At 70.0% G+C, this 54,430-nt stretch carries 59 protein-coding genes, 1 tRNA gene, 1 pseudogene and 1 riboswitch (1 of these 62 cut by a window edge); of the genes and pseudogenes, 38 read left to right on the plus strand and 23 right to left on the minus strand.

Annotation, left to right across the window (positions count from 1 at the left end; translation table 11 throughout):
• Window positions 1-494: 494 nt before the first annotated feature.
• Window positions 495-1,286: a S16 family serine protease gene (locus ACFV5H_RS18055; RefSeq protein ID WP_385195740.1), complete on the plus strand. Its 792-nt coding sequence runs from the start codon at window positions 495-497 to the stop codon at window positions 1,284-1,286.
• Here the strand turns inward: ACFV5H_RS18055 and ACFV5H_RS18060 are convergent.
• Genes ACFV5H_RS18060 through ACFV5H_RS18080 form a run of 5 tightly spaced genes read right to left on the minus strand, consistent with a single transcriptional unit; the run spans window position 1,283 to window position 5,529 of the window.
• Window positions 1,283-2,251 (minus strand): glycine betaine ABC transporter substrate-binding protein, encoded by a 969-nt coding sequence (locus ACFV5H_RS18060; RefSeq protein WP_385053027.1) that lies wholly within the window; start codon window positions 2,249-2,251, stop codon window positions 1,283-1,285. The genes ACFV5H_RS18055 and ACFV5H_RS18060 overlap by 4 nt on opposite strands.
• Window positions 2,248-3,132, minus strand: a complete 885-nt coding sequence (locus tag ACFV5H_RS18065) for an ABC transporter permease (protein WP_385053029.1) — start codon at window positions 3,130-3,132, stop codon at window positions 2,248-2,250. The genes ACFV5H_RS18060 and ACFV5H_RS18065 overlap by 4 nt, the downstream gene beginning before the upstream one ends.
• Window positions 3,129-4,388: an ABC transporter ATP-binding protein gene (locus ACFV5H_RS18070; RefSeq protein ID WP_385053032.1), complete on the minus strand. Its 1,260-nt coding sequence runs from the start codon at window positions 4,386-4,388 to the stop codon at window positions 3,129-3,131. The genes ACFV5H_RS18065 and ACFV5H_RS18070 overlap by 4 nt, the downstream gene beginning before the upstream one ends.
• A complete protein-coding gene (locus ACFV5H_RS18075; RefSeq protein ID WP_385053035.1) occupies window positions 4,381-5,028 on the minus strand; it encodes an ABC transporter permease in 648 nt (215 codons plus the stop codon). Before ACFV5H_RS18075 ends, ACFV5H_RS18070 begins: the two co-directional genes overlap by 8 nt.
• Before the next feature lie 30 nt (window positions 5,029-5,058).
• Window positions 5,059-5,529 carry an Lrp/AsnC family transcriptional regulator gene (locus ACFV5H_RS18080; RefSeq protein ID WP_085571795.1) on the minus strand — a complete coding sequence of 157 codons (471 nt, stop codon included), beginning with the start codon at window positions 5,527-5,529 and terminating at the stop codon, window positions 5,059-5,061.
• A gap of 122 nt (window positions 5,530-5,651) precedes the next feature.
• On the opposite strand from ACFV5H_RS18080, the gene hppD reads away from it, so the two are divergent.
• Entirely contained in the window at window positions 5,652-6,800 is a 1,149-nt protein-coding gene (gene hppD, locus ACFV5H_RS18085) for a 4-hydroxyphenylpyruvate dioxygenase (RefSeq protein ID WP_385053037.1), read from the plus strand.
• A 426-nt stretch (window positions 6,801-7,226) separates the two neighbouring features.
• On the opposite strand, the gene ACFV5H_RS18090 is transcribed toward hppD, so the two are convergent.
• Window positions 7,227-8,639, minus strand: a complete 1,413-nt coding sequence (locus ACFV5H_RS18090) for a tetratricopeptide repeat protein (RefSeq protein WP_385195743.1) — start codon at window positions 8,637-8,639, stop codon at window positions 7,227-7,229.
• 103 nt (window positions 8,640-8,742) lie between these two features.
• On the opposite strand from ACFV5H_RS18090, the gene ACFV5H_RS18095 reads away from it, so the two are divergent.
• The 3 genes from ACFV5H_RS18095 (at window position 8,743) to ACFV5H_RS18105 (ending at window position 12,455) form a co-directional block, all read left to right on the plus strand.
• Window positions 8,743-10,158, plus strand: coding sequence for an FAD-binding oxidoreductase (locus ACFV5H_RS18095; RefSeq protein WP_385053041.1), 1,416 nt, complete (start codon window positions 8,743-8,745; stop codon window positions 10,156-10,158).
• Window positions 10,159-10,273: 115 nt separating this feature from the next.
• The gene (locus ACFV5H_RS18100) at window positions 10,274-11,674 is read left to right on the plus strand and encodes an RDD family protein (RefSeq protein ID WP_385195745.1); all 1,401 of its coding nucleotides are present in this window, start codon (window positions 10,274-10,276) and stop codon (window positions 11,672-11,674) included.
• Window positions 11,675-11,768: 94 nt separating this feature from the next.
• Complete coding sequence (locus tag ACFV5H_RS18105) at window positions 11,769-12,455, plus strand: RDD family protein (RefSeq protein WP_385053046.1); 687 nt, start codon at window positions 11,769-11,771, stop codon at window positions 12,453-12,455.
• Window positions 12,456-12,458: 3 nt separating this feature from the next.
• Here the strand turns inward: ACFV5H_RS18105 and ACFV5H_RS18110 are convergent, their stop codons facing one another.
• A complete protein-coding gene (locus ACFV5H_RS18110; protein WP_385053048.1) occupies window positions 12,459-12,776 on the minus strand; it encodes a hypothetical protein in 318 nt (105 codons plus the stop codon).
• A gap of 389 nt (window positions 12,777-13,165) precedes the next feature.
• Here ACFV5H_RS18110 and ACFV5H_RS18115 point away from each other — a divergent pair, with 389 nt between their 5' ends.
• Complete coding sequence (locus ACFV5H_RS18115; protein ID WP_385053051.1) at window positions 13,166-15,523, plus strand: immune inhibitor A domain-containing protein; 2,358 nt, start codon at window positions 13,166-13,168, stop codon at window positions 15,521-15,523.
• Between the two features lie 122 nt (window positions 15,524-15,645).
• Complete coding sequence (locus ACFV5H_RS18120; protein WP_385195748.1) at window positions 15,646-15,975, plus strand: hypothetical protein; 330 nt, start codon at window positions 15,646-15,648, stop codon at window positions 15,973-15,975.
• A 196-nt stretch (window positions 15,976-16,171) separates the two neighbouring features.
• Here ACFV5H_RS18120 and ACFV5H_RS18125 read toward each other — a convergent pair whose 3' ends face one another.
• Both ACFV5H_RS18125 and ACFV5H_RS18130 read right to left on the minus strand, forming a co-directional pair.
• Entirely contained in the window at window positions 16,172-16,765 is a 594-nt protein-coding gene (locus ACFV5H_RS18125; protein ID WP_385053058.1) for a nicotinamidase, read from the minus strand.
• A 172-nt stretch (window positions 16,766-16,937) separates the two neighbouring features.
• Entirely contained in the window at window positions 16,938-18,284 is a 1,347-nt protein-coding gene (locus ACFV5H_RS18130; protein ID WP_385053061.1) for a nicotinate phosphoribosyltransferase, read from the minus strand.
• 106 nt (window positions 18,285-18,390) lie between these two features.
• Here ACFV5H_RS18130 and clpS point away from each other — a divergent pair, with 106 nt between their 5' ends.
• The 7 genes from clpS (at window position 18,391) to ACFV5H_RS18165 (ending at window position 23,296) form a co-directional block, all read left to right on the plus strand.
• A complete protein-coding gene (clpS, locus tag ACFV5H_RS18135) occupies window positions 18,391-18,699 on the plus strand; it encodes an ATP-dependent Clp protease adapter ClpS (RefSeq protein ID WP_163090021.1) in 309 nt (102 codons plus the stop codon).
• A gap of 56 nt (window positions 18,700-18,755) precedes the next feature.
• On the plus strand, window positions 18,756-19,358 hold the full coding sequence (locus ACFV5H_RS18140; protein WP_385053065.1) for a DUF2017 domain-containing protein: 603 nt from the start codon (window positions 18,756-18,758) through the stop codon (window positions 19,356-19,358).
• 388 nt (window positions 19,359-19,746) lie between these two features.
• Window positions 19,747-21,171 (plus strand): amino acid permease, encoded by a 1,425-nt coding sequence (locus ACFV5H_RS18145; protein WP_385195750.1) that lies wholly within the window; start codon window positions 19,747-19,749, stop codon window positions 21,169-21,171.
• Between the two features lie 134 nt (window positions 21,172-21,305).
• Window positions 21,306-21,728, plus strand: a complete 423-nt coding sequence (locus tag ACFV5H_RS18150; protein WP_385195752.1) for a Mov34/MPN/PAD-1 family protein — start codon at window positions 21,306-21,308, stop codon at window positions 21,726-21,728.
• Window positions 21,729-21,862: 134 nt separating this feature from the next.
• Window positions 21,863-21,958, plus strand: coding sequence for a putative leader peptide (locus ACFV5H_RS18155; RefSeq protein ID WP_324617155.1), 96 nt, complete (start codon window positions 21,863-21,865; stop codon window positions 21,956-21,958).
• A 102-nt stretch (window positions 21,959-22,060) separates the two neighbouring features.
• Window positions 22,061-22,339, plus strand: coding sequence for a MoaD/ThiS family protein (locus ACFV5H_RS18160; RefSeq protein ID WP_073931626.1), 279 nt, complete (start codon window positions 22,061-22,063; stop codon window positions 22,337-22,339).
• A gap of 6 nt (window positions 22,340-22,345) precedes the next feature.
• A complete protein-coding gene (locus tag ACFV5H_RS18165) occupies window positions 22,346-23,296 on the plus strand; it encodes a PLP-dependent cysteine synthase family protein (protein ID WP_385053073.1) in 951 nt (316 codons plus the stop codon).
• Between the two features lie 63 nt (window positions 23,297-23,359).
• On the opposite strand, the gene ACFV5H_RS18170 is transcribed toward ACFV5H_RS18165, so the two are convergent.
• Complete coding sequence (locus ACFV5H_RS18170; RefSeq protein WP_344559347.1) at window positions 23,360-23,497, minus strand: hypothetical protein; 138 nt, start codon at window positions 23,495-23,497, stop codon at window positions 23,360-23,362.
• A gap of 201 nt (window positions 23,498-23,698) precedes the next feature.
• On the opposite strand from ACFV5H_RS18170, the gene ACFV5H_RS18175 reads away from it, so the two are divergent.
• On the plus strand, window positions 23,699-24,451 hold the full coding sequence (locus ACFV5H_RS18175) for an MBL fold metallo-hydrolase (RefSeq protein ID WP_385053076.1): 753 nt from the start codon (window positions 23,699-23,701) through the stop codon (window positions 24,449-24,451).
• A 117-nt stretch (window positions 24,452-24,568) separates the two neighbouring features.
• Here the strand turns inward: ACFV5H_RS18175 and ACFV5H_RS18180 are convergent, their stop codons facing one another.
• Entirely contained in the window at window positions 24,569-25,831 is a 1,263-nt protein-coding gene (locus ACFV5H_RS18180) for a PTS transporter subunit EIIC (RefSeq protein WP_385053079.1), read from the minus strand.
• Window positions 25,832-26,109: 278 nt separating this feature from the next.
• On the minus strand, window positions 26,110-27,417 hold the full coding sequence (locus ACFV5H_RS18185) for a PTS transporter subunit EIIC (protein ID WP_385195754.1): 1,308 nt from the start codon (window positions 27,415-27,417) through the stop codon (window positions 26,110-26,112).
• Window positions 27,418-27,602: 185 nt separating this feature from the next.
• On the opposite strand from ACFV5H_RS18185, the gene ACFV5H_RS18190 reads away from it, so the two are divergent.
• The 4 genes from ACFV5H_RS18190 to rdgB all read left to right on the plus strand — a co-directional run bounded on the left by ACFV5H_RS18190 (window position 27,603) and on the right by rdgB (window position 29,851).
• The gene (locus ACFV5H_RS18190) at window positions 27,603-27,836 is read left to right on the plus strand and encodes a glucose PTS transporter subunit EIIB (protein WP_030868674.1); all 234 of its coding nucleotides are present in this window, start codon (window positions 27,603-27,605) and stop codon (window positions 27,834-27,836) included.
• A 96-nt stretch (window positions 27,837-27,932) separates the two neighbouring features.
• Window positions 27,933-28,670: a ribonuclease PH gene (rph, locus tag ACFV5H_RS18195; RefSeq protein WP_385053084.1), complete on the plus strand. Its 738-nt coding sequence runs from the start codon at window positions 27,933-27,935 to the stop codon at window positions 28,668-28,670.
• A 145-nt stretch (window positions 28,671-28,815) separates the two neighbouring features.
• On the plus strand, window positions 28,816-29,214 hold the full coding sequence (locus tag ACFV5H_RS18200; protein ID WP_385053087.1) for a hypothetical protein: 399 nt from the start codon (window positions 28,816-28,818) through the stop codon (window positions 29,212-29,214).
• 34 nt (window positions 29,215-29,248) lie between these two features.
• On the plus strand, window positions 29,249-29,851 hold the full coding sequence (gene rdgB, locus ACFV5H_RS18205; RefSeq protein ID WP_385053089.1) for an RdgB/HAM1 family non-canonical purine NTP pyrophosphatase: 603 nt from the start codon (window positions 29,249-29,251) through the stop codon (window positions 29,849-29,851).
• A gap of 4 nt (window positions 29,852-29,855) precedes the next feature.
• Here rdgB and ACFV5H_RS18210 read toward each other — a convergent pair.
• A tRNA-Leu gene (locus ACFV5H_RS18210) sits at window positions 29,856-29,942 on the minus strand.
• A 39-nt stretch (window positions 29,943-29,981) separates the two neighbouring features.
• Window positions 29,982-30,449 (minus strand): thioredoxin-dependent thiol peroxidase, encoded by a 468-nt coding sequence (gene bcp, locus ACFV5H_RS18215; RefSeq protein ID WP_385053091.1) that lies wholly within the window; start codon window positions 30,447-30,449, stop codon window positions 29,982-29,984.
• Between the two features lie 148 nt (window positions 30,450-30,597).
• Here bcp and ACFV5H_RS18220 point away from each other — a divergent pair, with 148 nt between their 5' ends.
• From ACFV5H_RS18220 to ACFV5H_RS18230, 3 genes are all read left to right on the plus strand, one after another.
• Window positions 30,598-30,927 (plus strand): DUF3618 domain-containing protein, encoded by a 330-nt coding sequence (locus tag ACFV5H_RS18220; RefSeq protein WP_385053128.1) that lies wholly within the window; start codon window positions 30,598-30,600, stop codon window positions 30,925-30,927.
• 45 nt (window positions 30,928-30,972) lie between these two features.
• A complete protein-coding gene (locus ACFV5H_RS18225; RefSeq protein ID WP_004930971.1) occupies window positions 30,973-31,329 on the plus strand; it encodes a co-chaperone GroES in 357 nt (118 codons plus the stop codon).
• A 66-nt stretch (window positions 31,330-31,395) separates the two neighbouring features.
• A riboswitch (guanidine-III (ykkC-III) riboswitch) is annotated at window positions 31,396-31,457 on the plus strand.
• A 33-nt stretch (window positions 31,458-31,490) separates the two neighbouring features.
• Complete coding sequence (locus ACFV5H_RS18230; RefSeq protein ID WP_085574012.1) at window positions 31,491-31,811, plus strand: multidrug efflux SMR transporter; 321 nt, start codon at window positions 31,491-31,493, stop codon at window positions 31,809-31,811.
• A 175-nt stretch (window positions 31,812-31,986) separates the two neighbouring features.
• On the opposite strand, the gene ACFV5H_RS18235 is transcribed toward ACFV5H_RS18230, so the two are convergent.
• Window positions 31,987-32,241 (minus strand): hypothetical protein, encoded by a 255-nt coding sequence (locus ACFV5H_RS18235; protein ID WP_385053094.1) that lies wholly within the window; start codon window positions 32,239-32,241, stop codon window positions 31,987-31,989.
• 267 nt (window positions 32,242-32,508) lie between these two features.
• Window positions 32,509-34,854, minus strand: a complete 2,346-nt coding sequence (locus tag ACFV5H_RS18240; RefSeq protein WP_385195757.1) for a transglycosylase domain-containing protein — start codon at window positions 34,852-34,854, stop codon at window positions 32,509-32,511.
• 223 nt (window positions 34,855-35,077) lie between these two features.
• On the opposite strand from ACFV5H_RS18240, the gene ACFV5H_RS18245 reads away from it, so the two are divergent.
• Genes ACFV5H_RS18245 through ACFV5H_RS18260 form a run of 4 tightly spaced genes read left to right on the plus strand, consistent with a single transcriptional unit; the run spans window position 35,078 to window position 38,492 of the window.
• Window positions 35,078-35,878 (plus strand): ABC transporter permease, encoded by an 801-nt coding sequence (locus ACFV5H_RS18245; RefSeq protein ID WP_385195760.1) that lies wholly within the window; start codon window positions 35,078-35,080, stop codon window positions 35,876-35,878.
• 49 nt (window positions 35,879-35,927) lie between these two features.
• A complete protein-coding gene (locus tag ACFV5H_RS18250) occupies window positions 35,928-36,692 on the plus strand; it encodes an ABC transporter permease (RefSeq protein WP_385195900.1) in 765 nt (254 codons plus the stop codon).
• 6 nt (window positions 36,693-36,698) lie between these two features.
• The gene (locus tag ACFV5H_RS18255) at window positions 36,699-37,676 is read left to right on the plus strand and encodes an ATP-binding cassette domain-containing protein (RefSeq protein WP_385053106.1); all 978 of its coding nucleotides are present in this window, start codon (window positions 36,699-36,701) and stop codon (window positions 37,674-37,676) included.
• Window positions 37,677-37,709: 33 nt separating this feature from the next.
• A complete protein-coding gene (locus ACFV5H_RS18260) occupies window positions 37,710-38,492 on the plus strand; it encodes a DUF1707 domain-containing protein (protein ID WP_385053109.1) in 783 nt (260 codons plus the stop codon).
• Between the two features lie 338 nt (window positions 38,493-38,830).
• Here ACFV5H_RS18260 and ACFV5H_RS18265 read toward each other — a convergent pair whose 3' ends face one another.
• On the minus strand, window positions 38,831-40,204 hold the full coding sequence (locus ACFV5H_RS18265; RefSeq protein ID WP_385195762.1) for an SGNH/GDSL hydrolase family protein: 1,374 nt from the start codon (window positions 40,202-40,204) through the stop codon (window positions 38,831-38,833).
• 220 nt (window positions 40,205-40,424) lie between these two features.
• Here ACFV5H_RS18265 and ACFV5H_RS18270 point away from each other — a divergent pair, with 220 nt between their 5' ends.
• The 3 genes from ACFV5H_RS18270 (at window position 40,425) to ACFV5H_RS18280 (ending at window position 44,159) form a co-directional block, all read left to right on the plus strand.
• Complete coding sequence (locus ACFV5H_RS18270) at window positions 40,425-41,789, plus strand: DUF445 domain-containing protein (protein WP_385195764.1); 1,365 nt, start codon at window positions 40,425-40,427, stop codon at window positions 41,787-41,789.
• Window positions 41,790-42,221: 432 nt separating this feature from the next.
• A complete protein-coding gene (locus ACFV5H_RS18275) occupies window positions 42,222-43,742 on the plus strand; it encodes an MFS transporter (protein ID WP_385195766.1) in 1,521 nt (506 codons plus the stop codon).
• A 57-nt stretch (window positions 43,743-43,799) separates the two neighbouring features.
• The gene (locus ACFV5H_RS18280; protein ID WP_385195769.1) at window positions 43,800-44,159 is read left to right on the plus strand and encodes a VOC family protein; all 360 of its coding nucleotides are present in this window, start codon (window positions 43,800-43,802) and stop codon (window positions 44,157-44,159) included.
• Between the two features lie 34 nt (window positions 44,160-44,193).
• Here the strand turns inward: ACFV5H_RS18280 and ACFV5H_RS18285 are convergent, their stop codons facing one another.
• On the minus strand, window positions 44,194-44,496 hold the full coding sequence (locus tag ACFV5H_RS18285; protein WP_149548306.1) for a hypothetical protein: 303 nt from the start codon (window positions 44,494-44,496) through the stop codon (window positions 44,194-44,196).
• Between the two features lie 217 nt (window positions 44,497-44,713).
• Here ACFV5H_RS18285 and ACFV5H_RS18290 point away from each other — a divergent pair, with 217 nt between their 5' ends.
• From ACFV5H_RS18290 to ACFV5H_RS18315, 6 genes are all read left to right on the plus strand, one after another.
• Window positions 44,714-45,142, plus strand: a complete 429-nt coding sequence (locus ACFV5H_RS18290) for an Hsp20/alpha crystallin family protein (RefSeq protein WP_385195771.1) — start codon at window positions 44,714-44,716, stop codon at window positions 45,140-45,142.
• A gap of 137 nt (window positions 45,143-45,279) precedes the next feature.
• Window positions 45,280-45,756, plus strand: a complete 477-nt coding sequence (locus ACFV5H_RS18295) for a DUF2267 domain-containing protein (protein ID WP_385195773.1) — start codon at window positions 45,280-45,282, stop codon at window positions 45,754-45,756.
• Between the two features lie 243 nt (window positions 45,757-45,999).
• Complete coding sequence (locus tag ACFV5H_RS18300; RefSeq protein ID WP_385052710.1) at window positions 46,000-46,584, plus strand: sugar O-acetyltransferase; 585 nt, start codon at window positions 46,000-46,002, stop codon at window positions 46,582-46,584.
• Window positions 46,585-46,600: 16 nt separating this feature from the next.
• Complete coding sequence (locus ACFV5H_RS18305; protein WP_385052707.1) at window positions 46,601-47,146, plus strand: TetR/AcrR family transcriptional regulator; 546 nt, start codon at window positions 46,601-46,603, stop codon at window positions 47,144-47,146.
• A 40-nt stretch (window positions 47,147-47,186) separates the two neighbouring features.
• Window positions 47,187-47,645: a TIGR03618 family F420-dependent PPOX class oxidoreductase gene (locus tag ACFV5H_RS18310; protein WP_385195776.1), complete on the plus strand. Its 459-nt coding sequence runs from the start codon at window positions 47,187-47,189 to the stop codon at window positions 47,643-47,645.
• Window positions 47,646-47,923: 278 nt separating this feature from the next.
• Window positions 47,924-48,247, plus strand: a complete 324-nt coding sequence (locus ACFV5H_RS18315) for a hypothetical protein (RefSeq protein WP_385052700.1) — start codon at window positions 47,924-47,926, stop codon at window positions 48,245-48,247.
• 85 nt (window positions 48,248-48,332) lie between these two features.
• Here ACFV5H_RS18315 and ACFV5H_RS18320 read toward each other — a convergent pair.
• A pseudogene (locus ACFV5H_RS18320) lies at window positions 48,333-48,419 on the minus strand (nuclear transport factor 2 family protein); the annotation flags it as partial.
• A gap of 269 nt (window positions 48,420-48,688) precedes the next feature.
• On the opposite strand from ACFV5H_RS18320, the gene ACFV5H_RS18325 reads away from it, so the two are divergent.
• Both ACFV5H_RS18325 and ACFV5H_RS18330 read left to right on the plus strand, forming a co-directional pair.
• A complete protein-coding gene (locus tag ACFV5H_RS18325; protein WP_385195778.1) occupies window positions 48,689-50,221 on the plus strand; it encodes a peptidoglycan-binding protein in 1,533 nt (510 codons plus the stop codon).
• A gap of 395 nt (window positions 50,222-50,616) precedes the next feature.
• Window positions 50,617-51,225 carry a hypothetical protein gene (locus ACFV5H_RS18330; RefSeq protein WP_385052690.1) on the plus strand — a complete coding sequence of 203 codons (609 nt, stop codon included), beginning with the start codon at window positions 50,617-50,619 and terminating at the stop codon, window positions 51,223-51,225.
• 497 nt (window positions 51,226-51,722) lie between these two features.
• Here the strand turns inward: ACFV5H_RS18330 and ACFV5H_RS18335 are convergent, their stop codons facing one another.
• Both ACFV5H_RS18335 and ACFV5H_RS18340 read right to left on the minus strand, forming a co-directional pair.
• Window positions 51,723-52,586: a carbon-nitrogen hydrolase family protein gene (locus ACFV5H_RS18335; RefSeq protein WP_385195780.1), complete on the minus strand. Its 864-nt coding sequence runs from the start codon at window positions 52,584-52,586 to the stop codon at window positions 51,723-51,725.
• 135 nt (window positions 52,587-52,721) lie between these two features.
• Window positions 52,722-53,075, minus strand: coding sequence for a hypothetical protein (locus tag ACFV5H_RS18340; protein ID WP_385195782.1), 354 nt, complete (start codon window positions 53,073-53,075; stop codon window positions 52,722-52,724).
• 203 nt (window positions 53,076-53,278) lie between these two features.
• Here ACFV5H_RS18340 and ACFV5H_RS18345 point away from each other — a divergent pair, with 203 nt between their 5' ends.
• Window positions 53,279-53,761, plus strand: a complete 483-nt coding sequence (locus tag ACFV5H_RS18345) for a hypothetical protein (protein ID WP_385195784.1) — start codon at window positions 53,279-53,281, stop codon at window positions 53,759-53,761.
• A gap of 14 nt (window positions 53,762-53,775) precedes the next feature.
• Here ACFV5H_RS18345 and ACFV5H_RS18350 read toward each other — a convergent pair whose 3' ends face one another.
• Together ACFV5H_RS18350 and ACFV5H_RS18355 are read right to left on the minus strand one after the other, a co-directional pair.
• On the minus strand, window positions 53,776-53,994 hold the full coding sequence (locus tag ACFV5H_RS18350; protein WP_385195787.1) for a DUF397 domain-containing protein: 219 nt from the start codon (window positions 53,992-53,994) through the stop codon (window positions 53,776-53,778).
• Window positions 53,995-54,430 carry the 3' portion of a helix-turn-helix transcriptional regulator gene (locus ACFV5H_RS18355; RefSeq protein ID WP_361740563.1) on the minus strand. The gene runs 410 nt beyond the window's last position, so the window shows 436 of its 846 coding nt (coding positions 411-846); its start codon lies beyond the right edge, outside the window; it ends in the stop codon at window positions 53,995-53,997.

Below are 54,430 nucleotides of genomic sequence, written 5' to 3' on the forward strand. Positions count from 1 at the left end.
GCTCTCCGCGCCGCGCGCCGCGTGCCCGCGCCTTCGCCCTTCGCGCCGCGCGCCGCGTGCCCGTGCCTCCGCCCTTCGCGCCGCGCGCCGCGCGCCCGTGCCTCCGCCCTCCGCGCCGCGCGCCGCGTGCCCGCGTCTTCGCCCTCCGCGCCGCGCGCCGCGTGCCCGCGTCTTCGCCCACCGCGGGCAGGCGTGCCGCAGGGCGGCACGGGTGGGCGCGACGGCACCCCGTCAGCGCCGGGCTGCGCGACTCCCCCGTCCCGCGCCGACACCGCTGACCGGTGCAGGCCGGGGGCGATCCACTCACCGGCGCTTGCCAGGTGCCGCTGCGCCCACCCTCCCCCACTCTCGGCTTCGCTCGAGCGGGGGGACCCCCATCGCCCCAGCGGCACGACTGCCCGCAGCGGCGGCATGTGGGGCGGGGCGGCTGCCCGCAGCTGTGCCGGTCCCGGGCGGCACGATTGCCCGCAGCCGCGGCACGTTAGATTGACTTCGTGCTCTCCCGCCTCACGCGTCCCCAAGCCCTCGCCGCCCTGGCCGCCCCCGTCGTCGCGCTGCTGGCCACAGCCGCGTTCGCCCCGCTCCCCTTCTCCGTCGCGCAGCCCGGCATGACCGCGAACGTGCTCGGCGAGAACAAGGGCACCCAGGTCATCACGATCACCGGCGCCCCCGTACGGGAGACCAGCGGGCAGCTGCGGATGACCACCATCGAGGCGACCTCCCCGGACACCCGCGTCGACCTCCCGGACGTCATCGACAGCTGGTTCAGCACCGACCGGGCGGTCATGCCCCGCGACTCCGTCTACCCCAGCGGCGACAGCGTCAAGGAGATCGAGCAGTACAACCGCGAGCAGATGAAGGAGTCCCAGGACGAGGCCACCCGCGCCGCCCTGGGATACCTGAACCGTGAGGACGAGGACATCGAGGTCTCCCTGGAGCTCGCCGACGTCGGCGGCCCCAGCGCAGGACTGCTCTTCTCCCTCGGCATCGTCGACAAGCTGAACGGTGACGGCAGCGGCGGCGACCTCACCGGCGGCCGGGTCATCGCCGGTACGGGCACGATCGACGCGGACGGCACCGTCGGCGCGGTCGGCGGCGTACCCCTGAAGACGCAGGCGGCCGAGCGGGACGGCGCCACCGTCTTCCTGGTCCCGAAGGACGAGTGTTCCGACGCGCAGGCGGAACTCCCCGAGGGCCTGCGCCTGATCCCGGTCACCACCCTCAAGAGCGCCGTCGACGCCCTGACCGCCCTGGAGAAGGGCACCGGCAAGGTCCCCGCCTGCTAGCCCTCCTTGACGAACCCCTCCTCCACCATCCAGTCCAGCGCCACCTGGTGCGGGTCCTCCCCGTCGACGTCCACCTTCGCGTTGAGGTCCTGCGCCACGGTGTTGTCCAGCTTCGCCGTCACCGGGGCGAGGACGTCGGCGATGGCCGGCCACTTCTCGAACGTGTCGGAGTTGACCGTCGGCGCCGCGTTGTAGTTGGGGAAGAACTTCTTGTCGTCCTCCATCACCACCAGGTTCATGGACTTGATCCGCCCGTCGGTGGTGAAGACCTCGCCGTACGTGCAGGCTCCCTTGGCCGTCTGGGTGTAGATGATCCCGGTGTCCATCTGCGTGACGTTGCGCGCCGGGATGTCCATGCCGTACGTCTTCTCCATGCCCGGCAGCCCGTCCGCGCGGTTGGCGAACTCGCCCTCCACGCACAGCGTCACCGCACCCGGATCGGACTTCGCCAGCTCCGCCACCTCGGACAGGGTCCGCGTACGGTACTTCTCGTAGTTGGCCTGGTTCATGGCGAGGGCGTAGGTGTTGTTCAGCTCCGACGGCGCCAGCCAGGTCACCCCGTTCCTCACGTCCGCGTCCCGCACCGCCTCCCACTGCTCGCGCGGATCGGGGATCGGCCTGCTGTTGCCCTGGTACGTGATCCACGCCGTGCCCGTGTACTCGAACCCGGCGTCCGCCTCGCCGTTGACGACCGCCTCCCGCGAGCCGACCGAGCCCTGGATGCCGGTCCGGTCGACGACCTCCGCGCCGGCCGCCTGGAAGGCGATGCCCATGATCGCGCCGAGGATGAGCTGCTCGGTGAACTCCTTCGACGTGACGGTGAGTTTCGCGCCCTCCAGCGGCTCGCCCTTGCCGATCGAGCCCGGTTCCACGTCGTCGACCATGGGGGAGCCGCTGGTCAGCCCGCAGCCCGAGGCCGCCGCCAGCAGCGCCCCGGCCAGGAACAGACGGAGACGTCGGCTCATGGGCCCGCCTCCAGACCCCGCGGCCGCAGCAGCAGCTCCGCCAGGGAGGCCAGCCAGTCCACCAGCAGCGCGAGGACGACGGTGAGGACCGAGCCCACCACCAGCACCGGCATCCGCTGGCTGGTGATCCCGGTGGTGATCAGTACGCCGAGTCCTCCTCCGCCGCCGAAGGTGGCCAGCGTCGCCGTGCCGACGTTCAGCACGAGCGCCGTCCGCACACCCGCCAGGATGAGCGGGACGGCCAGCGGCAGCTCCACCCGGGTGAGCACGCCCAGCGGGGACATGCCGATGCCGCGCGCCGCCTCCAGCAGCGTCGGGTCGTTGGCCTTCAGCCCGGCGATGGTGTTGGACAGCACCGGCAGCACGGCGTAGGCGATGATGCCGATCAGGGCCGCCCTGCGGCCGATGCCCAGCCAGATCACCAGCAGCGCCAGCAGACCGATCGCCGGGGTCGCCTGGCCCATGTTGGCCAGCGCCATCGCCACCGGGGTGGCTCTGCGGAACATGCGGCGGGTCAGCAGGATGCCCAGCGGGATCGCGATGATCAGCACGAAGAACGTCGAGATCACGGTGAGCTGGATGTGCTGCCACAGCGCCTTGGTCACCTGCCCGTTCGACAGGGCGTTCCGGGTGAGCGCGTCGAGGTCGGCCTGCTCGAACCACAGCCAGGTCGCGAGCAGCACGGCGATCAGCACCACCGGCAGGAACGTCAGCTTCCGCCAGGTCACCCGGGGCGGCTTCACGGCCGGGGGCGGGGGAGGGGACTCCGCCTCGTCGGACGGCCCGCCGTCCTCGTCCCGGAACGCGTGCCCCCGTACGTCGTGCTCGCCCTCGGGCCGCCACCCGGAAGAGCCGGAAGAGCCGGAAGCGGGGGCTCTCACGCCTTCGCCTCCCCGCCGAAGCCCTCCTGGTCGGCGTGCGTCCGCGCGGACCGCTGCTCCTCGAGCTCGTGCTGGGCGTCCATCGCCTCGAGGCGGTCCGCCTCCAGCAGTTCGTGCACGGAGTTCATCAGCGTCTCCACATCCACGACACCCTCGTACGCCCCACGCCGCCCGGTGACCGCGACCCGCCCCGTGTTGTCGGTGAGCACCGCCTCCAGCGCGTCCCGCAGCGTCGCGTCCCGGGTCACCGTGTCGTGCACCAGCGTGCCCGCGCGGGCCAGCGACCCCTTGGCGAGCGTCATGTCGCCGCGCCGGAGCCACTTGTAGGGGCGGCCCCGCTTGTCGAGCAGCAGGATCTCGTTGAAGCCGCTGGAGCGGAGCCGGTCGAAGACGTGCTGGAGCGGGTCGTCGACGGTCACCGTCGGATAGTCGGTGATCTCCACGTCCCGCACCCGGGTGAGGTTGAGCCGCTTCAGCGCGGCCCCGGCGCCGACGAACCCCGACACGAAGTCGTCGGCGGGGTTGGTGAGGATCGCCTCCGGGGTGTCGAACTGGGCGATGTGGGAGCGTTCGCGCAGCACCGCGATCCGGTCGCCGATCTTGATCGCCTCGTCGAAGTCGTGGGTGACGAAGACGATCGTCTTGTGCAGCTCCCGCTGGAGCCGGATCAGCTCGTCCTGGAGGTGGTCCCGGGTGATCGGGTCGACCGCGCCGAACGGCTCGTCCATCAGCAGCACCGGCGGGTCCGCCGCCAGCGCCCGCGCCACGCCCACCCGCTGCTGCTGACCGCCGGACAGCTGGCGCGGATAACGGCCGTGGAACTCGCCGGGGTCCAGACCGACCAGGTCCAGCATCTCCTCCACCCGCGCCCGCACCCGGGGCGTGGGCCAGCGCAGCATCCTCGGCACCAGCGCGATGTTCTGCGCCACCGTCATGTGCGGGAACAGCCCGCTCGCCTGGATCGCGTACCCGATCTTGCGGCGCAGCCGCACCGGGTCCATGTCGGTGACGTCCTCGCCGCCGATGCGGATCCGGCCGCCCGTCGGCTCGATCAGCCGGTTGATCATCTTCAGGAGGGTGGACTTCCCGCAGCCGGACGGGCCGACGAGGATCACGGTCTCGCCCTCCCTGATGTCCATGCTGACGTTGTCGACGGCCGGCAGCGCACCGCCCGGGTAGCGCTTGGTCAGACTCTCCAGCTCGATGGTCGCCCCGACCGACCCGGACTCCGTCTCGGACGTCTCAGCGTCAGGCACGGATCCCCCTGGAGATGGTCAGCCGTCCGATCAGCACGTACGCGGCGTCGAACAGCAGGGCGAGGACGATGATCCCCAGGGTGCCCGCGAGCACCTGGTTCAGCGCGTTCTTGCTGCCCAGCGAGGCGATCCCGCGGAAGATCAGGTTGCCGAGGCCGGGCCCGGAGGCGTACGCGGCGATGGCGGCGATGCCCATCAGCATCTGCGTGGAGACCCGGATCCCGGTCAGGATCGGCGGCCAGGCCAGCGGCAGCTCCACCCGGGCCAGCCGCGCCGCGCGCGACATGCCGATGCCCTTGGCCGCGTCCACCAGCGACGGGTCGACCCCGCGCAGCCCCACGATCGCGTTCCGCACGATCGGCAGCAGCCCGTACAGCGTCAGCGCGATCACCGTCGGCGGCACCCCGAGCCCCACCAGCGGGATCAGCAGACCGATCATGGCCAGCGCCGGGACGGTCAGCAGGGTGGCGGTGGTGGTCGTGGCCAGGTTGCCCGCCCACTCGCTGCGGTAGGTGGTCACCCCGATCAGCACACCGAGCAGGGTCGCCACCACCATGCACTGGAAGACGACACTGGCGTGCTGGTAGGTGTCGATGAGCAGCTGCTGATGCCGGCTCCCCACGTACTCCCAGAAGTTCACCTCTGCTCACCCCAGCTCGGCCAGGTCGGTTCACTCGCCGAGCGCGGCCTGCTCCACCAGCGGGATGATCCGCAGCGGAACGGGGTTCTCCATGACGATCGCCGTGGAGGCCCGGACGATGCCATCAAAACCGACGACGCGGTCGATCACCCGCTGGAGATCGGCGTTGGAGCGCGCCACGAGGCGGCACATCATGTCCCCGGTGCCGGTCGTGGTGTGCAGCTCCAGCACCTCCGGGACGGTCGTCAAGTGGGCCCGTACGTCGGCTCCTTGGCCCTGCCGGATCTGCAGCGTGGCGAACGCCGTGACCGGGTAGCCCAGGGCCGCCGGATCCACCTCGGGGCCGAATCCGCGGATGACTCCGTTCGACTGAAGCCGGTCCAGGCGGGCCTGCACGGTCCCGCGCGCCACCCCCAGCCGCCGGGACATCTCCAGCACCCCGATGCGCGGCTCCCGCGCCAGCAGCAGGATGATCCGCCCGTCCAGATGATCGATCGCCATACGGTCCTCCCCGGTGGTCATCCTGTACAGAAAGCCCTTGGGTGGGCGCGTACGGCTGAACACATTGCCCAGTGAAAAGGCAAACTATTGCGCACCTTGCGGAGCTGGCCCACGCTGCCCCTATGACGCAGACCACACACCACACTCCCGACGTGACCGCCCGGCAGGCCGATCCCTTCCCGGTCAAGGGAATGGACGCGGTCGTCTTCGCCGTGGGCAACGCCAAGCAGGCGGCGCACTACTACTCCACCGCCTTCGGCATGAAGCTGGTCGCCTACTCCGGACCGGAGAACGGCAGCCGCGAGACCGCCGCCTACGTCCTGGAGAGCGGCTCGGCCCGCTTCGTGTTCACCTCGGTGATCAAGCAGTCCACCGAGTGGGGCGCCTTCCTCGCCGACCACGTGGCCGCGCACGGCGACGGTGTCGTCGACCTCGCCATCGAGGTCCCGGACGCCCGCGCCGCGTACGCGTACGCCGTCGAGCACGGCGCCCGCTCGGTCGCCGAGCCGTACGAGCTGAAGGACGAGCACGGCACCGTCGTCCTCGCCGCGATCGCCACGTACGGCAGGACCCGCCACACGCTGGTCGAGCGGAGCGGCTACGACGGCCCCTACCTGCCCGGGTACGTCGCCGCCGACCCGATCGTCGAGCCGCCGGCCCGGCGCTCCTTCCAGGCCGTCGACCACTGCGTCGGCAACGTCGAGCTCGGCCGGATGAACGAGTGGGTGGAGTTCTACAACAAGGTCATGGGCTTCACGAACATGAAGGAGTTCGTGGGCGACGACATCGCCACCGAGTACAGCGCGCTGATGTCGAAGGTGGTCGCCGACGGCACGCTCAAGGTCAAGTTCCCGATCAACGAGCCCGCCATCGCCAAGAAGAAGTCCCAGATCGACGAGTACCTGGAGTTCTACGGCGGTGCCGGCGTCCAGCACATCGCGCTGAACACCAACGACATCGTGCAGACGGTGCGCCAGATGCGCGCGTCCGGCGTCCGGTTCCTGGACACTCCCGACTCGTACTACGACACCCTCGGCGAGTGGGCGGGCGAGACGCGGGTGCCGGTGGAGACGCTGCGCGAGCTGAAGATCCTCGTCGACCGGGACGAGGACGGCTACCTGCTCCAGATCTTCACCAAGCCGGTCCAGGACCGTCCGACGGTCTTCTTCGAACTCATCGAACGCCACGGCTCCATGGGCTTCGGCAAGGGCAACTTCAAGGCCCTCTTCGAGGCCATCGAACGAGAGCAGGAGAAGCGCGGCAACCTGTGACGCAACGCGGTCGCCAGTGCCGCGTAGCTCCGGGCACCCGTGCCGCCTGACGTGCCGCCGCTGCGGGCACCCGTGCCGCCTGACGTGCCGCCGCTGCGGGCAGTCGTGCCGCTGGGGCGATGGGGGTCCCCCCGCTCGAGCGAAGCCGAGAGTGGGGGAGGGTGGGCGCAGCGGCACCCGGCAAGCGCCGGTGAGTGAATCGCCCCCGGCCTGCACCGGTCAGCGGTGTCGGCGCGGGACGGGGGCGTCGCGCAGCCCGGCGCTGACGGGGTGCCGTCGCGCCCACCCGTGCCGCCCTGCGGCACGACTGCCCGCGGGAGGGGCGGGGTGTTGCAGCCCGCACGACTGCCCGCGGGAGGGGCGGCACCTCAGCCGCACGGCTGCCCGTGAGAGGGCGGGGCAGCCGCACGGCTGACCGCGGAACGCTCAGTCGGATTCAGGACCCGCCTGGACGGAAGGTTCGCCCAGGCGGGCCAGGGCACCCCTGGCCTGACGCACCCGCAGCGGTGAGAACCACGGGTTGATCTGAAGCGCTTCCTTCAAGTGCCGCCGAGCGGACCCGTACCGCTCCAGCGACCGCTCGATCATCCCCCGGTGGAACACGTACAACGCACTCCGCACACCCCCACCCTCCGTCCCCTCGGTCGCCCGTACGGCGAAGGGCAACGCCTCCTCGTGCTCCCCCGCCCGGTGCAGCGCCCACCCCAACGCGTCCGCCACCTCCGTCGACGGCCGCCGCTCCCACACCTCCCGAAGCCGCCGCACGGCACCGGCCGCATCCCCGTGATCCGCCTCGAACCGCCCCAGCACCAACGACTCGTCACCCCCGTGCGCCGCGGCCACCCGGGCCCGCTCCCGCACCACCCCGTACTGCACCCCCGCCGCCTGTTTCAGCCCCAGCGACTCGTACAGCTCACCCAGCTCCAGCGCGTACTCCGGCCGGGGCTGCTTCGCCAGCGCCACCCGGTACGCGCTCAGCGCCTCCGTCGTCCGTCCCAGTGCCGCCAGCGTCCTGCCCTGCCCCGCCCGTGCCGCCCACTGGTCGGGGTCGGTCCGTACCGCCTCCTGGAAGTGCCGCAGCGCGTCCTGACGGTCGCCGCGCTCCCAGGCGAGCTGCCCGGCCCGCTCCAGGTACGCCGCCCGCTCGGCCGGCTCCCCGGCGGCCGACGCCGCGTCCGCCAGCTTGGCCGCCGCGTCCTCCCGCCAGCCCCGGTCCCGGTACACGGCCGCCGCCCGCGCCATCACGGCAGGGCCGGAGCGCAGCTCCTTCAGCCTCTCCAGCAGCTTCCCCGTCTCCTCGTCGTCACCGAGCCCGGCGGACGCCTCGATCAGCAGCGGGTACGTCGTCCACCGCTTCGGCTCCAGCTTCCGCGCCGCCTCGCCCCACTTCCGCGCCCCCGCGAAGTCCCGCCGCGCGTTCGCCAGCGCGGCCAGCCCCCGCAGCGCCGGGGCGTTCCCCTCCGCCCGCACCTTCAGCGAGGTGCGCAGCGCCTTCTCGGCCCGCGGCCAGTACGCCGGGTCCGCCAGCCGCAGCCCCTGCTCCACCCGGGCCGCCCCGAGCACCGCCCAGGCCTCCGCGTCCCCGGGACGCTTCCGCACCCGCCGCTCGCGCTCCCCGACCAGCGCCTCCAGGTCGGGCAGCGCGGCCGGCACCCCGCTGGTGACCGCCGCCAGCGCCCGTGCCCCCGGATCCGGCGCGGGCGGCGCCTGCTGCTTCCGGGGCAGCAGCACCAGCACCCCGCCGAGCACCGCGCACCCGGCGACCGAGGCGATCAGCGCCCGTCGGCGCACCCGCCGGCGGGGGGCACGTGGCTTGTCGTCCGTGGCGCACACAGTCATGGCGCACACTGTGCGTCACACCCCGCGTACGTACGATGATCACACCCCGATGTGACGCACGTGCCTCCGCGGGGTTCACACCGATGGCCCCCGGTGCGACGCTGTGATCATGAGCCGTATCGAAGCGCGACGCGATGAAGACACGGTGGCGGCCGGCCCCCTCGTCGACCGGCTGCTCGGCGGCCTGCCCCCCGAGGCCGTCCTCACCGACCCCGACGTCACGGCCTCCTACGCCAACGACATGGCGAGCTTCTGCCCGGCCGGCAGCCCCGCGGTGGTGGTCCTGCCGCGCACGGTCGAGCAGGTCCAGCACGTCATGCGCACCGCCACCGAGCTGCGCGTCCCCGTCGTCCCGCAAGGCGCCCGCACCGGCCTGTCCGGCGCCGCCAACGCCACCGACGGCTGCGTCGTGCTCTCCCTGACGAAGATGGACCGCATCCTGGAGATCAGCCCGGTCGACCGGATCGCCGTCGTCGAACCCGGTGTCGTCAACGCCGCGCTCTCCCGCGCGGTCGGCGAACACGGCCTCTCCTACCCGCCGGACCCCTCCAGCTGGGAGACGTGCACCATCGGCGGCAACATCGGCACCGCGTCGGGCGGACTGTGCTGCGTGAAGTACGGGGTGACGGCCGAGTACGTCCTCGGTCTCGACGTCGTCCTCGCCGACGGCCGCCTGATGTCCACCGGCCGCCGCACCGCCAAGGGCGTCGCCGGGTACGACCTGACCCGCCTGTTCGTCGGCTCCGAGGGCTCCCTCGGCATCGTCGTCCGCGCGGTCCTCGCCCTGCGGCCCAAGCCGCCCGAGCAGCTCGTGCTGGCCGCCGAGTTCTCCTCCGGCGCCGCCGCCTGCGACGCCGTGTGCCGCATCATGGCCGGCGGCCACGTCCCCTCCCTCCTCGAACTCATGGACCGTACGACCGTCAAGGCCGTCAACGACACGGCCCGCATGGGCCTCCCGGAGTCCACCGAGGCCCTGCTGCTCGCCGCCTTCGACACCACCGACCCGGCGGCCGACCTCGCCGCCGTCGGCGCGCTGTGCGAGGCCGCGGGCGCCACCCAGGTCGTGCCGGCCGAGGACGCCGCCGAGTCCGAACTGCTGCTCCAGGCGCGGCGGATGTCCCTGGTCGCCCTCGAAGCGGTCAAGGGCACGACGATGATCGACGACGTGTGCGTGCCCCGTTCGAAGCTCGGCGAGCTCATCGACGGCGTCGAGCGGATCGCCGGGAAGCACCGGCTCACCATCGGCGTCGTCGCCCACGCCGGCGACGGCAACACCCACCCGACGGTCTGCTTCGACGCGACGGACCCGGAGGAGTCGCGGCGGGCCCGCGAGTCCTTCGACGAGATCATGGCGCTCGGCCTGGAACTCGGCGGCACCATCACCGGCGAACACGGGGTCGGCGTGCTGAAGAAGGAGTGGCTGGCACGCGAGATCGGCCCCGTGGGACTGGAGATGCAACGGGCCGTCAAGCAGGCCTTCGACCCGCTGGGCATTCTCAACCCGGGCAAGCTCCTCTGAACGGGAAGATGCCCGAAAGGGGTGGGGTCCGGCCGGACGGGCGGTCAGGTCCCCGCTCGTCTGATAGATGTGGTTCCCCCCGACCCACCCATCGAGCAGATACGGGACGACGGACATGAGCGCCCCAACCCCGGCCCCCGGCGACGACAGGCCCCGCGAAGGGTATTACCCGGACCCGTCCATTCCTGGATACGTCCGGTACTGGAACGGTGCCTCCTGGGTACCGGGCACGAGCCGTCCGGCGCCCAAGGACGGCGAGTTGCCGGCACCGCCGCCCGGCGCGGGCCCTGCGCGGCCCTCCGTCGAGGAGACCGGACCGCACTTCTTCGACGAGGACCCCGTCGGGGAGCCGTCCCCGGCCGGGTCCCAGCACGGCAGCCGGCCCGAGCCCGCCTCGGCGTGGGGCGCCGACCGCTCCCACCAGACCGGCTTCGGCGGCGACCAGGACCGCAAGGTGTCCTGGGGCGCCGACCCGAGGGTGCCGCACGCGGCCCCGCCTTCCGCTCCGTCCGCGCCGGAGACCGGGCCCGCGGGCGCGGACACCCCGGGCGAGCAGGCCGCGGCCGATGCGGGCAACACCTTCGTGTTCCGCAGACCGGCGTCGGCGCCGAAGCCGCGGCAGGAGGCCGGGGCCTCCGACGGAGAACGCGAGGACGAGGGCACGATGACCTTCCGTGCCGTCACCCCGCGCACGGGACAAGACCCCACGGGGCCGCAGACGGGCTCCGCCGCCTCCGGGCGGCCCGGGTTCGGGGCCGGGAAGGCGGCAGCCGCACGGGCCGCCGCCGCTGCCGGAACGGCGCCGTCCGGACCCCGGCAGACCACCGCCCCGGCCGTACCTCCGCAGACCGCGCCTCCACGGACAGCACCCCCGCAGGCCGTGGGCGCGCCCCTGACGAGCGGTGCCGGCGGGGGACAGTCCTCCTGGGCGCAGCAGGTGCACCGGCTGGCCGGTGGCGAGGAGCCGCCCGTCGCACCCTGGAAGCCGCCCGTCGAGGACGTGTTCCAGGCCGCCGCCCGGCGCCAGGCCGCGGCCCGCCCCGCCGCGCTCGGCAGGCGGCTGGCCGCCCGGCTGCTGGACACCGTCGTCCTCGGCGCCGTCACCGCCGTGGCCGCCGTGCCGCTCGGCATCCGGGCCATGGACCACATCGACGCGAAGATCGAGGCGGCCAAGCTGTCCGGCGAGACCGTCACCGTCTGGCTGCTCGACGGCACCACCTCCGTCCACCTCGGCATCGTCCTCGCCGTCCTCCTCCTCGCCGGTGTCCTCCTGGAGGTGCTGCCGACCGTCAAGTGGGGCCGCACGCCGGGCAAGAGGCTGCTGGGCATCGAGGTGCGGGACATCGAGGGGCACGAGGCGCCGTCCTTCGGCGCGGCCCTGCGCCGCTGGCTCGTCTACAGCGTGCCCGGACTGCTCGTCGTCGGGGTCGTCGGCGTCCTGTGGTGCCTGTTCGACAAGCCCTGGCGCCAGTGCTGGCACGACAAGGCCGCGCACACGTTCGTCGCCGCCGACTGAGCCCTCGTCACCCGTACCGCCGCCGCTGAAGCCGCTACTCCGGACGGCCGCTCGCCGGATGCGGGGCCGGAGGGTTCACGGTCGACTCGGGGGCATGACCACCGAACCGCCCCCCGGCTCAGGCCGGCAGCCGCCGGACGACGACCCGTTCAAGAAGCACCCCCCGCCGGGCGGCCCCGACACCCCGGGACCCGGCTCCCCGTACGACACCCCCGGCGGCCCGCCCCCGCCGACCGGGGGCGGCGGGGGTGACCCCTACGGCGGTGGCGGTGGCCCCTACGGCGGTGGCGGGCCCTACGGGGGAACCCCCGGCCCCACCGACCCCCTCGCCGGCATGCCCCCGCTCGCCGACAGCGGCAGGCGCACGCTCGCCCGCATCATCGACATGATCCTCGTCGGCATCGTCGTCTGGCTGCTCACCTGGCCGTTCGGGGTCAGTGAGTACGACGTCGACGGCAACGACATCAACGTCGGCAACTCCTTCGCGCAGTCCCTCATCGCCGCGGCCCTCTACGTCGCCTACGACACCTTCATGACCGCCCGCAACGGCCAGACCCTGGGCAAGAAATGGCTGCGCATGCGGGTGGCCGACCTCGCCGACGGCTCGAACCCCTCCGTGCAGACCGCGCTGATCCGTGCCCTCGTGCTGTGGCTGCCGTTCGCGTTCTGCTGCGCCTGCCTGTGGACCGCGATCGCGGGCGGCTGGAGCTTCTTCGACCGGCCCTACAAGCAGGGCCTGCACGACAAGGCGGCCAAGACCGTGGTGGTCAGCACCGGATGAGGGTCAGGACGCCGCGCGCTCCCGCACCGGTTCGCGGGCCGGAGGGGCGACGGTGGCCCGTACCGGCTGCACCGGCCGGCCCGGCTCCGGGGCCGCGGGCCGGTCCACCACGGCGGGCCGTACCACCGCGACGGGCCGCCGGGGCCCGGGGAGCGGGACCGTCATGGCCACCAGCAGTCCGAGGGCGAGCGCCGAGACGGCGACGATCGCGACGCCCACGACCGAACTCGCCCCGGACAACAGCAGCATGGCGAACGTCGAGAAGATCACGGTGCACGAACCGTAAGCGAGCTGAGCGACAGTCGGACGGGGCATGGCCATCGTGTCCTCGGGAGTCGGGGGCTGTCCGCCTGGCTTTCCACCGGTTCAGGGCGGTTTTGCCAAACGACTCTAACCGCGAGCGTGCCCGAGGGGAACGGACAGTAAGCGTGACCTGACCGACAGGGCCGGTGCACAGGGGGCGCACGGATTCATGGTGTCCATCACGTGGACGGTTGTACGCGCCCGCTCCGGTTCGCGCCGGTGTGTCCGGTAAGCGGACCACGACTCCGCATAGTGCAGTTGAACTGTTCAAGTCAAGGTCTGTTTTTTCTGGCTAACCTCTAGTCAAATGTCGTCACTTGACTACACGCGTTGATCACGTGCGTGCGGGACCTTCCACAGACGGAACCTCCTTCGGCCGCGCGTACGTACGCGGGAGGGGATCTCAAGTGATCAGTAGACCCTGGACGTTCAGAGCGGCCGCGACGGGCGTGGCCCTCGCGGCGGTTACCGCCACCTGCTCTGCGTTCACCGTGGCCCAGGCCGACTCGGCTGACAAGGCCGATCGTCCCGGCGCCGTGGACCGGCACGACCCGGCGGAGCACAACCACGTCGAGCACGACCTCGAGGGGCCGCTCTCCAAGACGCAGGAGGCCCAGCGGGAAGAGGCACTCAACCAGGTCATATCCGGTAAGACCTCGGTCAAGAACCGCGACGGTTCGAAGGTCGTCCAGCTCAAGAGCAAGAAGGGCGACAGCAAGTACGTAGAGCTCGGCCGCGAGAAGACCGACAAGATCTTCACGATCCTGGTCGAGTTCGGCGACAAGGTCGACAGCCGCTACGGCGGCGACGCCGGCCCGCTGCACAACCAGATAGCCAAGCCGGACCGCAAGGTGGACAACTCCACGGCCTGGCAGGAGGACTACGACCAGCAGCACTTCGACGACCTGTACTTCGGGTCCGGCAAGGGCGTCGACTCGGTCAAGACCTACTACGAGAAGCAGTCCTCCGGCCGTTACTCGGTCGAGGGCGAGGTCTCCGACTGGGTCAAGGTCCCGTACAACGAGGCGCGTTACGGCAACAACGCCTGCGGCGACACCAACTGCCCGAGCGTGTGGAACGTCGTCAGCGACGGTCTGAACGCCTGGGTCGCCCAGCAGAAGGCGGCCGGCCGCACCGACGCCCAGATCAAGGCGGACGTCGCCCGCTTCGACGAGTGGGACCGCTACGACTTCGACGGCGACGGCGACTTCAACGAGCCCGACGGCTACATCGACCACTTCCAGATCGTGCACGCCGGTGAGGACGAGTCCGCGGGCGGCGGCGCCCAGGGCACCGACGCGATCTGGGCCCACCGCTGGTACGCCTTCGGCACCGACGCCGGCGCCACCGGCCCCGAGCAGAACCGGCTCGGCGGCGCGCAGATCGGCTCCACCGGCGTCTGGGTCGGCGACTACACCGTCCAGCCGGAGAACGGCGGACTCGGCGTCTTCGCCCACGAGTACGGCCACGACCTCGGTCTGCCGGACCTCTACGACACCGCGGGCGGCGAGAACTCCACCGGCTTCTGGACGCTGATGTCCTCCGGTTCCTGGCTCGGCACCGGGAAGAAGGAGATCGGCAACCTGCCCGGCGACATGACCGCCTGGGACAAGCTGCAGCTCGGCTGGCTGAACTACGACAAGGCCAAGGCCGGCGTCGACTCCTGGCACAAGCTGGGTGTCGCCGAGTACAACACCAAGCACAAGCAGGCGCTGGTCGTCGAGCTGCCGAAGAAGGCCGTCACCACCGAGATCATCCAGCCGGCCGAGGGGCAGACCCAGTGGTGGAGCGGCAGCGGTGACAACCTCAAGAACACGCTGAGCCGTTCGGTCGACCTGACCGGCAAGTCGTCCGCCGCCCTCACCTTCGACGGCTGGTACGACATCGAGGCCAACTACGACTACCTCTACACCGAGGTGTCCACCGACGGCGGCGAGAACTGGACCGCCATCGACGGCACGGTCGACGGCCAGCCGATCCCGCGCGACGGCAGCGACAAGCCGGCCCTGCACGGCACGCTCGACGGGTACAAGAAGTTCGCGTACTCCCTCGACGCCTACGCCGGCCAGAAGGTCGACCTGCGCTTCCGCTACCAGTCCGACGGCGGCGTGGCCCTCAAGGGCTTCACGGCCGACCAGGTCACGGTGACGGCGGACGGCACGCCGGTCTTCTCCGACAACGTCGAGAGCGCGGACGCCGCCTGGACGGCGAACGGCTTCACCCGCCAGGGCGCGTCCTTCACCAAGGACTACGCGCAGTACTACATCGCCGAGAACCGCCAGTACGTGTCGTACGACGAGACCCTCGAGGTCGGCCCGTACAACTTCGGCTTCACGTCCCGCCCGGACTGGGTCGAGCACTACGCGTACCAGAACGGCCTGCTGATCTGGAAGTGGGACACCTCCCAGGCGGACAACAACACCAGCGAGCACCCGGGCGCCGGTCTGGTCCTCCCGATCGACTCGCACCCGACCGCGCTGAAGTGGTCCGACGGCACGCTGATGCGCAACCGCGTCCAGACCTACGACGCGCCGTTCAGCAAGTTCCGCACCGAGGGCATGACGCTGCACAAGGCGGACGTGGCGAAGTGGATCCCGTCGTCGAAGGGTGTGTCGGTCTTCAACGACCGCACGAACACCTACTACGACCCGGAGAACCCGGGCGGCGGTGTCAAGGTCACTGACACCAACACGAAGATCAAGATCACCAAGGAGGCCAAGGACGGCTCGACCATCGAGCTCGAGGTTGGCCCTGCGGGTAGGTAAATAGCATCTTCGCAGGTCAGAGCATGATCGGCGGTGACCCCCTGGCGGGTCACCGCCGATCCGTGTTTAGGTGCCTCCTGTGGCTCTCTTATTGACACCAGTGGACACGGGGGTATGACCGCATGGCCGCAGGAGGTTTCTGCAAGCTGCCGAACGGCACGGTGGTGGTGGCGCTGAACCTGCCCAGCCCCGTCGCCGACGCACCCGCCGGGGTCCGCGTCCTCGTCCACGCCCAGAACCGCGCCCGAGCCCTGACCAGGCTCCGCAACCTGGGCCTGCGCTCCGTCTACCTACGAGGCAACGCCGCCCCACCCACCCCCGACGAGATCACCGCGGTCCTGCACCACCCCGACGGCCTCATATGGCGCACGACCCCCGACACCGCCGCCCTGACGGTGGAACTCTGGCACCCCATAAAAGCCCTGCTCAGACGCCCGGCGACCCCCGCATGACCGCAGCCGGTCACACCGCGCAGCTGCGGGCAGCCGCACCGGCCAACCGCGGGCAATCGTGCCTCCCCCAGTGCCTTAAGGGCCTGGGAGGTGCCCCCAGGGCGATGGGGGTCCCCCGCTCGAGCGGAGCCGAGAGTGGGGGAGGCACCCCGCAAGCGCCGGGCTGCGCAACACCCCCCGCCCACCCCCACAGCCCTCACTGCACGACAGGCTTCCCCGACAACTCCACCCCCGCCGAGCGCAGCTCCTCCAGCGCACGCTCGGTGGTCTCCGACGCCACCCCGGCCGTGAGATCGAGCAGCACCTGCGTACGGAACCCCTCCCGCGCCGCGTCCAACGCGGTCGCCCGCACACAGTGATCCGTGGCGATCCCCACCACGTCCACCTCGTCGACCCCCCGCTCCCGCAACCACTCCGCCAACGACGCCCCGTTCTCGTCGGCCCCCTCGAACCCGCTGTAGGCGGCCGAGTACGCCCCCTTGTCGAACACGGCGTCGATCGCCCCCGAGGTCACCGCGGGGGCGAAGTTCGGGTGGAACCCGACCCCCTCCGTCCCGGCGACACAGTGCGCGGGCCAGGACCGTACGAAGTCGGGGTTGTCGGCGAAGTGCCCGCCGGGTGCGATGTGGTGATCGCGGGTGGCCACCACGTGCTGGTACCCGCCGGCCGAGGCGGCCTGACCGATCAGCTCGGTGATGGCGGCGGCCACGTCCGCCCCGCCGGCCACGGCGAGGCTGCCCCCCTCGCAGAAGTCGTTCTGCACGTCAACGACGATCAGTGCGCGGCGCATGGTCGGTGTCCTTCGGCTGTGGGATCGGGTGGGGTCGGGTGAGGGCGGGCCCGGCCGGGTGAACCTCCGAGCCTATTGAATTGCGGACGGCGCGGACAGGGGCGCGGCAGGGCGGGCGGAAGCCCCCGCCCGCGCAACGGGAGCCATGCCCCGCGCGAAGGGGGGCACGCTTTCAACTACCCGACGGCCCGTGCGCGTACTCCGTCGGAAGGACGGGTTCCCCCCGGGAGAGCTGGGTCGCGGACAGCGGCAGACCCGCGCGGGCCGCCGCGTGGCGGTCGCGGACCACGTCCAGCGGTTCACGCGCGATCACCTCGCCGCCCTCGACCAGCGGCACCAGGAGCTGCCGCCCGGCCAGCTCGTCGGGCACCGGGCCGGTGCCGACCACCTCGGCCTCGGCGACGCCGTACTCGTCCAGCCGCCGCGCGGCCCACTTGCGGCCGCCGACGGAGGTCTTCCCGCCGGTGGACCTCTTCGCCACCGGCACCAGCGGTGCCTTCGGGTCGGCGGACTCCGCGCGGGCGACCAGCTTGTACACCATGGAGGCCGTCGGGTGCCCGGAGCCGGTCACGAGCTGGGTGCCCACCCCGTACGCGTCCACGGGCGCCGCCGCCAGCGAGGCGATGGCGTACTCGTCCAGGTCCGAGGTGACGACGATCTTCGTACCGGTGGCGCCCAGCTCGTCCAGCTGCTGCCGCACCCGGTGCGCCACCAGCAGCAGGTCACCGGAGTCGATCCGCACGGCGCCCAGTTCCGGCCCGGCGATCTCCACGGCCGTACGGACCGCCTCGGCCACGTCGTAGGTGTCCACCAGCAGCGTGGTGCCGCTGCCGAGGGAGTCCACCTGGGCCCGGAAGGCGTCCCGCTCGCTGTCGTGGAGCAGGGTGAAGGCGTGGGCGGAGGTGCCCACGGTGGGGATGTTGTAGCGGAAGCCGGCCGCCAGGTCGGAGGTGGTGGCGAAGCCGCCGATGTACGCGGCCCGGGCGGCGGCCACCGCCGACAGCTCGTGGGTGCGCCGGGCGCCCATCTCGATCAGCGGCCGGTCCCCGGCGGCGGACGACATCCGGGAGGCGGCGGCGGCGATCGCCGAGTCGTGGTTGAGGATCGACAGGATCACCGTCTCCAGGAGCACGCACTCCGCGAAGCTGCCCTCTACCCGCATGATCGGCGAGCCCGGGAAGTACACCTCGCCCTCGGGGTAGCCCCAGATGTCACCGGAGAAGCGGTAGCCGGACAGCCAGTCCAGGGTCTCCTCGTCGACGATGTCCTTCTCGCGCAGGAACCGCAGGACGCCCGGGTCGAAGCGGAAGTTCTCCACCGCGTCCAGCACCCGCCCGGTGCCGGCCACCACGCCGTAGCGGCGGCCGTCCGGCAGCCGCCGGGTGAAGACCTCGAACACGCTGCGCCGTCCGGCCGTGCCGCCTTTCAGCGCGGCCCGCAACATCGTCAGCTCGTACTGGTCAGTGAAGAGTGCCGTCGACGGAACATCCACCGGCAGCCCAAGGTCCGCTGTGTTCATACCGGGGATGCTACCCCCATTTCGTCACTTTGACGATTTCAGTTCGCGGGGCCGGAACAGCGGGCCGGTTTGTGCGACCACCCCCCTGCGGTGGCAGCATGGCTGTGTGACGTCACCCGCACCCCTGGAGATCGAACGCACCGAATCGGCGGAGGAGGTCTTCGCCGTACCCGAGCCCGACGTCCCGTGGGTCACCATCGTCCACAACGACCCGGTCAACCTCATGAGCTATGTGACGTACGTCTTCCAGTCGTACTTCGGCTACAGCAAGGACAAGGCCACCAAGCTCATGCTCGACGTCCACCACAAGGGCCGGGCGGTCGTCTCCAGCGGTACCCGTGAGGAGATGGAACGCGACGTCCAGGCCATGCACGGCTACGGCCTGTGGGCCACCCTCCAGCACGACCGGAAGTGACCGATCCGGACATGACCCGCCCCCGCCCGCAGGACCGGAAGCAGCGAATCGCCGCCATGCCAGGAACCTTCGAACCGCTCCCCGGCGGCGGCGCGGCCGTCGCCCTCGACGACGTCGAGATCTCCATCATCCGGTCCCTGGCCGTGCAGCTGATGGAGCTCATCGGCCCCGGCCCGGCCGAGGACGCCTCCGCCGACCCGCTCGCCGAACTCTTCGCCGAGGGCCCGAGCGAACCCCCCTCCGACCCCGTGCTGCGCCGCCTCTTCCCGGACGCCTACGGCGACCCCGGGGGCACCCCGGGGGCCAAGGAGGCCGAGGAACAGCGGGCCCACTCCGCCGAGTTCCGCCGCTACACCGAGAACGACCTGCGGGCCGGCAAGCGCGACAACGCCCTCGCGGTGATCCGCTCCCTGGACGCACTCACCCCGGCCGGGGAGGGCGGCGCGGTGCTGGAGTTGTCGCCGGACGCGTCCCGCCAGTGGCTCGGCGCCCTCAACGACCTGCGCCTCGCGATCGGCTCCCGCCTGGAGATCAGCGACGAGGACGACAGCGACCTCCTCTTCCACCTCCCCGACGAGGACCCGCGCAAGCCGATGGTGATGGCGTACCTGTGGCTCGGCGGACTCCAGGAGACCCTCGTCACCACCCTCATGCCGTGACTCCCGCGGTGTGACCCCATGCCGTGAGTCGGTGCCGGATGTCCGGAAAAGTCCGCTGACGTGTTCGCTCAGAGGACACTCAAATCCGGATAACGATCGCGTCAAAGAGCCCGCCATCTATGGGCTCTTCAGGTGCCTTTTGTCCGCTTCTTCCTGTGAAGCGCGCCACAGACCGCCCGTGTGATCAGTATGGCGGCCGTGATAAATCTTCACGACCGCCCGGCGAACACCACCCGTATGTTCCGCCGGGTGCGCCACCGAGCCGGCGACCGCCGGCCAGGCACGGGCGGACTCCCAGAGCCCGCCCAGCTCCATCAGTCCGGGGGGATCGAGACCCGATCCGAGGCCGACAGCGGCCCGGGTCGGCATGGAGAAAGGCGCACCACACATGGCCTCACCGCAGGTCGACACGGAGTCCGTACCCGAGGAGGGGTACGAGCGCGGCCTCAACAGCCGCCAGGTCCAGATGATCGCGATCGGCGGCGCCATCGGCGTCGGGCTCTTCCTGGGAGCCGGGGCGAACATCGCCAAGGCCGGCCCCAGCCTGATCGTCATGTACGCCCTCGCCGGCGTCATCATCTTCTTCATCATGCGGGCCCTCGGCGAGCTCCTGCTCTACCGCCCAGTCTCGGGCTCGTTCGCCGAGTACTCGCGCGAGTTCCTCGGCCCGTTCTTCGGCTACTTCACCGGCTGGACGTACTGGCTGATGTGGGTGGTCACCGGCATGGCCGAGCTGACCGCCGCCGCGATCTACATCAACTTCTGGTTCCCGGCGATCCCGCAGTGGACGTCGGCCCTGGTCTTCCTGGTCATCCTGTTCGGCGCCAACCTGATCTCGGTGAAGCTCTTCGGCGAGATCGAGTTCTGGTTCTCCATGGTCAAGGTCACCGCCATCATCGGCATGATCGTGATCGGTCTCGGCGTGCTCACCCTCGGCTTCAGCCAGGCCGGTGACACCGCCGCCGTCTCCAACCTCTGGGCCTTCGACGGCTTCTTCCCCAAGGGCATCGGCTCGTCCCTGATGACCCTCCAGGGCGTCATGTTCGCCTACCTCGCCGTCGAGCTCGTCGGCGTCACCGCCGGCGAGTCCGAGAACCCCGAGAAGACCCTGCCCAAGGCGATCAACACCCTGCCCTGGCGCATCGCCCTCTTCTACGTCGGCGCCCTCACCGTCATCCTGTGCGTGGTCAAGTGGACCGAGTTCTCCGACGGGGTCAGCCCCTTCGTGAAGGCGTTCGCGGTCATCGGCATCCCGGCCGGCGCCGGCATCGTCAACTTCGTCGTGCTCACCGCCGCCCTGTCGTCCTGCAACTCCGGCATGTACTCCACCGGCCGCATGCTGCGCAACCTCGCCGACAACGGCGAGGCCCCGCGGGTCTTCCAGCGGCTGTCCTCCACCAGGACCCCGGCGCTGGGCATCGCCACCTCCGTGGTCTTCATGGGCATCGGCGTCGTCCTGAACTACACCGTCCCGGAGAAGGCCTTCGGCTACGTCACCTCCGTCGCCACCGCGGCCGGCATCTGGACCTGGCTGATGATCCTGATCAGTCACGTCCTCTACCGCCGCAAGGTCGTCGCGGGCAGCCTGCCCGCCTCCTCCTTCCCGGCGCCCGGCGGCTCGGTCTGCTCCTACATCGCCATCGCGTTCCTGCTCTTCGTCACCGGCCTCATCGCCTACGACGCCGACTCCAGGATCTGCCTGTACGTGATGGCCGGCTGGGCCGTCGCCCTCGGCATCGGCTGGGCGGTCCTCAAGAGCCGCAACCCGCAGGTCACCCGGCGCGACGACAGCCGGTTCGAAAAGGTGGGCTGACCTCCACCCGGGACGCCGGGACGCAGGGAGTACTCGTGGCACCCCCTGCGCCCCTCCGCTCAAGGCGTCCGGCATACGGGCCGTTCCGTACCACCCCTCGGTACGGAACGGCCCGTCTGCTTATCCTGAGCCCCATGCTGACCATCACCCAGGCCCTGTACGACCGGATCGTCGCCCACGCCCGCGCGGACCACCCCGACGAGGCGTGCGGCGTGGTGGCGGGCCCGGTGGGCGCCGGCCGCCCCGAGCGCTTCATCCCCATGCTGAACGCGGCCCGCTCGCCCACCTTCTACGAGTTCGACTCCCAGGACCTGCTGAAGCTGTACCGGGAGATGGACGACAACGACGAGGAGCCGGTGGTCATCTACCACTCCCACACCGCGACCGAGGCCTACCCCTCCCGCACCGACATCTCCTACGCCAACGAGCCCGGCGCCCACTACGTCCTGGTCTCCACCGCCGACACCGACGACGCCGGCGAGTTCCAGTTCCGCTCCTTCCGCATTCTGGAAGGCGAGGTCACGGAGGAGGAGGTCAAGGTCGTGGAGGCCTACTGAAACGGGCCCGCCGAATGGGCCGACACGGCCCCTGAACCGGCGAACACCGACCCGATCTCGTATCCCGGAAGAAAGGTGTCCGAAGCATGAGATCACACTCTGGGGACCGGCCCGGGAATCGATACGATGACCGCATGGTTCTCCACGACGTGAGCGAAAAAGCGCCGGGCACACTGCTCGTGGCGCGGCTGCACGTCGACCTGTGCAGGCTGAACAGCGCCATCTGTTGATCTTCCGCTGCCGCCGTGGGCCGTGAGCCGCGGCGAACTGCCGCGCGCCCCCGCGTGCCCTGACGAACCCACGACAGACACTTCCGACAGGAGCCCTCAGCCATGGCCATCGAGGTCCGCATCCCCACCATCCTCCGCCAGTACACCGACGGTCAGAAGGCGGTGGAGGGCACCGGGGACACCCTCGCCGAGCTCTTCACCGACCTCGAGACCCGGCACACCGGCATCCACGCCCGCATCGTGGACGGCGAGCAGCTGCGCCGCTTCGTCAACGTCTACCTCAACGACGAGGACGTCCGCTTCCTGGACGGCATCAACACCAAGCTGTCCGACGGCGACAACGTCACGATCCTGCCGGCCGTGGCCGGCGGTATGGCCTGATCGGCGATGCGTTACGACTCCCCGCTGGCCGCGGTGGGCAACACCCCCCTGGTGCGCCTGCCGCGGCTCTCGCCGTCCGCCGACGTCCGGATCTGGGCGAAGCTGGAGGACCGCAACCCCACCGGCTCGGTCAAGGACCGCCCCGCCCTGTTCATGATCGAACAGGCGGAGAAGGACGGCCGCCTCACCCCCGGCTGCACCATCCTCGAGCCGACCAGCGGCAACACCGGCATCTCCCTGGCCATGGCCGCCAAGCTCAAGGGCTACCGCATGGTCTGCGTGATGCCCGAGAACACCTCGCAGGAACGCCGTGACCTGCTCGGCATGTGGGGCGCGGAGATCATCTCCTCCCCGGCCGCCGGCGGCTCCAACACCGCCGTGCGCGTCGCCAAGGAACTCTCCGCCGAACACCCCGACTGGGTGATGCTCTACCAGTACGGCAACCCGGACAACGCCGGCGCCCACTACGCGACCACCGGCCCCGAGATCCTCGCCGACCTGCCCTCCATCACCCACTTCGTGGCCGGCCTCGGCACCACCGGCACCCTCATGGGCGTCGGCCGCTACCTGCGCGAGAACAAGCCCGACGTGAAGATCGTCGCCGCCGAACCGCGCTACGACGACCTCGTCTACGGCCTGCGCAACCTCGACGAGGGCTTCGTCCCCGAGCTGTACGACGCCTCCGTGCTGACCACCCGCTTCTCCGTCGGCTCCGCCGACGCCGTCACCCGCACCCGCGAACTCCTCCAGCAGGAGGGCATCTTCGCCGGCGTCTCCACCGGCGCCGCCCTGCACGCGGCGATCGGCGTCGCCAACAAGGCACTCAAGGCCGGCGAGTCCGCCGACGTCGTCTTCGTCGTCGCCGACGGCGGCTGGAAGTACCTGTCGACCGGCGTCTACACCGCCACGACGACCGAAGAGGCCATCGACACCCTCCAGGGCCAGCTCTGGGCATAGCCCCACAGCCACGACAAGGGGCCGGAGCCCGTCTCCGGCCCCTTTCGCATGCCCCCGAGGGGATCACTCCCGCTCGCCGTCACCTCTCCCGGGTCCGCGCCGCCTTCGGGACCGGTGCCCCCGCCCCCACCCGTCGACGAGCGCGGAGACGAGCGCGAGCAGTACCACCGCGGCGAGCGCGAGCCACCAGGCCGTGTGCATGCCCCGACCGTACCGGCGCGAGCCCCCACCCCGCGCCCCTCCCGGCCCGCCGTGCGCCGCATCCAGCCGAACCGGTGACAGCACAGGTGAGTTCGCCCACAACGGACCCTGGCGGAGGAGCGACCACAGGTTTTGCGCCTTACGCTCGACAAACCGCACGACCCCCGTCTCTCCACACCCGCCAGCGGAGGTTTCTGCTTCATGAAGCTCACCGTCGTCGGCTGCTCGGGGTCGTTCCCGTCCGCGGAATCGGCCTGCTCGAGCTACCTCGTCGAGGCCGACGGCTTCCGGCTGCTCCTCGACATGGGCAACGGCGCCCTGGGCGAGCTGCAGCGCCACTGCGGTCTCTACGACCTCGACGCGATCTTCCTCAGCCACCTGCACGCCGACCACTGCATCGACATGTGCGCCTACTTCGTGGCGCGCTACTACCGGCACGACGGCGGCCGTTGCGCCCCCCTGCCGGTCCACGGCCCCGAGGGCACCGAGCACCGGCTCACCACCGCCTACGCCGACACCCCCTCGGCCTCCTCCATGAGCGAGGTCTTCGACTTCCACACGGTCAAGCCGTCCACCTTCGAGATCGGCCCGTTCCTCGTCCACACCGAGCGCGTCGCGCACCCGGTCGAGGCGTACGGCATCCGCATCGAACACGGCGGCAGGACACTGACGTACTCCGGCGACACGGGCGTCAGCCCCGCGCTCGACGACCTCGCCCGCGACGCCGACCTCTTCCTGTGCGAGGCCGCCTTCACGCACGGCAAGGAGAACATCCCCGACCTGCACCTCAACGGCCGCGAGGCGGGTGAGACGGCGGCCCGCGCGGGCGCCCGCCGCCTGATCCTCACCCACATCCCCCCGTGGACCGACCCCCAGATCAACCTCACCGACGCCCGCGAGGTGTACGCCGGCCCGGTGGGGCTGGCGGCACCCGGGGCGACGTACGAGATCTGAGGCCGGGGCAGCCGGCCCGGTCCGGCTGCCCCGGTACGCCCCACGGTGCGTGTGCGAGGGGGCGCAGACAGCGCGGAGGCCCGGCCGATCCGGCCGGGCCTCGCGTGGGTCAGCGGGTTATTTCGCCTCCGCCTTCTGCAGTTCCGCCAGTTCCTCGTCCGACTCCCGGCCCGGCGTCGGCAGGTTGAACCTGGTGATGGCGAAGCGGAAGACCACGTAGTAGACCGCCGCGAAGCACAGGCCCACCAGGGCCAGGCCCCACGGGTTGCTGGCGATGCCGAGGTTGAGGAAGTAGTCGACCGCGCCGGCGGAGAAGCCGAAGCCGTCCTTCATGCCCAGCGCCCACGTCAACGCCATGGACACACCGGTCAGCACCGCGTGGATGGCGTAGAGCACCGGCGCGATGAACATGAAGGTGAACTCGATCGGCTCGGTGACACCGGTCACGAACGAGGTGAGCGCGAGGGAGAACATCATGCCGCCGACGACCTTGCGGCGCTCGGGCCGGGCGCAGTGCACGATGGCCAGACAGGCGGCCGGCAGGGCGAACATCATGATCGGGAAGAAGCCGGTCATGAACTGGCCGGCGGTCGGGTCACCGGCCAGGAAGCGCGCGATGTCACCGCTCTTGCCCTCGTACTCGCCCGCCTGGAACCACGGGAAGGAGTTCAGCAGGTGGTGCATGCCGATCGGAATGAGGGCGCGGTTGGCCACACCGAAGATGCCTGCGCCGACGGCACCCGAGCCCACCAGCCACTCACCGAAGTTGTGCAGGAGAGTGCCGAGGACCGGCCATATGTAGCCGAAGACGATGCCGATCACCAGACCGGCGAAGGCCGACAGGATCGGCACCAGGCGGCGGCCGCCGAAGAAACCGGCCCAGTCCGGGAGCTTCGTGCGGTAGAAGCGCTGGTAGAGCAGCGCCACCACGATGCCCATCACCACGCCGCCGAGGACCTTGGCGTCCACCGGCGCGTCCACCATCACGACCTTGCCGTCGACGACCGTGCCCACCTGGGGAAGGTTCTCGTCGGTGAAGGTGGCCAGCACGTTCTTGAAGACCAGGTAGCCGACGACCGCCGCGAGAGCGGTCGAGCCGTCCGACTTCTTCGCGAAGCCGATCGCGATGCCCACGGCGAACAGCAGCGCCATGTTGTCGAGGATCGCGTTGCCGCCGGCCGCCATGAAGCCGGCGATCTTGGTGATGAAGTCGGGGAACGACTCGCGTCCCAGCATGTCGTCGTTGCCGAGGCGCACCAGCAGCGCCGCCGCGGGCAGCACCGCGACCGGCAGCATGAGGCTGCGGCCGATGCGCTGCAGGACAGCCATCGCGCCGGCGCCCTTCTTCTTGTCGGCGGTTGCCGTGCTCGCCGTGGTCATCGTCTTCCTCCAGTGGGCAAGGCGCCGCCAGAGGACACATGAGGACGGCGGCGTCCCGAATGCGCGGCGGGAAACCCGTGCGCATGGTCTACACCACTCAGTGGTGTAGACCTGTTGTAGCACGATGAAGGCCGCATAAGGAACCCGCGAATCCTGCTACCGGCGGGCTACCCACCGTGCCCGTCCGGGGCCGTCGACCGGAACCTTCCGCAGGCACACCGAAGAGCCCCCGGACCACGAGGTCCGAGGGCTCGAACAGCCGCCTCCAGCCTAAGCAATCACGGCTTCGCCGCGTCCTCCACCTCCTCCTCCGGCTCCCGCCCCGGAGTCCTCAGATCGAACTTCGTGATCGCGAAGCGGAAGATCACGTAGTACACCGCCGCGAAGCACAGCCCGATCGGAACGATCGCCCACGGCCGCGTCGCCAGGTTCCAGTTGATGACGTAGTCGATCAGCCCCGCCGAGAAGCTGAACCCGTCCTTCACCCCCAGCCCCCACGTCACCGCCATCGACACACCCGTCAGCACCGCGTGGATCGCGTACAGCACCGGCGCGATGAAGAGGAAGGAGTACTCCAGCGGCTCGGTGATGCCGGTCACGAACGACGTCAGCCCCACCGACAGCATCAGACCGCCCACCTCCTTGCGACGGTGCGGCTTCGCGCAGTGCGCGATCGCCAGCCCGGCGGCCGGCAGCGCGAACATCATGATCGGGAAGAAACCGGTGGTGAACTGGCCCGCGGTCGGATCACCCGCCAGGAACATGTTGATGTCACCGTGCACCACCGTGCCGTCCGGCTTGGTGTAACTGCCGAACTGGAACCACATCGGCACGTTCAGGAACTGGTGCAGCCCGATCACCAGCAGCGCCCGGTTGGCCACACCGAACACACCCGCGCCCCACGCGCCCAGGCCGTTGAGCCAGTCGCTGAAACTCTCCAGCCCGTCACCGATCGGCGGCCACACCCACAGGCACAGCGCCGCGAACACGATCGCCACGAACGCCATGATGATCGGCACCAGACGCCGCCCGTTGAAGAACCCCAGCCAGTCCACCAGCTTCGTACGGTGGAACCGCTGCCAGAAGTACGCCGCCGCCAACCCGATGGCGATGCCGCCGAACACCCCCGGATTCTGGTACGTGAACGCCGTCACCGTCCCGTCGGCCACCTGGCAGCCCACCATCGGCACCGCCTTCGACCCCTCCGGACAGTCCTCCGGGAACTGCCGCAGCACGTTGTAGTAGACGAGGAACCCCGCCACCGCCGCCAGCGCCGTCGACCCGTCCGCCTTCTTCGCCATCCCGATGGCCACACCCACACAGAACAGCAGCGGCAGTCCCAGCGAACCGTCCAGCAGCGCACCGCCCGCGCCCACCATCACCCTGGAGACGTTCGTCCAGCCCAGACCCTCGTCCCCGAACACGTCCGGCTGCCCCAGCCGGTTCAGGATGCCCGCCGCCGGCAGCACCGCGATCGGCAGTTGCAGACTCCGCCCCATCTTCTGCAGACCCTGGAACAGACGGTTCCAGCGTTCCCGCGCGGGAGAGACCGAACTCCCGGCGCCGGCGGCACTCTCGGCACTCATCCGGTCCCCCTCGACGAAAGCGGTGACGACGGGTTTGGCGGCAGTCCACCCGGTGGTGTAGACCAGTCGGAGGGACGGTTCCGCCGTCGTGACGCCATCATTCGGCACCCACGACAGGACCGCTCGCAAAGATGGGCCAACTGTGGGTTACTGCGACAAAGCGGTTCGGATCAGGGAGAACGAACATGGCCACCAAGGCTGAGAAGATCGTTGCCGGGCTCGGCGGCATCGACAACATCGAAGAGGTCGAAGGCTGCATCACCCGCCTCCGTACCGAGGTCGTGGACCCCGCCAAGGTCGACGAAGCCGCCCTCAAGGCCGCCGGCGCCCACGGCGTCGTCAAGATGGGCAGCGCCATCCAGGTCGTCATCGGCACCGACGCCGACCCCATCGCGGCGGAGATCGAAGACATGATGTGAAGCCCACGCTTCACCCAGGGGCCCCGTCCCGCCGAGGGAGGGGCCCCTTCCACATGTGGCGCTTCCGCGCACACCACTGACGCTAGGCTCAGCGCCATGTCTCGAATCGACGGCCGCACCCCCGAACAACTCCGCCCGGTCACCATCGAACGCGGCTGGAGCAAGCACGCCGAAGGCTCCGTCCTCGTCTCCTTCGGCGACACCAAGGTCCTCTGCACCGCCTCCGTCACCGAAGGCGTCCCCCGCTGGCGCAAGGGCAGCGGCGAGGGCTGGGTCACCGCCGAATACGCGATGCTGCCCCGTGCCACCAACACCCGCGGCGACCGCGAATCCGTCCGCGGCCGCATCGGCGGCCGCACCCACGAGATCAGCCGCCTCATCGGCCGCTCCCTGCGCGCCGTCATCGACTACAAGGCCCTCGGCGAGAACACCGTCGTCCTCGACTGCGACGTCCTCCAGGCCGACGGCGGCACCCGCACCGCCGCCATCACCGGCTCCTACGTCGCCCTCGCCGACGCCATCGCCTGGGCCCAGGGCAGGAAACTCATCAAGGCCGGCCGCAAGCCCCTCACCGGCACCGTCAGCGCGGTCTCGGTGGGCATCGTCGGCGGCGTTCCGTTGCTGGACCTCCGCTACGAGGAAGACGTCAAGGCCGACACCGACATGAACGTCGTCTGCACCGGCGACGGCCGCTTCGTCGAGGTCCAGGGCACCGCCGAGGCCGAACCCTTCGCCCGCGACGAACTCAACGCCCTCCTCGACCTCGCCGTCACCGGCTGCACCGAACTCGCTACCGCACAGCGGGCCGCCCTTGATACCGTCCTCGAAAGGTAAAGGGCAGACCAAGGACAGTGGCCGACGCGGAGCAACCGCGCCGGCCACCCCCGCGTCTGAACGAGTACGGGCGCACGGATCGACCCCGGGCGCCCGGCCAACGACCAGGGCCGCCGGGCGGCCCGACAAGGGGAGGGACCGTTCCATGGCCGCGAGCCGCCGACGCCGCACCACAGCCGTCGCCGCCACCCTGGCGGCCGTCGCGCTGACCGCCGGACTCACCACCGGCTGCGACGCCGTCGGCAAGGCACTGGACTGCGTCCAGACCGCCGACGCCATCGCCGACAGCGTCACCGACATGCAGCAGGCCGTCGAGAACGCGGGCAACGACGTCACCCAGCTCGAGGAGTCCCTCGAGTCCATAGACAAGAACCTCGGCGAAATAGGCGACAAGACCGACAACGCCGACGTCGGCAAGGCCGTCGACGACCTCGAGAAGGCCGTGGAGAACGTCCGCACCTCCATCCAGAACGGCGACGAGACCCCCGACATCAGCCCCGTCACCGACGCGGCCGGCGAACTCACCAAGGTCTGCACGCCGTAAGGACCCGCGCATGGGCCCGGGGATACTTGGGCCCATGACCCGCCTCATCCTCGCCACCCGCAACACCGGAAAGATCACCGAACTCCGGTCGATCCTCACCGACGCGGGCCTGCCCCACGACCTCGTCGGCGCCGACGCCTACCCCGACATCCCCGACGTCAAGGAAACCGGCGTCACCTTCGCCGAGAACGCCCTGCTCAAGGCCCACGCCCTGGCCCAGGCGACCGGCCTCCCCGCAGTGGCCGACGACTCCGGCCTCTGCGTGGACGTCCTGAACGGCGCCCCCGGCATCTTCTCCGCCCGCTGGTCCGGCACCCACGGCAACGACAAGGCCAACCTCGACCTGCTCCTGGCCCAGCTCTCGGACATCGCCGACGAACACCGGGGCGCCCACTTCGCCTGCGCGGCGGCCCTGGCACTCCCCGACGGCACGGAGCGAGTGGTCGAGGGCCACCTGACGGGCACCCTCCGCCACACCCCCGCAGGCACGGGCGGCTTCGGCTACGACCCGATCCTCCAGCCGGAGGGCGAGACGCGCACGTGCGCGGAACTGACGCCGGCCGAGAAGAACGCGATCAGCCACCGCGGCAAGGCGTTCCGGGCGCTGGTGCCGGTGGTGCGGGAGCTGCTCGGCTGAAGACTGGTGCGGCCGGAGGGACTCGAACCCTCACGGGAGTTACCCCACTGGGACCTAAACCCAGCGTGACTGCCAATTCCACCACGGCCGCCTGATGCTGCCCGGCCATGCTAGCGGCCGGGCAGCGGAGTCAGATGCCCAGATCCTTGATGATCTTGGCCACGTGGCCCGTCGCGCGGACGTTGTAGAGGGCGTGTTCGACCTTGCCCTGCTCGTCGACGACGATCGTGGAGCGGATGACGCCCATGTAGGTCTTGCCGTAGTTCTTCTTCTCGCCGTAGGCGGCGTAGGCGTCGAGGACCTGCTTCTCCGGGTCGGCGAGGAGGGTGACCTTCAACGACTCCGCCTCGCGGAACCTGGCGAGCTTCTCCGGCTTGTCGGGGCTGATGCCGATGACGTCGTAGCCGGCGCCGGCCAGCAGCTCCAGGTTGTCCGTGAAGTCGCAGGCCTGCTTCGTGCAGCCGGGGGTGAGGGCCGCGGGGTAGAAGTAGACGATGACCTTGCGGCCCTTGTGGTCGGCCAGGGACACCTCGTTGCCGTCGGCGTCGGGCAGGGTGAAGGCGGGGGCCTCGTCCCCGGGCTGGAGGCGTTCGCTCATCGGTCTGGATCTCCTCGTACGTACGCGCTGCGTGGATCGGATACCGGGATCGAGGGTAACCGGGGGTCCTGACAGTGCGCGGCGGCGTGGAACTGACAGACTGTCCGGCACGGGTACACAGGTATCAGTGGATTTCGGAGGCGGCACGGTGGCGGACACGGCGGACACCAGAACCCCGGCGCAGATCGAGGCGGACATCAGGCGCCGCCGTGCGGTGCTGGCCGAGACCCTGGACGAGATCGGTGTGCGGGTGCATCCGAAGACGATCGTGGGGGATGCCAGGGCCCGGGTCGTCTCGAACGTCGATCACACGCTGGGGCGGGCGTACGTCCGGGTCAACGGCGTGGTGAGTGACGTCAAGGCGCAGTTCGTGGACGAGGAGGGCTCGCCCCGGCTGGAGCGGGTCGTTCCGGTGGCGGTGCTGGTGGTGGGGGTCGTGGGGCTGCTGGCCTTCGGGTCCCGTCGGCGCGGGCGGTGACCCCGAGCGCGTGCGTTCGGGGCGGATGCAGGTAGGTTTCAGGACGTGAGCGCCAAGAGACACGAGCACGGTTCCCAGGACGACAAGCTGCCCATCCGGATGTTGCACGATCGCGTGCTCGTGCGGCAGGACACGAGTGAGGGCGAGCGGCGTTCCGGGGGCGGCATCCTGATTCCCGCGACGGCGGCCGTGGGCCGTCGGCTGGCCTGGGCCGAGGTGGTCGCGGTGGGGCAGAACGTCCGGACCGTGGAGCCGGGTGACCGGGTGCTGTACGACCCGGAGGACCGGGCGGAGGTCGAGGTGCGGGGGACGGCGTACGTGCTGATGCGGGAGCGCGATCTGCACGCCGTGGCCGCGGACCGTTTCGAGGGTTCCGAGGATTCGACCGGTCTGTACCTGTAGATCGGTGGTGGGAAGGGGCTGGTGACCGTTGTCACCAGCCCTTTTCCTGTTTTCGGGCTAGGGTGGGGGGACCCGAGAGGGCCCCGACGAGACGCGCCGTACCGGGGTGAAGGCAAAGACGACGCACCCCCGTTTCCGTTCGTGTCCCGGAGGTGCCTGTCATGGCCTGGGTTCTGCTTGTCGTCGCCGGTCTGCTGGAGGTCGGCTGGTCGGTGGGGATGAAGTACACCGACGGTTTCACCCGGCTCGTGCCCAGTGTGCTGACCGGCGCCGGGATCGTGACGAGCATGCTGTTGCTGTCGTACGCCGCTCGTACGCTGCCGATCGGTACGGCGTACGGGGTGTGGGTGGGGATCGGTGCGGCCGGGGCGGCGGTGCTGGGCATGCTGGTGCTGGGTGAGCCGGTGACGGCCGCGCGGATCTTCTTCATCTGTTTGTTGCTGGTGGCCGTGGTGGGGCTGAAGGCGACGTCCGGGCACTGAGCGGCGGGCGGGATGTGCCGGATCTCGCCGTGGGGCGGGAGACCGGGACAAACGGTTGCGGCGGCCGCGTGTGCGGCCGCCGCTTTCCCGTCGGTACACCGGATACCGTATCGACCGAATGGTCTCCGGAATCCGTGTTACCCACGGGAATGGCGCCTTTATGGAACCGTGAACCCTAGCTGTACTGCACGTAAAGGGTCCAGTGGATTCCCACTTTGTTCTGTCCGATGTCGCAGCGGAAGTTGATGATCTGGCCCTGTTGGGCCATCACGTTGCCCCTCGTCTGGCACGCGGTCGGCGTGGAGAAGTTGGCCACCGGCGTCCAGCGGGGGGTGGTGGCGGCGGAGGCGGTGCCCGCGGTCAGCGGTATGGACACGAGGGCGGTACCGAGCGCGAGACCGGCGGCGGCACGAGTGCGCCAGGACTTCATCAGTTTCCCCACATTTCATCAATGCCACGGGTGTAGATGCTGCGTACGCCGCAGGGGGGCGTCTGCGGGAAACGTAGACCGTGCGACACCCGGAGAGCAACCTCTTCCCGAAAAGATCGCGCACGCGGATCCGATGGCGCTTTATTCCGCGAAGTAATTGCGAAACGGAGGGAGATGATTTCCACCGCCGGGTGAACTCGAAGGGTAATTCCAGCATGGTGGGATTGAACTCGTGATGTCGTTCTCGGCGGTCAGGGGACGGGCCCTCTAGTCCCAGCGGCCGTTCTGGATGAGTGAGCCGGTGAGGCCGCCCGGGCCGGGGTCGTCGTCTCCGTTGGCGTCGCCTTCGCCGGTGTCGCCTGTGGTGGCTCCGCTGTCGTCTTCCGTCCCGCCGCCGGTGGTGCCGCCGGCGGTCTGTCCCTGGGGCTGTTCCTCTTCGTCCTGGCCGGTGGACTCCTCGGCCGGCGCCTCGCCGCCGCCGTCGCTGCCGCCGCCGTCGCTCGGGTCGCCGGAGGACGACGGTCCGGTGCTGGAGTCGCCGGGGGGCGGCTGGGTCTTCCAGGCGCCGGGCTGGAGGCGGAGGTTGAAGGCCGTGACGGGTACGTCCTTGAGGGCTTCGCGGGTGTACTGGCCCCAGATCTCGGCGGGGGCGCCGCCGCCGTTGATGCGGGGCAGGCCCATGGCGCCGTAGAGGGGTTTGTGGCCGGCGGTGACGGGGTCCTGGCCCATGACGGCGACGACGGTGGCGAGGTCGGGGGTGTAGCCGGCGAACCAGGCGGCGGTGTCCTCCTCGGCGGTGCCGGTCTTGCCGGCGGCGGGGCGGCCCGCGGTCTGGGCGGCGGTGGCGGTGCCGCTCTCGACGACGCCGCGCAGGACGGAGGTGGTGGTGTCGGCGGCCTGGCGGCTGACGGCCTGGCGGGTGTGGCGGTCGGGCAGGTCGATGTTCCGCCCGTTCTGGGTGACCTTCTCGATCATCGTGTAGTCGCCGTGTTTGCCGTGGTTGGCGAGGGTGGCGTACGCCTCGGCCATGTCGAGGACGCTGGCGGTGGCGACACCGAGGGCGATGGAGGGTCCGGCGTCGGAGAGGCTGGGGGTGTTCTCGGACAGGCCGAGGTCGATGGCGGTCTGCCGGACCTTGTCGGGGCCGACGTCGACGGCCATCTGCGCGTAGACGGCGTTGACGGACTTGTCGGTGGCCTCGCGGACGGTGATGTCGCCGTAGTCGCGGTGGTCCTCGTTCTCGGGGGCGTAGCGGTCGCCGGGCCAGCCCTGGACGGGGCGTTCGCTGGTGCCGTCGTAGACGGTGTTGGGGGTGATGGGGCGGCCGTCGCGGGTGCGAGAGCCGTTCTCGACGGCGGCGGTGAACACGAACGGTTTGAAGCTGGAGCCGACCTGGAAGTCCCGGCGGGTGGCGTTGGGGGTGTACTGCTTGACGTAGTCGATGCCGTTGTACAGGGCGACGACCTTGCCGGTCTTCACGTCGACGGAGGCGCCGCCGGCGCGGACGTAGGTGTCGACCTCGCGGTTCTCCTTGTCGAGCCGGTCCATGAGTTTGTCGTTGACGGCGTCGACGAAGGCGTCCTGCTTGTCCTTGTGCAGGGTGGTGGTGATGCGGTAGCCGCCGGTGTCGAGGGTGTCCTCGTCGACGATGTCGTTCTGGACGAGCTGGTTCTTGACGATGTTCACGATGTAGCCGCGCTGCCCGGACAGGCTGGTGGAGACGGTGCTCCGCTGGGGCATGGGGAAGGTCAGGCCGGCGCGTTCGGAGGTGCTGAGCCAGCCTTCGTCGACCATGCCGTCGAGGACGTAGTTCCAGCGGTCCTCGACGGTGTCGCGGTTCTCGGGGTGGGTGATGACGTCGTACTGGCTGGGGGCGTTGACGAGGGCGGCGAGGTAGGCGGCGCGGCCGGCGTCGAGTTCGGAGGCGTCGATGCCGTAGTAGGCGTGGGCGGCGGACTGGATGCCGTAGGCGCCGCGGCCGAAGAAGCTGGTGTTGAGGTAGCCCTCGAGGATCTGGTCCTTGGTCTGTTCGCGGTCGAGTTTGATGGCGATGAAGAACTCCTTCACCTTGCGGGTGACGGTCTGTTCCTGGCGGAGGTAGTAGTTCTTCACGTACTGCTGGGTGATGGTGGAGCCGGACTGTCTGCCCTTGCCGGTGGCGGTGTTCCAGGCGGCGCGGACCATGGCCTGGGGGTCGATGGCGGACTCGGTGTAGAAGTCCCGGTCCTCGGCGGCGAGGACGGCGTGCCGGGCGTCCTCGGAGATCTGGGAGAGGGTGACGTTCTCCCGGTTGACGTCGCCGTCGCGGGCGATGACGGAGCCGTCGGCGTAGAGGTAGACGTTGGCCTGCTGGGTGGCGAGGGCGTTGGCGGCGGGGATCCGTACGAGGTGGTAGCCGAGGAAGAAGCCGCCGATGACGACCGCGGCGGCGACGAGGAAGCCGCCGAGGAGCATGCGCCAGGTGGGGAGCAGCCGGCGCCATCCGGTGCGTTCGGGCCTCTTCGTGGCGGCGGCCGTCTGGGGCTTTCTCGGTGCCCAGCCCTTTCCGGGCTGCTTCCCGGAGTGCTCCCCGGGCTGCTTCCCGGGCGGCTGCGGCTGCGGCTCGTCGCTCATGTCGTGCACGGACTCCTGTTTCGCCTGGCTTGTTCCACTACGCCGTGGTGTGTGCCTCTTATTGAAGACTGTCCCATCCGGTGGCGCGTCCCCGCCGACGCCGCGCGTGGCGCGCGTACGCGGCTTGTCACACACATGGCCCCAACGAAAACGCGTGGCCGGGGACGTGGCGGGCGCACTAGGCTCCTGCGCTTCGGTGCCGGAGGCGGGAGGAGGGCGGGGCGTGGGCTCGGCGCGGTTGTATCTGGCCGTCGCGGCGGGGGGTTTCCGGCGGTACGCGTCGTACCGGCTGGCGACCGCTGCCGGGGTGTTCACGAACACGGTGTTCGGGCTGATCCTGGTGTACACGTATCTGGCGCTGTGGGACGAGCGGCCGGGGCTCGGCGGGTACGACCAGGCGCAGGCGGTCACGTACGTGTGGCTGGGGCAGTGTCTGTACGCGACGCTGGCGATCCAGGGCGGGGGCGCCGAGAAGGATCTGATGGAGCGCATCCGTACGGGTGAGATCGCCGTCGACCTGTACCGGCCGGTGGATCTGCAGCTGTGGTGGCTGGCGGGTGACGTGGGCCGGGCGGCGTTCCAGATGCTGGGGCGGGGGGTGGTGCCGTTCGTGTTCGGTTCGCTGTTCTTCACGATGGCGCTGCCCACGGAGGTCATGCCGTGGCTGGCGTTCGCGGTGACGCTGCTGCTGGCGGCGGTGGTGAGTTTCGCGATCCGCTATCTGGCGGCGTTGAGTGTGTTCTGGCTGATGGACGGCAGGGGTGTCGGCCAGGTGCTGATGATCACGGGGGTGTTCTTCTCGGGCATGGTGCTGCCGCTGAACGCCTTCCCGGACGGGCTGGGTGACGTGGTGCGGGTGTTGCCGTGGGCGGCGCAGTTGCAGGTTCCGGCGGATGTGCTGATGGGGGAGACGGATCCGCTGGGGGCGTTCGCGTTCCAGGCGGCGTGGGCGGTGGCGCTGCTGGCGGCGGGGCGGCTGTTGCAGTCGGTGGCGACGCGGCGGGTGGTGGTGCAGGGTGGGTGAGCACGGTGTGCTCGTGGAGGGGGTGCGGGCCTACGGGCTGATCGCCGGGATGTGGGTGCGGTCCGGGATGACCTACCGTACGTCCTTCGTCTTCACGGTGTTCGGGAACCTGCTGGTGACCGGGCTGGACTTCGTGGGGATCCTGCTGATGTTCTCGCAGGTCGACTCGTTGGGCGGCTGGTCGCTGCCGGAGATCGCCCTGCTGTACGGGCTGTCGGCGACGGCGTTCGGGATCGCCGACCTGGTGCTCGGTTCGATGGACGTGCTGGGCGGGCGGATGCGGGACGGCTCGTTCGACGTCCTGCTGGTGCGTCCGGTGCCGGTGCTGGCGCAGGTCGGCGCGGACCGTTTCGCGGTGCGCCGGCTGGGCCGGATCACGCAGGGCGCGGTGGTGCTGGGCTGGGCGCTGGTCGCGGTCGACGTCGACTGGAGTGCGGTCAAGGTGCTGCTGGTGCCGGTGATGGTGGTCAGCGGCGCGGCGATCTTCTCGGCGGTGTTCGTGGCGGGCGCGGCGTTCCAGATCTTCGCGCAGGACGCGGCGGAGGTGCAGAACGCGTTCACGTACGGCGGGAACACGCTGCTGCAGTATCCGCCGAGCGTGTTCGGGAAGGACCTGGTGCGCGGGGTGACGTTCATGCTGCCGCTCGCCTTCGTCAACTGGGTACCGGCCGCCTACGTGTTGGAGCGGCCTTATCCGATCGGTCTGCCGGGCTGGGCGGCCTTCGCGTCGCCGCTGGTGGCGGTGGGCTGCTGTGCGCTGGCGGGTCTGGCGTGGCGGACGGGTCTCAGGTCGTACCGGAGCACGGGGAGTTGACGGACGGTGGATGACGTTTTCATCGAACTCGACGGCGTGGAGAAGGTCTTCGACGTCCGCAGGAAGACCGGTTTCCTGAAGCGGGAGCGGCACCGGGTGCGGGCGGTCGACTCGATCTCGTTCACGGTGGCGCGGGGCGAGATGGTCGGCTACATCGGCCCGAACGGTGCCGGGAAGTCGACGACGGTCAAGATGCTGACGGGGATCCTCACGCCGAGCGGCGGCCGGCTGCGGGTCGCCGGGATCGACCCGTCCCGCGAGCGGACCCGGCTGGCGCACCGCATCGGGGTGGTGTTCGGGCAGCGTACGACGCTGTGGTGGGACCTCCCGCTGATCGACTCGTACAAGCTGATGCACCGCATGTACCGCATCCCGGACGCCCGGTACCGGGAGAACCTCGACCGGCTGACCGAACTCCTCGACCTGGGAGAGCTGTTGGACGTGCCGGTGCGCCAGCTCTCGCTCGGCCAGCGGATGCGCGGGGACATCGCGGCGGCGCTGCTGCACGACCCGGAGGTGCTCTACCTCGACGAGCCGACGATCGGCCTGGACGTCATCTCCAAGACCAGGGTGCGGGACTTCCTGCGGCAGTTGAACGCCGAACGGGCCACGACGGTGCTGCTGACCACCCACGACCTCCAGGACATCGAGCAGTTGTGCTCACGGGTGATGGTCATCGACCACGGCCGGCTGGTGTACGACGGTCCGCTCGCCGGGCTGCACGAGGCGGGGGAGAGCGAGCGGACGCTGGTGGTGGACCTGGAGCGGGAACTCCCGCCGATCGAGGCGCCGCCGCCCGCGCGGGTGGTACGGGTGGAGGGGCCCCGGCAGTGGCTGGCGTTCCCTGCGTCGGCGTCGGCGGCCGAACTGGTGGCGCGGATCGCGGCACGGTACCCGTTGGTGGACCTTTCGGTGCGGGAGCCGGACATCGAGGCGGTGATCGCCAGAATGTACGAGGAGCGAGCCGGACGGGCCCTCTCGTAGCCGTGCGGCGGAGACAACTCGTAGGCTGCTGGTATGACCGACGACGCAGCCGCCCCGGACCTCCGCGCCTCCGACGCCGACCGTGAACGGGTCGCCGAGATCCTGCGGGACGCCCTCGCGGAGGGCCGCCTCGACATGGAGGAGTTCGAGGAGCGGCTGGACGCGACGTACAAGGCGCGCACGTACGGGGACCTGACGCCGATCACCCGCGACCTGCCGGACCAGGGGGCGTCCGTACCGGCGGTGTCCCTCACCAAGCAGCCGGAGCGGAGCGGCGCTTGGGGGGACAGGATCGTCGGCGGCGACGACTCGGGCACGTCGTCGTGGGCGGTGGCCGTGATGTCGGGCTTCCAGCGCAGGGGCAGGTGGACGGCGCCGCGCCGTTTCAACTGCTTCGCCTTCTGGGGCGGCGGGGAGATCGATCTGCGGGAGGCGTACTTCGCGGACCGCGAGGTCGTCATCAACGCGGTCGCGATCATGGGCGGGGTGGAGGTCATCGTCCCGCCCGGCGTCGAGGTCGTCGTGCGCGGCATCGGCGTCATGGGCGGCTTCGACCACCGTGAGGAGGGCGTACCGGGTGAGCCGGGCGCCCCCCGCGTGATCGTCACGGGCTTCGCCTTCTGGGGCGGCGTGGGCGTCGACCGCAAACTCCCCCGCGCGGAGAAGCAGCGCCTGCGCGAGGAACGCCGCAGGGAAAAACTGGAACGCAAACAGGAACGCCGCAGAGAACTGGAGACCTCCCTCCAGGACCACCTGAACCCGCACTCCCGGACCCGCCAGGAACAACACGAGCCACACGGCCGAGACGACCACTGACCCAGCCGGCCCGACACCGTCCCAGCCGGCCCGGCCCCATTCCAGCCGGTCCGGCCCCATTCCAGCCGGTCCGGCACCGTCCCAGCCGGTCCGGCATCACCCTCGACTGTCCGGGACCACCCCAGTCCGTCCGGGATCACCCCAGCCCCTCCGGGATCACCCCAGCCCTCTCCGGGACCACCCCCGCCTGTCCGGCATCACCCCAGCCCTCTCCGGGCACACCCCGCCCCTCCGGGATCACCTCAGCCCCTCCGGCGTTTGAGGAGCGGGGTCTGGGGCGGAGCCCCAGGTTCGGGACGGGAAGGGGCGGCGGGGGCGAAAAACCCCCTGCGAACCCCCTACAACCGCGCCGGAGCCCCACCCTTCAGATCATCGAGATCAAAGACCTCCGCCATCCGGGCATACCCCTTGTCACTCGGATGAAGATGATCCCCGGAGTCGTGCTCCGACCGGAACCGCCGCGGGGCATACGGATCAAGCAACCCCTCGTCGAAGTCGACCACCGCATCGAACACCCGCCCGGCACGAATCTCCGCATTGATCCGCTGCCGCACGACCTCCCGAGCATCCGTATACCCCCGATGCCCCCGAAACGGCATGAGCGTCGCCCCCACGACCCTCACCCCCCGCGCATGCCCCCGCGAGACCAGCTCCTCCAGCCCCGCCACGATCGCATCCGGATCAGCCACCCCCGGATGACGCAGGATGTCATTGATCCCGAGCACGACGACGACGACCTCGACGTTCGTCCGCCCCAGCACATCCCGCTCGAACCGGTTCAGCCCACTGGGATTCGAGGCCGGCCGCCCCCGCCCGTCGGCGAGCACCTGATTCCCGCTGATCCCCTCGTTGACGACGCTGTACCGAGGCACGTCCCGCCCGTCGGCGACAGCCGACCGCAGCCGGTCGGACAGCACGTCCGGCCACCGGCTGTTCGCGCCGACCGTCGAGGTGACCCCGTCCGTCAGCGAGTCACCGAGGACGACGACCGTCCCGTCCGCCTCGTTGCTCAGCACGTCCAGCGCGGTCACGTACCGCCAGGACGTGCTCTGCCCGGTGTACGCGGCCCCGGTCGCGTCCCGGGTGTGCTCGCCGTCGGCGACGTACGAGACCTGGCGCGCGTGCGGGTGATAGGTGACCGGCCCGGACGCGGTGGGGGAGTACGTCGTGATCAGGACGTCCCCGTCGTGCGGGACGGCGATGCGCACGACGTCACTCACCACCTCCCCGCCCGCCGGGACGACGACCGCCGGACTCCCGGCGAAGGCCAGCGGCCGCACGGTCTCCGCGAGCGCCGCCGCCGTGCCCGTACCCGCGGACACCGCGATCGAGGCGTGCGTGACGGTCAGCGGCGACTGGCCGTACAGGTTGGACAGCGTGACGCGGGCGCTCGTACCGCCGGCGCTGGTGTGGACGACGTTGCGCACCGAGCGGCCCGCGAGCCCCGTCGTCTCGGTGCCGGGCTCGCCCCCGGCCGGGGAGGTGGCCCAGGAGCCGACCCAGGTGCCGGTGGAGGCGGGCGCGGCCGGGTTGTTCCGGGCGTCATGACCACCGGCGAGGCCGCCGCGTTCCCGCGCACCGTCGCCGTCTCCGACGCCGGCACCGACGTATATGGCGGCGGAGACCGCCAGGATCGCGGCGACGACCGCGGCGAGCAGGGCACGCTGCTTGGCGGGAGGCGCCTGCGGGCCCCCGTCACGACCCCGGGTCATGCTCTTCTGTTCTCCTCGGAAGACGGGAGCGAGAGGCTCCGATCTGATGAACCCATGATGATCCACGGGCCGGGAAGGCTGACGCGAGGGACCGCCGAGGAACCCTTGGGTGATCCCCCTGGACAAACCCCCTCCGGACAGACGCCGGGAACTCCTGTCGCGTTCCAGGAGTCGGTCAGGAAGGGACAATGTGTGAGGGATCGCCGAACGGGTGGAGCGGATGGAACGGACTGAGACGACAGAAAAGGCGAAAGCGGCGGAAGGCGCCGGCCGGAACGCCGAAGGTCAGCATGCCCGCACCGGAGCCTTCACCAACCGCGCGATGAACACGTTCAGCCCCGCGGACGAGGAGAAGCGGCGCGGAGTGCGCCGTATGAAGCTCACCGCCACCGGACTGCTGCTGTTCGTCGCCGTCGTCTACGTCCTCACCAAATGGGCCTCCCACCAGGGCGCCGGCCCCTGGGCGGGTTATGTCGCCGCCGCGGCCGAGGCCGGCATGGTCGGCGCGCTCGCCGACTGGTTCGCCGTCACCGCCCTCTTCCGTCACCCCCTCGGCCTACGCATCCCGCACACCGCGATCATCCCCACCAAGAAGGACCAGCTCGGCGTCTCCCTCGGCGAGTTCGTCGGCGAGAACTTCCTCTCCGAGGACGTCGTACGGCAGCGGCTGCGCGCCGTCGGCATCGGCAGCCGGCTCGGCGCCTGGCTCTCCGTCCCGGAGCACGCCGACCGGGTCACCGCCGAGCTCTCGGCCGCCCTGCGCGGTGCCCTCACCGTGCTGCGCGACTCCGACGTCCAGGCGGTGGTCGGCGAGGCCATCACCCGCCGCGCGGACGCCCAGGAGATCGCGCCCGGCATGGGCAAGCTGCTGGAGCGGATCGTCGCCGACGGCGGCCACGAACGGGCCGTGGACGTCATCGTCACCCGCGCGCACGACTGGCTGGTGCTGCACAGCGACACCGTGATGGACGCCGTCCACGGCGGCGCGCCCGGCTGGACCCCCAAGTTCGTGGACCGCAAGGTCGGCGAGCGCGTCTACAAGGAGCTGCTGCGCTTCATCACCGAGATGCGCGACATGCCGTCCCACCCCGCGCGCGGCGCCCTGGACCGCTTCCTCACCGACTTCGCCTCCGACCTCCAGTCCGACACCGACACCCGCGTCCGCGTCGAGCGCCTCAAGAGCGAGATCATCGGCCGCAGCGAGGTGCAGGACCTGATCGCCTCCGTGTGGACGGCCGTACGATCCATGATCGTCTCGGCGGCGGAGGACGAGCGCAGCGAACTGCGCCTGCGGGTGCGCGCCTCGCTGCTCTCCCTGGGTGCCCGTATGTCGCTCGACCCCAAGGTGCAGGGCAAGGTCGACGGCTGGCTGGAGAGCGCGGCGGTGTACGTGGTCACCACCTACCGCAAGGAGATCACCTCCCTGATCACGGACACGGTGGCGAGCTGGGACGCGGAGCACACGACGAAGAAGATCGAGGCCAACATCGGCCGCGACCTCCAGTTCATCCGCATCAACGGCACGGTGGTCGGCTCGCTCGCCGGTCTGCTGATCTACACGGTGTCACGGGCCCTGGGCGCGTAGCGCGTCCCGGTTGTCCACGCAGTTCCCCGCGCCCCTCGGGGGTGGTCTGCCGAGAGTTGCTGCGGGCACGTCGTGGCTGGTCGCGCGGTTCCCCGCGCCCCTGGGAAGCGACCCCACCCTGAGTTCCCCCGGTCCCCCTCGTCCTCCCGACCAACGGCGACCGCAACTCCCTGGGGGCGCGGGGAACTGCGCGACCAACCACGACGCACCCGCAGGAACCCACGACGGGCAGCCCCCCAAGGGGCGCGGGGAACTGCGCGCCCAGCCACAACGGACCCGCAGGAACCCACGACGGGCCGCCCCCCAGGGGCGCGGGGAACTGCGCGAACAACCCCGACGCACCCGCAGGGACACGACGCGCCGCAAGCCCCCCGGGCGTGAAAGCCCCCACCCGGGGGCATACGGAGGTTCGCTTCGCCAGGGAGGGAGCCCATGACCACCGCCCAGTCCGGGACCGGACAACGCACGATCACCACCCGCATCCCCGCCCGCCTGGACCGCCTCCCGTGGTCCCGCTGGCACTGGACCGTCGTCATAGGTCTCGGCACCGTGTGGATCCTCGACGGCCTGGAGGTCACGGTCGTCGGCAACATCGCGAGCCGCCTGTCCGAACCGGGCAGCGGACTGCCCATCACCTCCGGCGAGGTCACCGGCATCGCCGCCGCCCTCTACGTCGCCGGCGCCTGCGCGGGCGCCCTGTTCTGGGGCCGTCTGACCGACGTCTGGGGCCGCAAGAAACTCTTCATGATCACCCTCGCGGTCTACCTCGGCGCCACCGCCCTCACCGCGATCGCCTTCGACACCTGGTGGTTCTTCCTCTTCCGCTTCCTCACCGGCTTCGGCATCGGCGGCGAGTACGCGGCCATCAACTCCGCGGTCGACGAGCTGATCCCGGCGCGCTACCGGGGCCGCGTCGACCTGATGATCAACGGCAGCTTCTGGCTGGGCGCGGTGGGCGGCTCCCTGCTGTCGATCCTGGCCCTGAACACCGACATCTTCCCGGCGAACGTCGGCTGGCGCCTGACCTTCGCCCTCGGCGCCGTACTCGCCCTGGTCATCCTCCTCGTACGCCGTCACGTCCCCGAGAGCCCCCGCTGGCTGCTGATCCACGGCCGTGACGAGGAGGCGGAACGCATCGTCGGCGACATCGAACAACGGGTCGAGGCCGAGCGGAACGAGCCGCTGCCCCGCGCCGAGGGCGAGCTGACCATCCACCAGCGCGAGAACGTCACGTTCACCGAGATCGCCCGCACCGTCTTCGCCAAGTACCGCAGGCGCTCGGTCCTCGGTTTCTCCCTCTTCATCGGCCAGGCGTTCCTCTACAACGCCATCACCTTCGGCTTCGGCGCGATCCTGACCACGTTCTTCGACGTCCCGTCCGGCAACACCGGCTACTACTTCGCCGTCATCGCGGCCGGCAACTTCCTGGGCCCGCTGCTGCTCGGCAAGCTCTTCGACACGGTCGGCCGCCGGGTGATGATCTCCGGCACGTATCTGCTCTCGGGCGTCCTGCTGTTCGGCACGGCCTGGCTCTTCGACCGGGGTTCGCTCAGCGCGGCGACCCTCACCGCCTGCTGGTGCGCCGTCCTGTTCTTCGCCTCGGCCGGCGCGTCCAGCGCCTACCTGACGGTCTCCGAGGTCTTCCCCATGGAGACCCGCGCGATGTCCATCGCCTTCTTCTACGCCATCGGCACCGCCGCGGGCGGCATCAGCGGCCCCCTGCTGTTCGCGAAGCTCACGGAAACGGGCGTGGTCGGCGACACGGTCCTCGCCTTCCGGATCGGCGCGGGCCTGATGTGCGCGGCGGGCCTGGTCGCCGCGTTCCTCGCGGTGAACGCGGAACGCCGCTCCCTGGAGGACATCGCCAGGCCGCTCACGGCGGCGGCGTCCAAGGCGAAGACGAAAACCCCCACGGATCCGGACGCGGGCGGCTCGAAACCGGCGACGCCGTAGCAGAGTCGGACGTCACAAGGCGCGCGAACCCGCCCGACCGACAGGAGCCACGGCCCGATGACCATCCGCCGGATCATGCCCGACATCCAGGTCGCCTCCGAGGAGGCGATGGACACCAGCCGGACCTTCTACGGCCTCCTCGGTTTCGAGGAGGTCATGAACATGGGCTGGGTCACCACCCTGGCCTCCCCGGCCAACCCCACCGCCCAGATCAGCTTCTTCACCGAGGAACGCACGGCTCCGGTGGTCCCCGACCTCAGTGTGGAGGTGGAGGACGTCGACGCGGTGTACGAGCGGGTACGGGCATCGGGCGCGGAGATCGTCCGCGAGCTGCGGGACGAGGAATGGGGCGTACGCCGCTTCTTCACCCGCGACCCGAACGGCCGCGTGGTGAACGTCCTGACGCACCGCTCCTGACGAGGACGCCCCGGCCCGTACGACGGACGGCGGCTCAGCCGCGCCGGTCGGCCACCGCCCAGGAGGCGAGCGCCACGGCCCCCGCCACCCCGAACACGGCGGGCCAGGCGCCCACCTTCTTCGCCAGCGGATGCGACCCGGCGAACGCGGCGACGTACGCCACCGACAGCGCCCCCGCCGCCCTGCCCCCGGCCCGCTCCCGCCACTGCTGCGCGGCGGCGGCCCCGGCCGCGGCGAGGACGACCCCGCCCAGCTGCCGCTTCCGGGTCCAGCGGGCCACGCCGTACCCGCCGACGAGTCCACTCGCGGCCACCACGGAACTGGGAACCTTCGCCATGCCTGTCTGCCTCCTGCCGCTGCCCCGGCCCGCAGGGCCGGGATCGTCCGGACTCCGAGGCTAGCGCTCCGGGAGACGGTCCCCGCGTCCAGGCCCGCAGCCGACCGTGTGACACAACCTGAGTCCCGGCTTGTCAACTTTCCTCCTCCGGGCTATATAAGAAGGGCAAGACCGTAAGGGCATCGCACCGATGAACCCACGGAAGGAGATGACCGTGATGCTCATGCGTACCGACCCGTTCCGCGAATTCGACCGACTCGCGCAGCAGGTCCTCGGTGCCACCTCCAACGGCCGCCCCGCGGCGATGCCGATGGACGCCTACCGTTCGGGGGACGACTTCATCGTCCACTTCGACCTGCCCGGCATCGATCCCGAGACGATCGACCTCGACGTCGAGCGCAACGTGCTCAGCGTGCGTGCCGAGCGCCGCTCCCCGGCACCCGAGGGTGCGGAGACCGTGGTCGCCGAGCGGCCCGCCGGCACCTTCACCCGCCAGTTGTTCCTGGGCGACACCCTGGACACGGAACGCATCGACGCCTCGTACGAGTCCGGTGTCCTGACCCTGCGCATCCCGGTGGCCGAACAGGCCAAGCCGCGCCGCATCCAGATCACCGGCGGCGACAGCCGCAAGCAGATCGGCGGCTGACCCCCTCGCGCGGCCCGCGCACCCCGCTCACCCCGCGCACATCCGGCCCTCAGAGCGGCACATGCCCGGGAAGAACCGGGGCATGGGAGAACCGGATACCGGGGCACTGGAGAACCGGAGAAGGAGAGAAGTACCGGATGACCACGCTGACACCGCAGAAGCCCGCGACCGTGAAGCAGGCCGGGGGAGTCCCGGCCCCGGCCGCGGCGCCCCGGAACGACGGCTGGCACCGACTGGTCGACGCCGTACGGGAGTCGGGCCAGTACGCGACACGGTCACAGGCGGAGAGCATCACCCGTGTCGTCCTCTCCGCCCTCGGCGGCCATGTCGTCGGCGACGAACGCGTCGACCTGGCCCGCGCCCTGCCCGAGGAGGCGGCGAGAGCGGTCGCCTCCCAGATCCCGGTGACCCGCGAGCTGACCGCCGCGGAGTTCGTCGACTCGGTGGCGGCCCGCATCGAGGGCGCGACCCCGGCCACGGCCCGCTGGGACGTCAGCTCGGTCCTGAGCGTCCTGCCCGCCCTGGTCGGCGACGCCCTGGTCACCCGCGTCCTGGCCCAACTGCCGCCGGGCTACGCCCTGCTCTTCGGCCGGGCGGAGCTGTCCCCGGCGTGACGGCCGGACCGCGGCCCCCGCACATGTGAGAACCGCCCGACGTGATCCTGCCCCGGACCCGTGTCCGGGGCCGGATCACGTCCGGATCCCGTCACCACCCACCGAACGGTTCGACGCCGCCCCTCCCCACCCGCCATCCTGCGAGCCGGAAGGCAAAGAATTCCGTATAGAACGGGGCGAAGGAGCCGAGGAGGTCCCGTCTGGAGTGTACGAACGTACGCTTCAGGGCGTACGATCGTACGCATGCCGACGGACGACCACTTCGCGAACGACCCGCGCACGAACCTCGAGCGCATGCTCGCGGGCGACCTCTACATCGCCGACGACCCGGAGATCGCCCGCCGCCAGCAGCGCGCGATGCGGCTCGCGGCCCGCTACCAGGCCGCCTACCCCGAGAACCCCACCGAGGCGAGGCCGATCCTGACCGAGCTCCTCGCCTCGGTGGGCGAGGACGTCGACGTACGCCCGCCGCTGTACGTCGACTACGGCAGCAACATCAGCATCGGCGCCCGTACCTTCGTCAACTACAACCTGACCGCCCTGGACGTCGCGCGGATCACCATCGGCGAGGACTGCCAGATCGGCCCGAACGTCCAACTCCTCACGCCCACGCACCCCGTGGAGCCGGGGCCCCGCCGCGACAAGCTGGAGGCGGCCCTGCCCATCACCATCGGCGACAACGTCTGGCTCGGCGGCGGTGCGATCATCTGCCCCGGAGTGACCATCGGCGACAACTCCGTCATCGGCGCGGGCGCGGTGGTCACCAAGGACATCCCGGCGAACGTCGTGGCCGTGGGCAACCCGGCCCGCCCGGTCCGCACCCTCTGAGCCCCGACCGCGAGCCATGGCCACCGGACACGCCGACCCCCACCGCCGCGAGCGCATCCTCGCGGCGGCGCTCGACCTGATCGCCGAGGAGGGCGTGGCGGGCGTCTCCCACCGCAAGATCGCCGCTCGTGCGAAGGTGCCGCTGGGCTCGATGACGTACCACTTCACCGGCATCGACGACCTGCTGCACGAGGCGTTCACCGGCTACGCCGACCACGTGGTGACCGTCTTCGAGCACCACCTCGGCGGCGCCACCACCCCCGACCAGGCCCGGGAAGCGGTCACCGACCTGATCCACACCCTCTCCGAGGGCCCCCGCCGCGACCTGATCCTCGTCCAGGAGCTCTACACCCTGGCGGCCCGCCACGAGCCGTACCGCGAACTGTGCGCCCGCTGGATGCGCCGCAGCCGCGCCCTCCTGGAACACCACTTCCCCCCGCCCACGGCCCGCCAGCTGGACGCCCTCATCGAGGGCCTGGCCCTCCACCGCGCCCTGGACGACACCCCGTCCGACCGCGCACTGACCCGCGAGGCGGTCGCCCGCGTCACCGCCGCGCCCTGATCCGTGAAATACCGCTGGCCAAAAGGTGGTTGAGGGCAGCATGACTCAACAACCGGCCCCTCGCGCCCTGTCCGACGAAGCCCTCTCCACCCTGCTCGGCCGGCAGCGGTTCGGCACGCTCGCCACCGTCAAGCGCAGCGGCCACCCCCATCTGACCACCATGGTGTACAGCTGGGACCCCGAGGCCCGCATCGCGCGCTTCTCGACCACGGCCGACCGCGTCAAGCTCAAGCACCTGCGGCACGACCCGCGTGCGGCGCTGCACGTGCAGGGCGGCGACGTGTGGTCGTTCGCCGTCGCCGAGGGCGAGGCCGAGACCTCCGGCGTCACGACGGCTCCCGGCGACGCGGTCGGCCGCGAACTCCTCGACATGATCCCGGAATCCGCGAGGCCCGAGGACGAGGAGGCGTTCCTGGAACAACTGGTCGCCGAGCGCCGGGTGGTCATCCGGCTGAAGGTGGACCGGCTGTACGGGACGGCGCTCGACATCGAAGGTTAGGCGGGTGGGACGAGGTCGCGGTGGCCGGTGGAGGCGGTGACGGCGCACCGGCCGGCCGCCCGACCGGTCCGGGTACGCGCACCCGGGCGCCCTCGGAGGCGGCCTGGTTCAGTGACGGGGGCGAGTCGGTCTCGAACCGGCCAGGGAAGGCCGAAAAGAGGTACTTGCCATTTCAACATATTCATTGTGAGCATGCGCATGACGTTCCGAGATCGGAGTCCTTCATGCGTTTGAAGTCCCTTGCCCTCGCGGCGATACCCGCGGCTTTCCTCGGTGTCATGGCATCCGCGCCCAGCGCGTCGGCGTGGTCTCCCGGGAACTGCCGGACGGGTACGTTCTGCGTCTGGCCCGAGTTCTGGTACGGCGACACGGACATGCCGCCGTCGCTGGTGACCGACGACGAATGGTCGGGCAGCGCCCTCGGCCACATCTTCTACAACAGGACGTCCCAGGACGTCACGATGACGTACGTCGTCGTCGGACAGGAGGAGCAGGGGCCCAGGACGTCATGCGTCTCCAGCAATCACGGCAGCTACTTCACGATGCCCATGTACGTCACGGACATCGCCTGGCGTGAGGACGACGGCAGCCCCTGCTGGTGACCGCCCCGGAGGGCCGGCGCGGCCCCGGCGCGCCCTGCCCCCACCGCGAACGGGGGCAGGGCGCGCGGAGGACGGCTCAGGAGGCGGGGCCTCCGTCCGGAGTGGTGAAGACCCACTGGTACCGGGCCCACTCGTCCGTCATGTGACCGCGCGCCCACCTCTCCATGGAACCGTCAACAGTTGAAAAGGGAATTGCCGAGGTGAGTGGCGTGGTCGGCGCTTCGAGTGTCATGCTGGTAAGCGGGAGTCGACAGAAAAAGCAGGCGATCCGTAAATTCCTGCACTTCTATTCTCTTGGGGCATCGGACTAAGCGCAGAAGCGACGAAGTGGCCCTCGGAATTCCCAAAGCGGCAATAGTGGCGGCTTCGAAAAATTTCCACGGGACACGGGTGGCCGGCCCCGTGCTCCCCGGAGGGGGCGGGCCCCCTGAGGAGATCGACATGCCTTGCGTGCCACCCGGACAGATCTATGACACCTGGGAAGAACGACAGGCCATCGCGGACCTGGTGGAGGGCCTCGTCGCCCGGAACTACCAGGAACATCTGAAGGCGGAAGGATTCGGGGGCTGCGAACTCTGGTTCCCCCCGACCGGCGGAAGGCTCGACTTCTTCGACATCAACGTCGGGAAGCACCGCTGCGCCAACATGGCCGACTACCTGAAATTCCACAACTCGCACGTGAACCGGCAGGCGATCGTGGATCAGTGCCTGGCCAGTAGTCCGAAGCTGATGGACGTCAAGGTGCCCGACATCATTTCCCACCGGTTCGGCCGGACCGAGTTCTACGAAATCAAGCCCGACTCGCCCAGCGGCAGGCGGTCCGGAAAGGACAAGATCGGCTGGTTCATGCTGCTCTGCGAGCCGGGCAAGGCCAATCTCCCGTACAAGCCCGGTAATAAATACAAACCGAAGTTCCAGGTCGAGTTGCCGAACGGAAATTCCCTCGGGGGCAGGTACAAGATAGTCATCGAAGTGGAATGGGAAGTCGACGGCCTCATTCTGTACCGGCTGTGCCTGGTGGGCACGCGGCGCCGACAGGGCGAGAAGTGCACCGCCCTGCAGCGGGCGGCGGGGCTGGCGGCGGTCGTTCGCGTCCGGCTTTCCGAGGAGGACACCAGGACGGTCCTGGAAGGCCTGATCCCCTCCGCGCAGTCTCCCCTGCAACAGGCCGTGGGCCGTGCGTCGGGAGCCGGTACGCCGTCGCCGAACATCCGGGACGACGTCATGTACGCCCAGCTCCTGCTGAACGACTGGCGTGGACGTCATGAGGGACAACTGATCGACGAGGACGGCCTGTACGGCCCTCAGACGGACGGCGCCATCATCGACTTCCAGCAGAACGTCACCGGGATCGTGGACGGCCGCATGGACGTACAAGGTCCGGCCGTCACCGCCCTCCAACAGGACCATCTGCGTGCCGCGTTCGCTCCCGGCATGCTGAGTGACAGTGAGATCCCCCGCCTCACCCTGCACGGCGACGTCATCCACACCGACTGGGACGGTGAGGGAGACATCGAGGGCATGGCGGACGAGATCACTTGGCCGATGCTGCTGGAGGCCATGCACCGAGAGGTCCGCGGATACTTCAGGATGCTCTACGGCAGCGACGACATCGCCGCCCCCGGCGGGCAGGGCGACGTCCCCGTCGGTGTCCCTCAAACGCTCCAGGCCCTGGACGCGATGGGTGTCGACTTCAGCGTCCCGGAGGCCACTCTCCAGGACTGGCTGGGGAACACCGAATTCACTCCCTACCCTTCGATATCCCAGGCGCTCCTCCGGCTCGGCCGGCGACTCAGGCTCCCCGTCTTCCTGGATGTCGTCGTCTGGAACTACGAACACACCCCCGGGGCGGCCTCCCCGCGTCGTGTGGAGGACGTGAACGCCGAGACACTGAAAGCAGCGGTGGTCAAGGCGTTCGAGACCCGCCACGGGATCCAGGCGGGCACCTTCGAGAACGTCCTGGGTCCTCAGTGACCGCTGACGAGCCAGGAGCCGTCGCCGGCCCCGGCGAGCCCGGGTCCGGGTCTCCCGGAGGCGGCCGGGGGAGCCCTTCGCCCCATGGGCAACGAATGGATCGCCTTACCTCGCCGCCACCTCCCCGAAGGGGATATGGGCGATATCTACCGCAAAATCTCTTTTAGTTACTCCGTGCCATCCAAAGCACCGAAATGCAATCGCCAGTTGATCACCAACGCCATGACGAGGGATACTACCTGGCGGATGCGTGTTACCGACCGAGTGGCACTCGCTCCAATATCCTCCGTGCAGGTCATCGGAGGCCATTTACCCAGAGATTACTGGGCAGTTGACTTCAGGGTTTCGTGGTAGCGTCCTTGCTCGGAGGGACAGTGCAACCTGAAAGGGAAATCGTGAACACGGAGAAGATCGCCGCTCGCCGCCTCTCGCTGGAAGAGGTGACGAAGCTCGGCGTGAAGGACAGGATCTTCGTTTCCGCCGACACGGAAGAGCTCAAGCTTCCCGACTGCTATGTCCCTGCTTTTCTGACCAAGTCCGGTGAGGATTTCGAGGGCGGCTCGATCACGGCGAGGACCGTATTCCAGGAAGAGGTCTCCTGCCTTCCTGACGACGAGAACGAAGCCGGAATCTACGTGGCCGACGAGAACGGCTCGGTGACCATCGAGGTCCTCCAGTCCGCCGGTGTCGTGCTGGACCTGGCGCTTTTCGTCCCCGGTGGGGACAAGGGGTCCCTCACGGCCCTTTACGCCGCGGTTCGGCAGGCGTTCGGCGCCGATGTCGTGCAGATCTGGCGCCAGGGCCTCAAGGAGGTTCCCGACGTGAAGGTCGACATCTTCGAGGAGCAGGTTCCCCGGGGGCGCAAGGGGAACGACAGCCCCAAGCGTGACCGTCGCGCGATCGACACCTACCCCACCCGTGCGGACTTCATCGAGTTCTCCACGGGGTGGAAGCCGGTCGTCGAGATCCACCGGCCGATCGTCGACGACACCCCGACCATCTGAGGCGGCGTCACCTCTCGTCCCGGCTTGAGAGAACGCCGAGAACGCATGCGCCGGACCCGGCCGACCCCTGAGCGACCCAGGGAACCGTCGGGAAACAACTCACGAACGCCGGAGCGCCGTTCCGCTCGATGACTTCGCGAGACGGCACGCCTGACCAAGATCAAAGCCTGAAGTCATTCTGCGACAGCCCTCAGGGCTTCGGCGTGGTCGAGTGACGTCCACTTCGCGCTCGGGCGAGATCGAGGACCGCGAGGGGGCGGGCGGGCGTCACGCGCATTGCGGCGACGGCCGGAGGCGATGTCCTTCGCGCCGTCCAGTCGCAGGGCTCCGACCGCGAGGTCGCGCCAGGTCGCCATGGCGCGGAGCGCGCTGCCGGTCCGCACGCTCCGCCGCCAGGGCGTCGGCTCCCGCCTCATGGACGAGCTCCGCGCGCCGGCGGCGGCACGGCCCGGATGCAGCCGTGCAGGTCGTGCTCTGTCCTGGGAGCTGAAAGCGGATCAGCCGAGTCGGTGCGAGGCGCGCGCGTAAGTGGTCGTGTCCCGCAGGTCGCGCAGCATGGGTTCCGAATCGCGGGCCGCAAGCAAGGTCTTCGGGTCGAGATCGGCGGTGATCAACTCCGCTTGATCCGCGCCGGCCTCGGCGAGCCGCCGCCCGTCCGGTCCCCAGACGGCGCTGGAGCCACAGGCGTTCCAGCCCCCCGTCGTACCGATGTGATTGGCCAGTACGGCGTAGCAGGTGTTGTCCAGGGCCCGTGCCGGGAACCATGTGCGCGACTCGTGGTATCCGTTGCCGACGCTGAACAAGGCGCCGACGACGTAGGCGTGGCAGCCGTCCAGCGCCGCCGCACGCGCGTGCTCCGGAAAGCCGGAGTCGTAGCAGATGCCCAACCCCAGGCGCCAGCCGTCGAGCTGAAGCGTGCACCCGGCCGTGCCCTCGCGATAGATCTCGCGTTCCGACTTGAACAGGTGCTGTTTGTCGTAGCGGGTGACGAACTCCCCGTTCGTGTCGATGACCAGTGCCGAGACGTACAGATCACCCTGATCGTGGAACGCGGCGCCGACAACGGCAGCCGTGCCGGTCTCCCGGCAGGCGTCGGCGATGGGGTCCAGCCGCGGGTCGCCGGGCTGCACGGCGCAACTGTGCGGGTCGGCCTGGACGAGGTCGGGCTCGTAGCCGCTGAGGAACTTCTCCGGAAAGACCACGAGCCGGGCCTCGGCCCGCGCAGCGTCACGGACCATGGCTGTCACGGTGGCCACATTGGCCTCGACATCACCGGCCTCGGCCTGAGCCTGCGCGGCAGCTATGCGTATCGGACGCGAGGGGAGCGGATGGACCCGGTGCCGGCCTGCATGTTCTGTCACGGATCTTCACACTACCGCCGCGCACCTCGCCGCACTCATTTGTGCGAGCTCCTACTTCTCACGGGCTCCGTCAGTCGGCGTCGCAGCTCCCAGATCCTTCGCTCGCTGGGCGGCCTGTGCGGCAACCGGCCGCGATCACACCGCCCGCGAGCCTGGAACCTCCTGCTTCAACCGTGCCGCCAGGTCGAGACCCTCCTGTACGGCGATGTCGAAGTCAGGGTCCTGGTGGAGACGAACCCGCCCCCGGTGGTCGACGATCACTGCGGCGACCGCCTTGAGGTCCGCTTCCGAGGAGGCCTCCAGCGCACGCTGGAGATCCGCTTCGAAGGTCTCCTGGTCGCCGGGGAAGCCGTGCCCGGACCGCAGAGCGGCCCGGATGTCGCCGATGGTCCTCAACGGCAACGGCGCAGGGATGGGTGTTTCCACGTGCTCTGCGCTCACGATCTCTCGCTCCTTGATCTCCCCCGTCCTGCGAAGAATGTCCTGCATGTCCGCATCCTGTGCAGGCATCACCCAGAACTGAGGGTGGGATTCTCATCGGGGGACGGCTTCAAGGAGGCGGCTGGCCGTCGTGGCCGTCCCGACGAGCTTGGACCCGGGTCCCCGGGAGGCGGGCCAGGGTGCTCGTGATTCGGCGAGCAGCGCACCCGCCTTCTCGCGTACCGCCGAGCGGCGCGGGCGATGATGTGCGGGTGTTCTACGAGGATCTCAGCGCGTACGACTACCTGGACGACGACACCTTCACGGACCTGGAGTCCGGCTTCTACGGACTCTGGTACCGCCCCGCGTACACCCGCCTGAACGTCGGCTGGCTGGAGGCCGGCAAGCCGTACGCGACGGGGCCGGTCCCCGAGGCGTTCGTGGAGAAGCTGAAGGCCGTCCAGCGGGTCCAGTGGATGAACGTCTGCCTGGGCGTGCACGAGTGCGACCTGTGCCCGGCGCGGGACGAGCCGGCCCCGGAGGGCAACGGGGAGCTGCGCATCCCGGGCGCCCCCGGCACGGCCTACGCCGCCCCGTTCCTCGTCACGCACTACGTGACCGCCCACGGCTACCGCCCGCCGCAGCCCTTCATCGACGCCGTCCTCGCGGTCGACGTCGACGCGTGGGCCTCCGCGCGCTGGCCCGACGTGCCCTTTCCCTGGGTTCCGGAGGACGCGGAACGCATGGTGGAGTAGGTGGCTCGGGAGTGTCAGGCGGGCACGACCGGTCGCTCGCGTCTCAGCCCTGCCAAGAAGAAACGCCATGCACCGGCTTCGACAGAGACGACAGAACCGTCCGCGCCCTTGGAATCGCGTATGAGCACCCCGTGCGTGACGTGCGCGCACTCCACGCACTCGGTTGTGTTCGCGCCGCTGTAAGACGACTTGAACCAGGCCAGCCCAGGAGGGGCGGGAGAACGGGCGGGCATCTACAGCTCCTTGCGTGCGCGATGGATCAGGGCGGAGGAAGCCTCCATGTCCAACGCTTGTGCGCGAAGGTACTCGAACGCAAGTCTGTATCGCTCCAACTCCTCGTCCTTCTCCAGGAAGAGGGAACCGGTGTGGAAGTCGACATAGACCACATCAAGGGCTGACTCCGTACCGCCGATGATCACAAAGCTGCCAAGAGCGGCACCGTGGGCTCCGTTCGAGAACGGTAGTACTTGCAGTGTGATGTGCGGTGACTCATTGACTTCGAGGAGCCGCCCGAGCTGTTCCTTCATGATCTCTGGCGAGCCCACGACCCGGCGGATCACGGACTCATCGAGGATGGCCCACAGCCGGAACGGCTTCGGCCGGGTGAGGATCTCCTGGCGCTTCATGCGGATGTCCACCAACCGCTCGATCTCAGCTGGTTCCAGGGGG

The sequence above is a fragment of the Streptomyces sp. NPDC059787 genome (genome assembly GCF_042732315.1).
GTDB lineage: Bacteria > Actinomycetota > Actinomycetes > Streptomycetales > Streptomycetaceae > Streptomyces > Streptomyces atrovirens.

Excerpts from the sequence above, each read along its gene's own strand:
- ACFV5H_RS18060 (WP_385053027.1), bottom strand. The coding sequence starts at position 2,251 with ATGAGCCGACGTCTCCGTCTGTTCCTGGCCGGGGCGCTGCTGGCGGCG.
- ACFV5H_RS18080 (WP_085571795.1), bottom strand. The coding sequence starts at position 5,529 with ATGGCGATCGATCATCTGGACGGGCGGATCATCCTGCTGCTGGCGCGG.
- hppD (WP_385053037.1), top strand. The coding sequence starts at position 5,652 with ATGACGCAGACCACACACCACACTCCCGACGTGACCGCCCGGCAGGCC.
- ACFV5H_RS18090 (WP_385195743.1), bottom strand. The coding sequence starts at position 8,639 with ATGACTGTGTGCGCCACGGACGACAAGCCACGTGCCCCCCGCCGGCGG.
- ACFV5H_RS18100 (WP_385195745.1), top strand. The coding sequence starts at position 10,274 with ATGAGCGCCCCAACCCCGGCCCCCGGCGACGACAGGCCCCGCGAAGGG.
- ACFV5H_RS18105 (WP_385053046.1), top strand. The coding sequence starts at position 11,769 with ATGACCACCGAACCGCCCCCCGGCTCAGGCCGGCAGCCGCCGGACGAC.
- ACFV5H_RS18110 (WP_385053048.1), bottom strand. The coding sequence starts at position 12,776 with ATGGCCATGCCCCGTCCGACTGTCGCTCAGCTCGCTTACGGTTCGTGC.
- ACFV5H_RS18120 (WP_385195748.1), top strand. The coding sequence starts at position 15,646 with ATGGCCGCAGGAGGTTTCTGCAAGCTGCCGAACGGCACGGTGGTGGTG.
- ACFV5H_RS18125 (WP_385053058.1), bottom strand. The coding sequence starts at position 16,765 with ATGCGCCGCGCACTGATCGTCGTTGACGTGCAGAACGACTTCTGCGAG.
- ACFV5H_RS18130 (WP_385053061.1), bottom strand. The coding sequence starts at position 18,284 with ATGAACACAGCGGACCTTGGGCTGCCGGTGGATGTTCCGTCGACGGCA.
- ACFV5H_RS18140 (WP_385053065.1), top strand. The coding sequence starts at position 18,756 with ATGCCAGGAACCTTCGAACCGCTCCCCGGCGGCGGCGCGGCCGTCGCC.
- ACFV5H_RS18145 (WP_385195750.1), top strand. The coding sequence starts at position 19,747 with ATGGCCTCACCGCAGGTCGACACGGAGTCCGTACCCGAGGAGGGGTAC.
- ACFV5H_RS18150 (WP_385195752.1), top strand. The coding sequence starts at position 21,306 with ATGCTGACCATCACCCAGGCCCTGTACGACCGGATCGTCGCCCACGCC.
- ACFV5H_RS18155 (WP_324617155.1), top strand. The coding sequence starts at position 21,863 with ATGGTTCTCCACGACGTGAGCGAAAAAGCGCCGGGCACACTGCTCGTG.
- ACFV5H_RS18160 (WP_073931626.1), top strand. The coding sequence starts at position 22,061 with ATGGCCATCGAGGTCCGCATCCCCACCATCCTCCGCCAGTACACCGAC.
- ACFV5H_RS18165 (WP_385053073.1), top strand. The coding sequence starts at position 22,346 with ATGCGTTACGACTCCCCGCTGGCCGCGGTGGGCAACACCCCCCTGGTG.
- ACFV5H_RS18170 (WP_344559347.1), bottom strand. The coding sequence starts at position 23,497 with ATGCACACGGCCTGGTGGCTCGCGCTCGCCGCGGTGGTACTGCTCGCG.
- ACFV5H_RS18175 (WP_385053076.1), top strand. The coding sequence starts at position 23,699 with ATGAAGCTCACCGTCGTCGGCTGCTCGGGGTCGTTCCCGTCCGCGGAA.
- ACFV5H_RS18180 (WP_385053079.1), bottom strand. The coding sequence starts at position 25,831 with ATGACCACGGCGAGCACGGCAACCGCCGACAAGAAGAAGGGCGCCGGC.
- ACFV5H_RS18185 (WP_385195754.1), bottom strand. The coding sequence starts at position 27,417 with ATGAGTGCCGAGAGTGCCGCCGGCGCCGGGAGTTCGGTCTCTCCCGCG.
- ACFV5H_RS18190 (WP_030868674.1), top strand. The coding sequence starts at position 27,603 with ATGGCCACCAAGGCTGAGAAGATCGTTGCCGGGCTCGGCGGCATCGAC.
- rph (WP_385053084.1), top strand. The coding sequence starts at position 27,933 with ATGTCTCGAATCGACGGCCGCACCCCCGAACAACTCCGCCCGGTCACC.
- ACFV5H_RS18200 (WP_385053087.1), top strand. The coding sequence starts at position 28,816 with ATGGCCGCGAGCCGCCGACGCCGCACCACAGCCGTCGCCGCCACCCTG.
- rdgB (WP_385053089.1), top strand. The coding sequence starts at position 29,249 with ATGACCCGCCTCATCCTCGCCACCCGCAACACCGGAAAGATCACCGAA.
- bcp (WP_385053091.1), bottom strand. The coding sequence starts at position 30,449 with ATGAGCGAACGCCTCCAGCCCGGGGACGAGGCCCCCGCCTTCACCCTG.
- ACFV5H_RS18230 (WP_085574012.1), top strand. The coding sequence starts at position 31,491 with ATGGCCTGGGTTCTGCTTGTCGTCGCCGGTCTGCTGGAGGTCGGCTGG.
- ACFV5H_RS18235 (WP_385053094.1), bottom strand. The coding sequence starts at position 32,241 with ATGAAGTCCTGGCGCACTCGTGCCGCCGCCGGTCTCGCGCTCGGTACC.
- ACFV5H_RS18240 (WP_385195757.1), bottom strand. The coding sequence starts at position 34,854 with ATGAGCGACGAGCCGCAGCCGCAGCCGCCCGGGAAGCAGCCCGGGGAG.
- ACFV5H_RS18250 (WP_385195900.1), top strand. The coding sequence starts at position 35,928 with ATGTGGGTGCGGTCCGGGATGACCTACCGTACGTCCTTCGTCTTCACG.
- ACFV5H_RS18260 (WP_385053109.1), top strand. The coding sequence starts at position 37,710 with ATGACCGACGACGCAGCCGCCCCGGACCTCCGCGCCTCCGACGCCGAC.
- ACFV5H_RS18265 (WP_385195762.1), bottom strand. The coding sequence starts at position 40,204 with ATGACCCGGGGTCGTGACGGGGGCCCGCAGGCGCCTCCCGCCAAGCAG.
- ACFV5H_RS18270 (WP_385195764.1), top strand. The coding sequence starts at position 40,425 with ATGGAACGGACTGAGACGACAGAAAAGGCGAAAGCGGCGGAAGGCGCC.
- ACFV5H_RS18275 (WP_385195766.1), top strand. The coding sequence starts at position 42,222 with ATGACCACCGCCCAGTCCGGGACCGGACAACGCACGATCACCACCCGC.
- ACFV5H_RS18280 (WP_385195769.1), top strand. The coding sequence starts at position 43,800 with ATGACCATCCGCCGGATCATGCCCGACATCCAGGTCGCCTCCGAGGAG.
- ACFV5H_RS18285 (WP_149548306.1), bottom strand. The coding sequence starts at position 44,496 with ATGGCGAAGGTTCCCAGTTCCGTGGTGGCCGCGAGTGGACTCGTCGGC.
- ACFV5H_RS18290 (WP_385195771.1), top strand. The coding sequence starts at position 44,714 with ATGCTCATGCGTACCGACCCGTTCCGCGAATTCGACCGACTCGCGCAG.
- ACFV5H_RS18295 (WP_385195773.1), top strand. The coding sequence starts at position 45,280 with ATGACCACGCTGACACCGCAGAAGCCCGCGACCGTGAAGCAGGCCGGG.
- ACFV5H_RS18300 (WP_385052710.1), top strand. The coding sequence starts at position 46,000 with ATGCCGACGGACGACCACTTCGCGAACGACCCGCGCACGAACCTCGAG.
- ACFV5H_RS18305 (WP_385052707.1), top strand. The coding sequence starts at position 46,601 with ATGGCCACCGGACACGCCGACCCCCACCGCCGCGAGCGCATCCTCGCG.
- ACFV5H_RS18310 (WP_385195776.1), top strand. The coding sequence starts at position 47,187 with ATGACTCAACAACCGGCCCCTCGCGCCCTGTCCGACGAAGCCCTCTCC.
- ACFV5H_RS18315 (WP_385052700.1), top strand. The coding sequence starts at position 47,924 with ATGGCATCCGCGCCCAGCGCGTCGGCGTGGTCTCCCGGGAACTGCCGG.
- ACFV5H_RS18325 (WP_385195778.1), top strand. The coding sequence starts at position 48,689 with ATGCCTTGCGTGCCACCCGGACAGATCTATGACACCTGGGAAGAACGA.
- ACFV5H_RS18340 (WP_385195782.1), bottom strand. The coding sequence starts at position 53,075 with ATGCAGGACATTCTTCGCAGGACGGGGGAGATCAAGGAGCGAGAGATC.
- ACFV5H_RS18350 (WP_385195787.1), bottom strand. The coding sequence starts at position 53,994 with ATGCCCGCCCGTTCTCCCGCCCCTCCTGGGCTGGCCTGGTTCAAGTCG.